General features: G+C 42.3%; 57 protein-coding genes and 1 pseudogene (1 of these 58 only partly in view). 37 read left to right on the forward strand and 21 right to left on the reverse strand.

From position 1 onward, the window contains the following. From BCT34_RS06610 to BCT34_RS06700, 19 genes are all read left to right on the forward strand, one after another. Positions 1 to 1,565, forward strand: partial view of a hypothetical protein gene (locus BCT34_RS06610; RefSeq protein WP_102305798.1) — the 3' portion only. Its footprint begins 295 nt before the window's first position; 1,565 of the gene's 1,860 nt are visible here — the last part of the coding sequence; the start codon falls outside the window, past its left edge; the stop codon is at positions 1,563 to 1,565. 45 nt (positions 1,566 to 1,610) lie between these two features. Then, complete coding sequence (locus tag BCT34_RS06615; RefSeq protein WP_102305799.1) at positions 1,611 to 2,801, forward strand: toprim domain-containing protein; 1,191 nt, start codon at positions 1,611 to 1,613, stop codon at positions 2,799 to 2,801. Positions 2,802 to 2,863: 62 nt separating this feature from the next. After that, the gene (locus BCT34_RS06620; RefSeq protein ID WP_133150990.1) at positions 2,864 to 3,160 is read left to right on the forward strand and encodes a hypothetical protein; all 297 of its coding nucleotides are present in this window, start codon (positions 2,864 to 2,866) and stop codon (positions 3,158 to 3,160) included. Between the two features lie 283 nt (positions 3,161 to 3,443). Beyond that, positions 3,444 to 3,914, forward strand: a complete 471-nt coding sequence (locus tag BCT34_RS06625) for a DUF4314 domain-containing protein (RefSeq protein ID WP_198594886.1) — start codon at positions 3,444 to 3,446, stop codon at positions 3,912 to 3,914. Then, the gene (locus BCT34_RS06630; protein ID WP_102305801.1) at positions 3,904 to 4,137 is read left to right on the forward strand and encodes a 2Fe-2S iron-sulfur cluster-binding protein; all 234 of its coding nucleotides are present in this window, start codon (positions 3,904 to 3,906) and stop codon (positions 4,135 to 4,137) included. The genes BCT34_RS06625 and BCT34_RS06630 overlap by 11 nt, the downstream gene beginning before the upstream one ends. Positions 4,138 to 4,217: 80 nt before the next feature. After that, positions 4,218 to 4,910 carry a hypothetical protein gene (locus tag BCT34_RS06635; RefSeq protein WP_102305802.1) on the forward strand — a complete coding sequence of 231 codons (693 nt, stop codon included), beginning with the start codon at positions 4,218 to 4,220 and terminating at the stop codon, positions 4,908 to 4,910. A 93-nt stretch (positions 4,911 to 5,003) separates the two neighbouring features. After that, complete coding sequence (locus tag BCT34_RS06640; RefSeq protein ID WP_102305803.1) at positions 5,004 to 5,528, forward strand: hypothetical protein; 525 nt, start codon at positions 5,004 to 5,006, stop codon at positions 5,526 to 5,528. Further along, positions 5,528 to 6,016 (forward strand): hypothetical protein, encoded by a 489-nt coding sequence (locus BCT34_RS06645; RefSeq protein WP_102305804.1) that lies wholly within the window; start codon positions 5,528 to 5,530, stop codon positions 6,014 to 6,016. Before BCT34_RS06640 ends, BCT34_RS06645 begins: the two co-directional genes overlap by 1 nt. Positions 6,017 to 6,071: 55 nt before the next feature. Then, the gene (locus BCT34_RS06650; RefSeq protein WP_102305805.1) at positions 6,072 to 6,518 is read left to right on the forward strand and encodes a hypothetical protein; all 447 of its coding nucleotides are present in this window, start codon (positions 6,072 to 6,074) and stop codon (positions 6,516 to 6,518) included. Between the two features lie 101 nt (positions 6,519 to 6,619). Then, positions 6,620 to 7,168, forward strand: a complete 549-nt coding sequence (locus BCT34_RS06655; protein WP_102305806.1) for a hypothetical protein — start codon at positions 6,620 to 6,622, stop codon at positions 7,166 to 7,168. An 85-nt stretch (positions 7,169 to 7,253) separates the two neighbouring features. Continuing rightward, entirely contained in the window at positions 7,254 to 7,667 is a 414-nt protein-coding gene (locus BCT34_RS06660) for a hypothetical protein (RefSeq protein WP_102305807.1), read from the forward strand. Positions 7,668 to 7,862: 195 nt separating this feature from the next. Continuing rightward, positions 7,863 to 8,546 (forward strand): hypothetical protein, encoded by a 684-nt coding sequence (locus tag BCT34_RS06665; RefSeq protein WP_102305808.1) that lies wholly within the window; start codon positions 7,863 to 7,865, stop codon positions 8,544 to 8,546. Between the two features lie 210 nt (positions 8,547 to 8,756). Further along, positions 8,757 to 9,353: a hypothetical protein gene (locus BCT34_RS06670; protein WP_102305809.1), complete on the forward strand. Its 597-nt coding sequence runs from the start codon at positions 8,757 to 8,759 to the stop codon at positions 9,351 to 9,353. A gap of 336 nt (positions 9,354 to 9,689) precedes the next feature. Beyond that, complete coding sequence (locus BCT34_RS06675; RefSeq protein WP_102305810.1) at positions 9,690 to 10,007, forward strand: hypothetical protein; 318 nt, start codon at positions 9,690 to 9,692, stop codon at positions 10,005 to 10,007. Positions 10,008 to 10,051: 44 nt separating this feature from the next. Then, on the forward strand, positions 10,052 to 10,291 hold the full coding sequence (locus tag BCT34_RS06680; protein WP_102305811.1) for a hypothetical protein: 240 nt from the start codon (positions 10,052 to 10,054) through the stop codon (positions 10,289 to 10,291). A gap of 147 nt (positions 10,292 to 10,438) precedes the next feature. Beyond that, positions 10,439 to 10,621: a hypothetical protein gene (locus tag BCT34_RS06685; protein WP_102305812.1), complete on the forward strand. Its 183-nt coding sequence runs from the start codon at positions 10,439 to 10,441 to the stop codon at positions 10,619 to 10,621. Between the two features lie 2 nt (positions 10,622 to 10,623). Beyond that, positions 10,624 to 10,806 carry a hypothetical protein gene (locus tag BCT34_RS06690; RefSeq protein WP_102305813.1) on the forward strand — a complete coding sequence of 61 codons (183 nt, stop codon included), beginning with the start codon at positions 10,624 to 10,626 and terminating at the stop codon, positions 10,804 to 10,806. 56 nt (positions 10,807 to 10,862) lie between these two features. Then, positions 10,863 to 11,300, forward strand: coding sequence for a hypothetical protein (locus BCT34_RS06695; protein ID WP_102305814.1), 438 nt, complete (start codon positions 10,863 to 10,865; stop codon positions 11,298 to 11,300). Then, the gene (locus tag BCT34_RS06700) at positions 11,290 to 11,946 is read left to right on the forward strand and encodes a hypothetical protein (protein ID WP_102305815.1); all 657 of its coding nucleotides are present in this window, start codon (positions 11,290 to 11,292) and stop codon (positions 11,944 to 11,946) included. Before BCT34_RS06695 ends, BCT34_RS06700 begins: the two co-directional genes overlap by 11 nt. Positions 11,947 to 11,997: 51 nt before the next feature. On the opposite strand, the gene BCT34_RS06705 is transcribed toward BCT34_RS06700, so the two are convergent. Continuing rightward, a complete protein-coding gene (locus BCT34_RS06705; RefSeq protein ID WP_102305816.1) occupies positions 11,998 to 13,959 on the reverse strand; it encodes an Ig-like domain-containing protein in 1,962 nt (653 codons plus the stop codon). A gap of 15 nt (positions 13,960 to 13,974) precedes the next feature. Next, a complete protein-coding gene (locus BCT34_RS24205; protein ID WP_133150991.1) occupies positions 13,975 to 14,226 on the reverse strand; it encodes a hypothetical protein in 252 nt (83 codons plus the stop codon). 290 nt (positions 14,227 to 14,516) lie between these two features. Between BCT34_RS24205 and BCT34_RS06710 the strand changes: the two genes are divergently transcribed. Further along, positions 14,517 to 14,810 (forward strand): hypothetical protein, encoded by a 294-nt coding sequence (locus BCT34_RS06710; RefSeq protein ID WP_102305817.1) that lies wholly within the window; start codon positions 14,517 to 14,519, stop codon positions 14,808 to 14,810. Between the two features lie 26 nt (positions 14,811 to 14,836). Here the strand turns inward: BCT34_RS06710 and BCT34_RS06715 are convergent, their stop codons facing one another. Then, positions 14,837 to 15,619, reverse strand: a complete 783-nt coding sequence (locus BCT34_RS06715) for a hypothetical protein (RefSeq protein ID WP_102305818.1) — start codon at positions 15,617 to 15,619, stop codon at positions 14,837 to 14,839. 71 nt (positions 15,620 to 15,690) lie between these two features. On the opposite strand from BCT34_RS06715, the gene BCT34_RS24310 reads away from it, so the two are divergent. Together BCT34_RS24310 and BCT34_RS06720 are read left to right on the forward strand one after the other, a co-directional pair. Beyond that, positions 15,691 to 15,867 carry a hypothetical protein gene (locus BCT34_RS24310; RefSeq protein ID WP_157936600.1) on the forward strand — a complete coding sequence of 59 codons (177 nt, stop codon included), beginning with the start codon at positions 15,691 to 15,693 and terminating at the stop codon, positions 15,865 to 15,867. A gap of 14 nt (positions 15,868 to 15,881) precedes the next feature. Continuing rightward, positions 15,882 to 16,076, forward strand: coding sequence for a hypothetical protein (locus BCT34_RS06720; RefSeq protein WP_081231401.1), 195 nt, complete (start codon positions 15,882 to 15,884; stop codon positions 16,074 to 16,076). A 186-nt stretch (positions 16,077 to 16,262) separates the two neighbouring features. Here the strand turns inward: BCT34_RS06720 and BCT34_RS06725 are convergent, their stop codons facing one another. Continuing rightward, positions 16,263 to 16,499: a hypothetical protein gene (locus BCT34_RS06725; RefSeq protein WP_102305819.1), complete on the reverse strand. Its 237-nt coding sequence runs from the start codon at positions 16,497 to 16,499 to the stop codon at positions 16,263 to 16,265. 144 nt (positions 16,500 to 16,643) lie between these two features. Here BCT34_RS06725 and BCT34_RS06730 point away from each other — a divergent pair, with 144 nt between their 5' ends. Next, entirely contained in the window at positions 16,644 to 17,582 is a 939-nt protein-coding gene (locus tag BCT34_RS06730; protein WP_102305820.1) for a hypothetical protein, read from the forward strand. 49 nt (positions 17,583 to 17,631) lie between these two features. Here the strand turns inward: BCT34_RS06730 and BCT34_RS24210 are convergent, their stop codons facing one another. Beyond that, positions 17,632 to 17,880, reverse strand: a complete 249-nt coding sequence (locus BCT34_RS24210; RefSeq protein ID WP_133150992.1) for a hypothetical protein — start codon at positions 17,878 to 17,880, stop codon at positions 17,632 to 17,634. 305 nt (positions 17,881 to 18,185) lie between these two features. On the opposite strand from BCT34_RS24210, the gene BCT34_RS06740 reads away from it, so the two are divergent. The 10 genes and pseudogenes from BCT34_RS06740 (at position 18,186) to BCT34_RS06790 (ending at position 23,770) form a co-directional block, all read left to right on the forward strand. Beyond that, positions 18,186 to 18,404, forward strand: coding sequence for a hypothetical protein (locus BCT34_RS06740; RefSeq protein ID WP_102305822.1), 219 nt, complete (start codon positions 18,186 to 18,188; stop codon positions 18,402 to 18,404). A gap of 50 nt (positions 18,405 to 18,454) precedes the next feature. Continuing rightward, positions 18,455 to 18,700, forward strand: a complete 246-nt coding sequence (locus BCT34_RS06745; RefSeq protein ID WP_133150993.1) for a hypothetical protein — start codon at positions 18,455 to 18,457, stop codon at positions 18,698 to 18,700. A gap of 115 nt (positions 18,701 to 18,815) precedes the next feature. Next, the gene (locus BCT34_RS06750; RefSeq protein WP_157936601.1) at positions 18,816 to 19,487 is read left to right on the forward strand and encodes an excalibur calcium-binding domain-containing protein; all 672 of its coding nucleotides are present in this window, start codon (positions 18,816 to 18,818) and stop codon (positions 19,485 to 19,487) included. A gap of 459 nt (positions 19,488 to 19,946) precedes the next feature. Continuing rightward, a pseudogene (locus tag BCT34_RS06760) lies at positions 19,947 to 20,352 on the forward strand (S24 family peptidase). Between the two features lie 2 nt (positions 20,353 to 20,354). After that, positions 20,355 to 21,614, forward strand: coding sequence for a Y-family DNA polymerase (locus BCT34_RS06765; protein WP_102305826.1), 1,260 nt, complete (start codon positions 20,355 to 20,357; stop codon positions 21,612 to 21,614). 325 nt (positions 21,615 to 21,939) lie between these two features. After that, positions 21,940 to 22,359, forward strand: coding sequence for a hypothetical protein (locus BCT34_RS06775; RefSeq protein ID WP_102305828.1), 420 nt, complete (start codon positions 21,940 to 21,942; stop codon positions 22,357 to 22,359). After that, a complete protein-coding gene (locus BCT34_RS06780) occupies positions 22,337 to 22,552 on the forward strand; it encodes a hypothetical protein (protein WP_102305829.1) in 216 nt (71 codons plus the stop codon). Before BCT34_RS06775 ends, BCT34_RS06780 begins: the two co-directional genes overlap by 23 nt. Positions 22,553 to 22,659: 107 nt before the next feature. Continuing rightward, positions 22,660 to 22,827 carry a hypothetical protein gene (locus tag BCT34_RS24315; protein ID WP_157936602.1) on the forward strand — a complete coding sequence of 56 codons (168 nt, stop codon included), beginning with the start codon at positions 22,660 to 22,662 and terminating at the stop codon, positions 22,825 to 22,827. Positions 22,828 to 22,895: 68 nt separating this feature from the next. Beyond that, positions 22,896 to 23,123 (forward strand): hypothetical protein, encoded by a 228-nt coding sequence (locus BCT34_RS06785; protein WP_102305830.1) that lies wholly within the window; start codon positions 22,896 to 22,898, stop codon positions 23,121 to 23,123. A gap of 98 nt (positions 23,124 to 23,221) precedes the next feature. Then, on the forward strand, positions 23,222 to 23,770 hold the full coding sequence (locus BCT34_RS06790; protein WP_102305831.1) for a hypothetical protein: 549 nt from the start codon (positions 23,222 to 23,224) through the stop codon (positions 23,768 to 23,770). Between the two features lie 47 nt (positions 23,771 to 23,817). Here BCT34_RS06790 and BCT34_RS06795 read toward each other — a convergent pair whose 3' ends face one another. After that, complete coding sequence (locus BCT34_RS06795; RefSeq protein ID WP_102305832.1) at positions 23,818 to 24,942, reverse strand: tyrosine-type recombinase/integrase; 1,125 nt, start codon at positions 24,940 to 24,942, stop codon at positions 23,818 to 23,820. Positions 24,943 to 25,270: 328 nt separating this feature from the next. Between BCT34_RS06795 and BCT34_RS06800 the strand changes: the two genes are divergently transcribed. The 4 genes from BCT34_RS06800 to BCT34_RS06815 all read left to right on the forward strand — a co-directional run bounded on the left by BCT34_RS06800 (position 25,271) and on the right by BCT34_RS06815 (position 28,306). Then, positions 25,271 to 26,404 carry a hypothetical protein gene (locus BCT34_RS06800; RefSeq protein WP_102305833.1) on the forward strand — a complete coding sequence of 378 codons (1,134 nt, stop codon included), beginning with the start codon at positions 25,271 to 25,273 and terminating at the stop codon, positions 26,402 to 26,404. Positions 26,405 to 26,480: 76 nt separating this feature from the next. After that, complete coding sequence (locus tag BCT34_RS06805) at positions 26,481 to 26,777, forward strand: hypothetical protein (protein WP_102305834.1); 297 nt, start codon at positions 26,481 to 26,483, stop codon at positions 26,775 to 26,777. A 495-nt stretch (positions 26,778 to 27,272) separates the two neighbouring features. Then, positions 27,273 to 27,878, forward strand: coding sequence for a hypothetical protein (locus BCT34_RS06810; protein WP_102305835.1), 606 nt, complete (start codon positions 27,273 to 27,275; stop codon positions 27,876 to 27,878). A 68-nt stretch (positions 27,879 to 27,946) separates the two neighbouring features. Next, a complete protein-coding gene (locus BCT34_RS06815) occupies positions 27,947 to 28,306 on the forward strand; it encodes a hypothetical protein (RefSeq protein ID WP_102305836.1) in 360 nt (119 codons plus the stop codon). 302 nt (positions 28,307 to 28,608) lie between these two features. Here BCT34_RS06815 and BCT34_RS06825 read toward each other — a convergent pair whose 3' ends face one another. The 15 genes from BCT34_RS06825 to BCT34_RS06895 all read right to left on the reverse strand — a co-directional run bounded on the left by BCT34_RS06825 (position 28,609) and on the right by BCT34_RS06895 (position 45,848). After that, complete coding sequence (locus tag BCT34_RS06825) at positions 28,609 to 28,845, reverse strand: hypothetical protein (protein ID WP_133150994.1); 237 nt, start codon at positions 28,843 to 28,845, stop codon at positions 28,609 to 28,611. Between the two features lie 98 nt (positions 28,846 to 28,943). Beyond that, the gene (locus tag BCT34_RS06830; protein ID WP_102305839.1) at positions 28,944 to 29,342 is read right to left on the reverse strand and encodes a hypothetical protein; all 399 of its coding nucleotides are present in this window, start codon (positions 29,340 to 29,342) and stop codon (positions 28,944 to 28,946) included. Beyond that, complete coding sequence (locus tag BCT34_RS06835; protein ID WP_102305840.1) at positions 29,339 to 30,256, reverse strand: hypothetical protein; 918 nt, start codon at positions 30,254 to 30,256, stop codon at positions 29,339 to 29,341. The genes BCT34_RS06830 and BCT34_RS06835 overlap by 4 nt, the downstream gene beginning before the upstream one ends. Before the next feature lie 225 nt (positions 30,257 to 30,481). Then, the gene (locus BCT34_RS06840; protein WP_102305841.1) at positions 30,482 to 30,664 is read right to left on the reverse strand and encodes a hypothetical protein; all 183 of its coding nucleotides are present in this window, start codon (positions 30,662 to 30,664) and stop codon (positions 30,482 to 30,484) included. Continuing rightward, entirely contained in the window at positions 30,664 to 30,879 is a 216-nt protein-coding gene (locus BCT34_RS06845; RefSeq protein ID WP_102305842.1) for a hypothetical protein, read from the reverse strand. Before BCT34_RS06845 ends, BCT34_RS06840 begins: the two co-directional genes overlap by 1 nt. Positions 30,880 to 30,968: 89 nt before the next feature. Further along, the gene (locus BCT34_RS06850; RefSeq protein ID WP_102305843.1) at positions 30,969 to 32,315 is read right to left on the reverse strand and encodes a hypothetical protein; all 1,347 of its coding nucleotides are present in this window, start codon (positions 32,313 to 32,315) and stop codon (positions 30,969 to 30,971) included. Between the two features lie 3 nt (positions 32,316 to 32,318). Beyond that, the gene (locus tag BCT34_RS06855) at positions 32,319 to 33,728 is read right to left on the reverse strand and encodes a hypothetical protein (RefSeq protein ID WP_102305844.1); all 1,410 of its coding nucleotides are present in this window, start codon (positions 33,726 to 33,728) and stop codon (positions 32,319 to 32,321) included. Between the two features lie 92 nt (positions 33,729 to 33,820). Beyond that, the gene (locus tag BCT34_RS06860; RefSeq protein WP_102305845.1) at positions 33,821 to 39,793 is read right to left on the reverse strand and encodes a conjugal transfer protein TraG N-terminal domain-containing protein; all 5,973 of its coding nucleotides are present in this window, start codon (positions 39,791 to 39,793) and stop codon (positions 33,821 to 33,823) included. A gap of 3 nt (positions 39,794 to 39,796) precedes the next feature. After that, positions 39,797 to 41,203, reverse strand: coding sequence for a conjugal transfer protein TraH (locus BCT34_RS06865; RefSeq protein ID WP_102305846.1), 1,407 nt, complete (start codon positions 41,201 to 41,203; stop codon positions 39,797 to 39,799). Then, a complete protein-coding gene (locus BCT34_RS06870; protein WP_102305847.1) occupies positions 41,190 to 41,714 on the reverse strand; it encodes a hypothetical protein in 525 nt (174 codons plus the stop codon). Before BCT34_RS06870 ends, BCT34_RS06865 begins: the two co-directional genes overlap by 14 nt. 156 nt (positions 41,715 to 41,870) lie before the next feature. Further along, on the reverse strand, positions 41,871 to 42,818 hold the full coding sequence (locus BCT34_RS06875; RefSeq protein WP_102305848.1) for a conjugal transfer protein TraF: 948 nt from the start codon (positions 42,816 to 42,818) through the stop codon (positions 41,871 to 41,873). A 3-nt stretch (positions 42,819 to 42,821) separates the two neighbouring features. Next, a complete protein-coding gene (locus BCT34_RS06880; protein WP_102305849.1) occupies positions 42,822 to 43,367 on the reverse strand; it encodes a hypothetical protein in 546 nt (181 codons plus the stop codon). Positions 43,368 to 43,402: 35 nt separating this feature from the next. After that, positions 43,403 to 44,077, reverse strand: a complete 675-nt coding sequence (locus BCT34_RS06885) for a hypothetical protein (RefSeq protein ID WP_102305850.1) — start codon at positions 44,075 to 44,077, stop codon at positions 43,403 to 43,405. 226 nt (positions 44,078 to 44,303) lie between these two features. After that, on the reverse strand, positions 44,304 to 44,798 hold the full coding sequence (locus BCT34_RS06890; protein ID WP_102305851.1) for a hypothetical protein: 495 nt from the start codon (positions 44,796 to 44,798) through the stop codon (positions 44,304 to 44,306). 3 nt (positions 44,799 to 44,801) lie between these two features. Next, entirely contained in the window at positions 44,802 to 45,848 is a 1,047-nt protein-coding gene (locus tag BCT34_RS06895; protein ID WP_102305852.1) for a ParM/StbA family protein, read from the reverse strand. Positions 45,849 to 46,826 lie beyond the last annotated feature (978 nt).

Below are 46,826 nucleotides of genomic sequence, written 5' to 3' on the forward strand. Positions count from 1 at the left end.
AAACGGCTTGTATGAATGAATTTTCGGGAGCCTACTGGGTTTTTCAGAAAATGACATACGACTTACTAGAAGAGGGATACTTTCAAGAGCCAATAATAAGTGATGGCCCCGCTGGGTTGTTATTTGCTTGGTTATTGTACTCAGGGCGTGGTATCGCAATTGAAGGGCAATCTCACCTAAAGAACATTGGTGATGATGCACGAGAGCTGCTTTTGCAGTTAGGAACTCCGAACTCTCCGATTTTTGATGAAATTGAAAAACGGATGATTCATTGGGGTAACTTGCCTTCTACAGTAGCCGCGATAGATGAAACCATAGAAGTTATGGCTTTATTAAAGCGCCTTTCTCAAGAGCAACCACAACCACCACAGCAACAGCAATCGCCAATTCAGGACTCAGGTTCAGATACAGACGATGACTCAGATGGTCAGGACTCAGGTTCAGATACAGACGATGATTCAGATGGTCAGGGCTCAGGTTCAGATACAGACGATGATTCAGATGGTCAGGGCTCAGGTTCAGATTCAGATGATGACTCAGATGGTCAGGGCTCAGGTTCAGATTCAGACGATGACTCAGATGGTCAGGACTCAGGTTCAGATACAGATGAAGCTTCAGATGGTCAGGGCTCAGGTTCAGCTCAAGGCTCTTCCAAACGTAATCCATTAACGGATGAAGAGTTTCAGAGTTTGGGTGAAGCATTAGTCGATCTACATGACCTTATAAACAAGGCGATTAATAAGCATGCTTCAGAGAATCCAGCATCTTATGAAGACATCAGCCAGTACAACGTCACGCCAGAGCTTAATGCGCGTATGTTATCTGTGCCAATCCAAAGCAGTGTTAACTCAGGCGCTCGTGCGATCAAACGTATTATCGAATCGCAGATGTGGGCTAAAGAGGCTGTACCCATCATGTACGATGAATCTGGTAGCGATTTTGATTGTGATTTACTTGCGGGTGTACCTGCCGGGAACAGTCGAATCTTTTATACAGAAGATATCGTTGAGACTCATAAATCGTCATTCGTTATTGCGATTGATATTTCTGGTTCAATGGGTGTACCTGTCAAAGATAGCGTTGGTGATCGCACTGGCTACTGTCGATTGGAAGTTGCTCAGAAAGCCGCTTTATCGGTTGCGACTGCACTTGAAGAGTTGGATGTACCAGTATCAGTGTTGTATTTCAATACGAGCACTTATGTCGGAAAGTCATTCAATGAGTCTATGATGCAATGCTATCCGCGAATAGGTGTTGGCCCTGGTGATGGGACAGAAACAAATAGGGCTGTCTTAGCTGCACGTAAAGAGTTTAAAAAGCTCGATATGGCAAGCAGAAAGCAATTACTTGTTGTTACTGATGGTTGTCCAGCTGATATACATGCGGTTGAAACTGAGGTGCAGCAATGTACTGCCGAAGGGATTGATGTTGCGTCAATCAATATATGCGAATCAAGGTACGGAGGCATTCCAAATTATCAAGTGATACAGGATGCTGATGACCTTCCCGCTGTGTTGGATGACATGATTCAACAGAACTTGTTGTCATCGATTGAAATTAGTTAAACGTAACTGTGACGCTCTTCGGAGCGTCCCTTTTAGGAGGTCAAAATGAGCAATTATAGAAGATCAAAAATCCAAGATGTACATGCGTTAGTGATGCGTCATGGTGGCTGGTCCTCAGTGTTCAAATGTTACGGTGAACTGACTGAGGCGATGCGAAAATCTTCAAATGGCGTTTCTAAAGCTGTATCAGATCCATTCACTGGCAAAGGCAAAACTGTCTTTCGCTTGTACAAAGATTGGAACGAGTCTGGTGGCGGTTATTACAATGGTAAGGGTCGTATTGGTGATGGTATTGATATGGTCGCTTGGCTTGAAAATTGTAATAAATCGAAGGCGATGGACATTATCTTAGATATTTTGGGGGAGTCTACAGACAACATTTCTCAGCGAGAAGTGAAGGCCGTAGCCGCCCAAAAAGAAGAGAAAGCTGTTCTGAGTCCTGAAGCTATAAGCAAACGCCAATGGATTTTGCAAAAGGTTGAGCATGAGGCATTGTCTGTCACTGAATCCGAAATAGGTATTAACTACTTGGTATCTCGCGGATTAGGTGACATTCAAATACCTTGCAACGTTGGGTTTCACTCAAAGCTTAAAATGTGGGACTCACAAAGCAACGAAGTGTATTTACCGGGCATTGTTTTATACATTCAAAATTTGAAAGGAGAGGCTATTGCTTTTCATCGAATTTTTTTGAATGACGATGGCTCAGATAAATCACCGTTACTTGATAACCCTAAAATGCAAATGTCACCTATCGAGGATCCTCGCGGTGCATCAATACAGTTTGGTATGCCTTTAATCTGTAAAGACGAAATGGGTAATACACGAATTGTGTTAGGTGTTGGAGAAGGTCCTGAAACCTGTTTGGCTTGCCAGCATGCTGAGAGCATTCCGGTTTGGTCAGGTATCTCTTCTACTTTAATGGAGCTGATCGATATTCCTTTCGAAGTAACCGACTTGGTTATTTTTAAAGATAAAGATCGCCTTACAAAAGGAAAAGACATGCCGGAAGGAGACAGAGCTGCCTTGTCATTGAAGGAACGTGTAGAGAAAAATATGAATCACTGCAAAGTGACCATTGCAACTCCACCGAGTCCTATCAAGGAGATGGCAAAATCACAAGACTGGCTTGATGAGTGGTGTGATTCTGGTTATCAGAATTTCATCGGTTACTTAGCCAAAAACAAGCTGACACCTATTGGGTATCTCGATAGAGAATTTAACGATGTCGCTTAAATAAGCACTAGCCTTCCTTCGGGGAGGCTTTTTGCATTTACACCATTTACCGGCTGGTCTAAATGCAAAAAAGCTCAAGAAGTCATGGGGCGCTGTATAACGACGTAAACAAAGGAGAGTCTGAAATGGTCATTGGGTCTTGGTACACAGTCGATGGTAAACACATCAAGGGGCTTTCAGAGCTGCAGTTCCCTAATATGGACAAAGCGCGAAGTCAAATCGAGGCAACGTATGAATGTATCCTCCTCGAAGAGTCGGAGAGGTTAGGGTGGATCTTACTGCAAGTAAAAGCGCTCGTGCCGATAAAAGATGGAACGAAACAACGGAAATCAACCTTGAGGCTACTGTTAAGCCATTAGTGGATGAAAATACAAGTGGTACGTAAACAGGCAAAACTCAGTCAGTAATTGGCAAAATGAAGCCAGAAATGATGTTAACTGTAATTGATTAACCCGAGAAATTTTTCACTTTATTAAAGTGATAATTCCTCATCCAGTTAGGATGCTGTTGCAATATCCTCTTGTCTTATGACATGTCCCCATTGACTTTGAACCCCAAGTCACAAAAACCTACCCATAGGGAACAATACGATCCCTATTACCATAGGTTGCGTTTGTTCCTTTATTCCTTGGAGGAATGACCATGCGCAACTCTATTATTGATGCAGCTTTAGCAAACTATGCGTCTTCTATGACTCGTTATATCTGCAACGACAACCCGTTGGACCTACAAATAGCGCAATGCGCTGTCCGTTGGATCAACGCCTCTCTTGAGCTTACTGGCCGTGAACATTTCCGAACTACATCAAATGGACTACTCAATGTCCCATTTCTTTTAGATCAGAAACACCACGATAACTTTGCTTTAGACAGTTGGTTTCTGGCCGAGACTTTATTTGTTCCAAGTACCGACTTGATCAAGCAATCGCTTAAACCTGGTGACATCATCAAGATGATTCACATGAACGATATTGACCCAATTGATGCAGGCGAACTTGGTCAAATCAAGCGTATCGACGATATAGGAACATTGCATATGCAATGGGACAACGGTCGTACTCTTGGTATTTGCATGTCTGCTGGAGATTTATTCGAGGTTTATTATGCGAGTTAACAACACACCTATTCCAAGTGATTCTTGTACGGCGCTTGTCGCACTAGAAAGAGCTGGATACGAAGTAAAATCTGAATGCCGAAATGGTTTTTGTGGCGCTTGTCGTCTGAAAGCTTCTGGCACTCCCACTTACTTGAATGACCCTATTGGATATATGCAAGACGGTGAAGTACTTGTTTGTTGCGTTGATTCGCAATCAGACATTGACATCGAACTGCCTTAATTACCCAAAACCTCAACAAACTCAACGTCAATCAAAGACATTGAATTTGTATACCCCCAATTCCTATGGAGGAAACCCTTATGTCATATGAAATCATTTATGAGAAATTTGCTACGTTCTGTCCTGCAGATGCAGTAAATCAACAAAAGAAAGACTTTCTAAACAAACATCTCAATATCAATTGTTCCACTATGAGCGATTACGATATCGATTGTGAACTTTTCAACCGGTTCAAGATCATCGCAAACGATGACTTTCACATGCTTCAACTTTTAATTGGTTCGTCCAATTGTGTTGATACAGAGTCAGGAAAGCGCACTCGCGATTGGATGTATTGTGGTGTCGACACTGAGTATTCACTATTCCAAAAATTTGGATGTGAATGGTGTCGAAGTGTTGAAAGTGGCGATTTAAAGCCTAATGGCCGCTGGGCAACCCCTGAAGGTTGGCTTAAATCATTACGATTGGCGTTCAAGCAAGCAGTGAGTTATGAGGCTATGCCTTATTGTCATTCCATGTCTTTTTGGATCGTCAAACCGACAACCTGGGAAGATCAATACAAACTTAAGCAGTTTGAATCGATTGTATCCAGCTTTGGTGCCGACATCATGGAAAGAAGTTGGTTTGGAACTCCCAAGTTATATTGCTCATTTAGCCCCGAGTCGATGTTTGAAATGTATCTTTTTCAAGAGCTTTCAATTCGTTTCTTTGGCGCTCGTGCATTTAACACGTCGAGTCCGAGTTTGCACCTAGTCAAACAAAGAGCTATCTAGCTCAACCTCTTAAACCTTACCCATTAGCAGGGACTTTCTTCCCTGTGGGAAGTCGTCCCTTCAAAACCTTAATTGTTCTTGGAGGAACTGAATATGATCACTTCAGATATGCTTTTAACTGCAGCAAAACCCTTCGGATTACCAATCGTTGCGATTGATGATGTTGAAGCCGATGCCCGTAGCCTAAATCGTACTCGCCGTGAAACCCCGACGACTCAATTTCTTTGGGTAGTTAAGCCTTGTGGCAGTGTCTTATTTCCAATTGGAAAAGGCGTGAACCCACACTTCGTAACTTTTTGTTTTGAAGCAAATCATCAAGCGTTCTTGATAGAAAATGACGATATCTTGCCAATTGAAACCGAAGAAGCAGAGCAACTTTCATGCAAACTTCCTTTCGATGTGCAGGGTATTCGATATCAAGAAACACTGGTACGTAAAGTCACTCAATTACTGAGCAATGCTTGCGTGCATTCTTCTGCTCTTGCGGAATGTGGCTTAGATGAAAACTCAAGCTGGAAGTCATGGCAACGTTGGTTCGAAGATCTAAATCATCCAGTCATGGCTGCGTTTATGTCTCTTTGTATCAAGCGTTCGATTGAACTGACGGAGGCAAACTAATGAATCGTAAAACTTTAGAAATTCAACGTCCATACCGTCAAATTGATGATGGTCGTAGCTTTATGATTGCTCAACGTGTATTGCGATTGCCTGATGAAGACTCTGGCCTTTCTCATTCCATTGTTCGATTCGAAAACAGTCGTGTTGGTTTTGGATGCTTAAAGCTGAAAAGACGAACGGCAATCCGAATCACCAATAAAAAGAATGGTCAATGGATCATCAGATATTGCATGGGCAATGGCGGCAAGATTAAAGGACTGAACAAAGAGTTTATTGCTATCGACTACGATGGCGTGAACGAACTTGGGGTGACCTTTAATAAAGACGTTCATTTGTCTGTCGATAGAGCCGACTGGTGGGACATTACAAGATGGTTTTGGTCGTTCCCAGATCTCAATGTAAAGCTTTCCTTTCGTTTAGGTTTGATTGGATTTCTTTTAGGGATAATCAGTTTAGCTGACTTAATTGCAAAGCTATTTATAGCTTAAACCCCTGTGGGTCCGATACCCATTAGGGCGGTCCCCTCATTTCAAGAGGCATACCATGAATGAACTAACACCTACATCGCAAGATGTCGAAGCCCCTCGCTCTGTTTTGGAGTTTTTACACTCATTAACAGAGTCGAAGTATTTTTATTGTGAGGCCGCTGGCTCGTATCTTTGTGAAGTACCTGACACACAATTGCTCGATGATAAAGCCAAGTGGCTCGAATTCATTGAAGACAATAAACGTGAACCAGTCGAAAACTTCAGCGCAGAGTTGGTTGAAAGGATGATTTCTGATCGTGCGGATACATTGCATAGTTCAGCGTTAGACATTCTGAAATCATTTCTAGGCACTGTACCTAAAACTGAGGTCGAAGCTCTTCAAGATGGCGCAGTTGCTGATATTTGGTACGACGCTTCTGACCACGGAGACACTAGCGCCGCAGCAATCATTGAACAGACGCAAGATGCCATGGGCATTATTGCTGACTTCTTAACGAAGTAACCAACCTTAAAGGAATTTTCCTTTTACTCCCTGTGGGGCATACGTCCCGTAGGGGAGTTGTGTGTCTCATCGGATAACCAGCTTATCTAGAGGAACACATTATGGGCTTTTTTTCTTTCAAAACCGCTGACACAAAACAGTCGATTTTTAACACGTTTACTGAGAAGTGTCGTCCAGTGTATCTGCTCCAACCCAACAACGAAGAGCCAATATATGAACCGGCTTATGAAGGTTATGGTGTTTTCGGCGGTGTTGATGCTTATGCATGGTTAGCGAAACATAATTTGCCAACAACAGTCACGAACTCATACGACGACGATGAGCTCCGAACTCTGGGGATACGATTGGCCTTCGGCTTGGACTCTTTTGAATACGATAACCATCTATTCATTAAAGAGAATGAGTTGGCCGTGATAACACAGGTAAACCCTGCACTGCTTGAACGCGAGTTTACCCAATTCCATGCCTTTTCCGATTTCATTATCGTGAACGGCGAGGAAATTAGACCAAACGATCTCCCATCGCATTTGAGAACTGGCCTGCAATTAGCACCAGTTAATTACCCATTAAAATTCAGTTTCAGAAAAGGTAAGCAATACAGTGATTGCCCTGCTTCTGAGAACTGTCCATATCAAGGTTACTTTATTTAACCCCATACCTTGATACAACCCACCACTACCCGTGAGGGATCTTCCCTCATAGGGATAGATCCCTCAAAATTTGGAGGAATCTATCGTGGAATCAGCCTATTTAGATGACACCGACCATATCTTAATCAAAGCGTTATCCCAAGAAGATATGCCGATAAACGAAATTGCCAAAAAGTTTGAAGTACCAATTGCCAACATAGCGATGTCATTAGACACCTGCCATTTTGCAATTACTGACAACATTTTGCGTAAGAACTCTCAGCTTGGAAAAATGAGAATGACTGCAATTGGTATCGAGAAACGATGCTCTTTGTGCAATCAATTTTTTCCTTTAACTAAAGAATTTTGGCACGTCAAGCGCACCACTAAACACGGTCAACGTGAGATGGGAACTTGCAAAAATTGTGAAGCTGAAAAAAAACGCCGCCAAGAACTGGATGGTCGTTTGAAAGACTTAGGAGGTAAAATGAGCTTTTCTACACGTTACCTTAATACATAACTACCTAGCTTGTAGTCCAGATGAAAAGTCACCCATTGGGGTGACTTTTCATAACTCAAAATGATACGACTGAATTATCCCCTCCTAACACCGCGCCCTCGAAGTTCAATTTCATTGAAATACTTTCTAAATACCAAGACGTATGTTGCATAACCGATCTAACACAATTAACAACTTCAACGGGTTAGGTAACAAATGAATAAGCAAAAGACTATAACGCAAGCAATCAACCTCATCGGAAGCTGGAACCTGGCTGGTGGCAACTCTCAAGCCTTTTCTGACTTCGTATTCTACTGGGCATTTGCGCATACCAATCAACATAAGCAAGAAACAGAGTTTGGTGCTCAAGCTTCTGAAAAAGATGGTGTGGTAGAGCTTGCGCAGCTACTGACCGATGCAATGTTAAATGGATACAGTGACCCAATTGGTGACATCTTGATTCAGCTTGGGGTCAACGAAGAGCCTAAACAAACCAACAAACTCGAAGGTAACGAAATTTTGGGTCAAATGATGGGGCTCAATGAGAATGAAATTTACGAGCCCTTTTGTGGAACCGGTAGCCTAACTATGGAACAGATGCAGGTTTATTGTGAAAAGAACATGCAGCAAAACAATCCTCTCAGCGCTTACACATATCACCTTGAAGAAATTAAACCGCTTAATTGTGCAGCCGCAGTAATTCAAATCTTTCATAAGCTCGAATATCTATCGATGAAGTTCAATGCCGCTGTTATTCCTGCACATTTAAAAATAATCAATATCGATCCATTAACCCGCAAGGAGGGGACTCAACATTATGTTGCCAGCAAAATGTCAGAAGCTGAAACAATTAATTATGAATTGATGTCGCGCCGTTCGTGTGATGACTCGATTCACTAACGGTGAGGTCATATAAGCGCATCAAAAACATGATGACGAATTAAAGTCTATTGTCACATAAATACATGTAAATCATATGCAACTCGATACATTTTGAAGGGTGTGGAAAGTGACATCAATCTTTAGGGTAGATTAAAAATTACACACTTTAGGTGAAGTCTCAACTTGTATGAAAGTGATATTCAGCATACTCAGAAAAAGGAATTTACGATGAACAGCGCTACTATAAATTGTGAAGGTTTTGATACCGAAAAGTCTTTTGAATTTATCTCAAAAACAGGTCGAGTATCAAATGTAAACGGCAATTCATTTTACATTTCAGATACAAAAGATGGAACGGAATCGTTGATAACGTTAGTGTCGAAACTCCCTCTTCGTGAAGGTCACGTTGTAAGTGTCCTGTATGCACGAGATCCCGATTTGGGCGCGTCAGGCGTCGTTGGCGTGCATATCCATGATTTGAAAGAAACCTTATTTGTTGAATTTAACCCATTTTTCACCCAATTCAATAAAAATGAAGCCCGACAATTTTTTGGTTTACCTCCAGCTTGGACAGTGAACCTAATGATTTTCGCTCTGTCTTTTGGCGGTTGTTTTTTATTAGGTTACGCCCTTTTGGAAGGGGGGGCAGGTGGTGTCTTCGTCGGTTCGCTATTAGCGTTGTTTTTTGGGTTAGGTTTTACGAAATTAGGCTTAATTCTTCGGGCGGCTTCAGAAACCAAAACAAGCCATTCAAGATTTCACTCGATATGCTCCAATTCAGTAAAGGCCGTCGATGTTAATGTCGGAGTTCCTACTCGTTTGTAAACCGTGAATTCCACGAGAGGTCTGTATTGATTCACACGGTCACGATGTACGTGTGCGCTAACTGCAATGGTTAGAAAGCACGCGTACTCAAAACAAGCAAAATGAGCTGGCTAATTGCAAACTGAGACTCATAACTTTGCCATAGTACAAGGGCAAACTGAGTAACACACTGTCCAATGGGCAGCGAGGAAATTCCTCTAACTCACCTGGTTATTACGCCATCTGAAATGTAATCAGTCTTTTGACTGCCCCTAATAACTCTCTCTGAGTTAACAACGTTCCCATACAAATCTTGTTTACACCCCAAATAGTCCCATGAATAACTGGAGTCCAGATATGAATGTACTTAACTTTCTTGGTTTCGATTGCCACATTGTTAAACGTCATTACGCCAATGGTGCGATTGCGCTTGAGCTGATTGCAGCAGAAACCGATAACAACATTAATAATGACACCTTTGCCGGTGAACCAATTTGTGTTGCGACAACCTGTGTTAGTAATGCCAACCTACTGACAAATGAAACATGCATCAAAAACTACAGTGAAAACACTGGAATTGAAGATGTTCTTGTCGAGGCTGGAATTATTAAATTAACCGGAAAATCATGCAGAACTGGCTACGTCAGTGTGCCAATTGTCGAAGTTTTGATTTAGTGATTTTCTCTCATTGTTGACCATTGAATAAATGGAGATACCACATGACTACTTTCGAACAACTGTCAGCTTTAGTAGACATCGAGATCAGTCTTATTAAATCTGTCAGACGCATTAAATTGCTCAATAGACCACCATCAAATTTACTCACTGATACCTATCAATCATTCAATGATTTGAAAGCTAAAAGTGCCCAAATAGATAGTTACGCAGGCGACTGCATCATTGCTCGTATAGAACATCTTTTTCAAGATGACGTTATACAACCCCTTCTCAAGAAGTAACCCATCGCTCGGAGTTTGTAACCCAACAAACGCCAACGGATAGATCCCATCTAAACCCCAATAAACCTAACCCAACACGGGACTTATTAGCTTACCCGTGTGGTGGCCTAGTACGTCTCAAATTCCAGTTCTTGGAGGAGCTAACTCATGCCACGAAACATCCCAATAAGTAAGTTTGCTGACTTTATCTTGTATTACAAGATAAACGGCAAGGTGAAGAAGAAAATGTTTGAAGATACAGAAGCAGGAAATGTGTATCGCTACGCTAGGTCATTCCCGCAAGGAATCGCTTGGAAAATTAGACAACTACCCTCACAGCAACAGGTGTGATTATGAATATTGAAATGACAGAAAAAGCCATGGCAGAACCGGTCGCAATGCATCTAGAAGGTGCTGATGTAGCCGTCGTTGTGGAATATTTTTTAGGTCGCCTAGTTAACGAGATCCCCGAAGAGAATCTTGAGGTGGTCCTTAAATCATGCAGTTCAGAAATCGATATTCATTTTAAAAAATGACATCTGCACTTACTAAACCCCATGTGCTTACGCACGAAATATACCGAGGAATTACTATGTCTTTCACAACAAAACCAGCAAATTTGAATTGTAACCTAATGAGCAAATTTGCACTCACTTGCATCATTGGCTTGTCATCTTCCACTGTAATTGCAGATTGTCAATTTGGTGCAGAGACGATCCCTGTTGGTGAACAACTTACGATTCGTGATGAATTCTTAGTCGAGGAAAGTTACCAGCATTACCTCAACCAAGGTTACACGACTCAACAGAGCAAAGAGTTCGCAATGTCCAGTGACTGGACCGTTGTTGCACTTGAATGCACTCGTCAATTCGTACCTAACCCTAATTTCACTCCTGAAACAGCTGAACATGCCGGTTCCCAATTTATTTACGTTGGCGACGTGCTGGTGGCTGGTCAGTTTCAACGTACTTTTTTACCTGTCGTGATGGGTTTGGAAGTAAAGAAAGAGGAGCGTTCTCATGTTCAATAAAGTGATAGATGCTGAGTGGGTTATGATTAATAACTCTCTTACCCCATGTAAGTTTAGTACTGCCTTTCATGAGTACTTGTGCTTACGACGTCACGATAATCATTTTGATTACGATACGAGCAAACACGGGTTACTTACACCGACCAGAAACTACTCAATTGAGTTCTTAATGGCTGCGTCTCATTCATTTGTCGAATTTGGGGATACGTTAATCGTTCCACTGCGTGCTTCGAATGAAAACATACAAGAAACGATGTCAATTAAGTTTGTCCCATTCCTGACTGATGAATTGGCCAAGCCCCTATGGTCTAAGTATGCGAAACATCAAGCCATAAGGACTATCGGAAGATTTGCTGAATCAATGCAGTCTAACAAAAGCTATGTTTGGTCATGGATGAAACTTCAAGCTTCGGAATCTGTAGCGAATGAAACAACCCCAACTCAAACAAACAGCTTAGAAGATGATCTAAAGGCGCTCTTATTTGAGTTCCGAGAAGATGAACAAAACAAAAAACTTCGTCGAAATACCAGTTTGGCTATCGACAAAGGTTATTTTGAAGGGTGCGAATGTACTTTGGCTTACGTGCAGTCCAACCTCATCAGGTTGTTACGTAGTCATGGTATTCGAGTACCAGAACAATTTTAACTAAAACAAAAATTGCTCCCATTGGGAGCAATTTTTTTCATCTTCCATCTGTTACTGGTTCAAACTCAACCATGTCACCGCAGATGTCCCCCAGCGTGTACTCTTTTGTGTTTTATATTCTTTTACTCCACTTCCAATTCGATAGAGCAAGATCGCTTGGTCTTCAATATTTGATAGCTTATTACTCAAATCTCCATCACCAAACTGTGTGATAACTTGATTGATGAAGTCGTTCAGTGCATCTGATTTCTGATTGATGTTGATGGCCACTATGTCACCTTCACTGAGTGTCGCAAGGTGTTCGTCCAAATCGGAATCGCGCCAAGTGGAAGGGTCAGCAAAACCATAACTATGATACTCAGCATTGGCACTCTTTCTGAGAAAGACTTGCAAGTTGCCAGTTGGTGCTTTCAACCGGTCCATTTCCAATGTTCGATCACATCGATTTGAATCAGCGTCTGAGCAAGTTCTCTGAACGACGTATCGCCAATCATGAGGTGAGTCGATCCAAGGGAATTCAATGCTAAAGTTCGCTATTTCTGCATCCGGAGTAAAATAGAAAATGGGTAAAGCTGTCCCTGTTTTATCAAGGTTGACCGTGATAGATACCGTATCACCTGGTGCGGCAATCTTATCACCAACCATCATGTCATGGGTGTTACTGGCATCAGCGGTGATTAAAGCCTCATGTGGGCCTTCCACTAAATTTCCTTCACCACTTTCAAGTGCTGGAATAGTGACTAGTGTGTGAGGCGTATTGTCCAAATTAAGCAGCTGCACATCAGAGGTGATAATTTCGAAGTTTTGGTTCAAGTAGTCATTGTTTGTCGAGGGTATGACCTGAATATCAAATGTGCCTGCATTGTACGTCGAGAGGCCATCGCTCGTTTCGAAGGTGATGTCGTGATGCATCCCAAGATCATCATCCGTCGGATTCATTTCGATGACACCCAAGTCATTTAATCGCATGAAGTTAGGCTTATTGATTATATTGACCACGGGCTTTCCGTCGGTCTTGGTTGACTTGATTTGGGTGAAGACATTTTTTTCTTGTCCAGATATAAGGTGTGGTGGCAACGTGAAAGATGTTCCACTCGAACGTACATTCACATCGACAATCCCGTCTGTAAACAAGTTCGACTCGTCAGTCACTCTATATTTGAATGTCTGAATGCCATCATTATTTGGTGATGGGGTATAGGTAAAGGTGCATGGGGGCGTCATCGTCACTAAACCATAATACGGTTGCTGGCTTACCATGCAGGTGTGAGAGTCGGTTGGGTTTTTGTCTGTCCAAGTCCCGGCCACCGTAAAAGGAGTCCCTTGTGATATATCGCCAGTCTTGTGTTCAGCGATAGGTGGATACAGTTGCTGAATGGAGTTATAACGCACCTTCCCTTGTGACCAGTTGAAGAAGCCGAAATATCCCGGTGCAACGGTTAGATCATTGACGTCAAAGATTGTAGCGCCATCTAACTTGGTCACGATCCGATTCGGAAATAGCTGCATTTCAAATTGGTAGGGCTGGCCATGCATCCATTCTACATTTCGCTTCTTACCCAAGATGGTGTTTTGGCCTTGTTCAACATCATGAACCGTCCAGCCATATGATTTCATCTCATCTAAGGTGCCATTGAAATAAATTAAACTGAATCCATTGTCTGCGCCGGTTGGCAGTTTTTTCCATGAGAAGAGGTAAAAACCACCAGCAGTAGGATCGCCATAAATGAACCCGATGTAGTCATCGTCTCCAGCTCCCGCATCTACTTGAATGACCCCTTTGAAGGTTCGATATTCGTATTTGGTTGCACTCATAAACGCAGTGGGGTGTCCGTTGATGCTTTGGTAGACACTTTGGCCATCTGAACTCACCGTCCAGTCTCCTGACGCAGCTTCGCCGTACTGCTTCCATGTATGCAAATTCACTTTATCTGACTCAGCGTTAGCGACACCGACGGACATTAATAAGTTTATGGCCACGCAAGAAAGAAGGTACTTTGTATTGAATTTCATGGCTTGTTCCTCCAATTAATGAATCGGTGAGCCCGAGCTTTCGCTGATATTGTCCTTGAGCTCGGTACGCAAGCGATCCAATGAAGCCTCACAAATATCCATTAAATCGACGTCAGCATTAAACCTAGCAACCGACAAGATGCTACTGATGAGCAGTTGGCGTAAATGCAAGGGCGTCTCATCTGTTACACCTAACACTTTTAACGCGGCCACTAACCGGACAGTGCTACTTATTTCTGGGGAGGGCGAAGTCGTATTGGTAGTCATGATTTACTCCAGTTTTCTTTTGCTGCGCACGATGTCGGAGATCGGCTATGTAAACCGAGAATAACTCAGCATCGAGCAAAGAAATTCAAATAAGCAGGCCGATCTATGCGATTAAATTGACATAACTAAGGGGGGGGGGAGGTCCCCAAACGGCTCAATGGAGCCATTATTAGCCGGTAGGGTTTGTCAATTAACTTTCGATATTCGTGTCGCTAATTTGTAAAAGGAGACATTGGGGCGTGTATAACTGAATTGAACACAAACAGTCAGTAGACATAAGGTATTTAGAAATGATGAACAAGAATATGAAGAATTTTAACTTTCGAATTACATGCATTGGCTTGATACTAATGCTGAGTTGTGGGATGGCACTGTTTTTTCAAGCAGCAACGAGTGGTTACCCGCTTTTTGAGTTTGTAAAAGAAGTCGTCTTGGGAAACAGTCTTCCAATTGAAGTCAAAAACCTCGCGATGTTTCAGCTACTTCCAACTTTAGCGGGTCTACTGTTGACTATTGGCGGAACGAAAAAGATGATCGATGAGAAGAAATCTACCGAATCATCTGACGTAGAAGAGCAAGCGTAATCGGTTTAGTGACCTCATAAGGGGTATTATGAGGTCTTACTGATCCAAAACTCACCGTCGCATGGGCCAACGAATGGAATGGCTTGACCACTGTTTAGGTACGAGTCTTCGCGTGACTCTCTGGGAGAGACAACTGAGTGATAAGTAATTGGATTCAAACTAATAAAGAACCCAAGCTTCATCGGCTTTGATTTTCGATCCGAATATACTCGGCTGCGGTATTGGTGACCGGTTTGTCTCCGGTACACAATATCTTCACGACCAAAATGGTTAACCAGTTCTTTTGTGCTTACTTTCAGTGACAGTGTTACTGGAGCCAACGACACGATAGCTGTGCTAAAGCCGAGTCTAATCAGTTCCTCTCGCATTTCGTTGTATTTCTGAATGTCATCAGCTGGGGTAGCGGTATATTTACCTCGAACTAAACTCACTTCTTCAGTACTGGTGATTAGATTAGAAGAGTGTGCAACGTTTTTGTAAACACCGATACGAGTCGCGTCCGATAAAAATATCGGTTCACGAGAGCACCTTTTTTCAGAAAGCGTTAGAGATTGGTGTAAGTCGTAAATTTCTTCCGCTTGTTTTTGAAGTTTATTGAATAGGTTCAGATCGCCATTGACGTGACCTATCCATCGAATATGTTGAGGTTTGGTCAGACGAAGATGGCCCGATTCAGTAAATTCTTCACTGTATTTTGGGTAGCAATGCGAACCAAATGACTCCACTTCACTTGAAGAAGAGATCACATCGTCGAAGAACTGTTCTTCTAATTTGAAGAATCGCACCCAATCAGCGTTGCGGTTTGTCATTCTGGAAGACTCTCAAATAACGTATTATGTTATTGTATACAATTATTGGTTAAAAACAAAATGAGCCTTGTATGACGAATAAATTGCCAGTAAAAGTGGTTGAGAACATAGGTGTTGATTGCTTTTCTCGATGCCCTTATTGCAATACAAAGGTCATTGAAAATGCGGTTGTTGTGAAGCATCTCGAAACCAAGCAATTGTCAGTAGCGCATCAAGAATGCGTCGAGGAAAAGGCGCTAGACACTTAAAGGAGCTCAACTTTATGCAAGAACTATGGTTATTGGTGATCTTCTATATCACATTTGGGTTTTGGGTTGGATGCGGCACCGCTCCCGCAATTCTCGTATGGATTAAGAACCCACACGAAAGCACTTCGTGGAAGCTCTGGGCCGTCACCTTCAGTTTAGCAGAAGGGCCAATTGGGTTGCTTTCCATCAAAAATTGGAACATGGAGTAAAGGTTATGCGTATGTCTATTGGAAGAGGTTATAAGAGACTGACAGTCGCCTTTACTCTCTTGGTCGTCATGTTGTATATCGAACCTGTTTCTTCATTGTTAAGCGTCGATACCAAATCTCTAGCCGATATTTCACTCATTCTATGCTCGATATGTGTGCTCTCTATGTGGATACAGACAAAGTTAGTTAACGACCGTATCTAACATCATCCGGCGACACCTTTTCCGCGATGTCTAACAGTATAGCGACTACCGCTCTTTGAACATCTTGCTTCTGCTCTTCAAGAGTCGAGCCAAATAAACTGATCTTCCTATCGACACCCGTCGCGATGGCATAGCCAGCTGATGGGTAGAGCACGATATTAAACGCATCACTAATTTTTAGTTCGTAAGTGCCGTCATCCAAATTTGACCATGAAATCATCTCTCTCTCCTGTGAGTTAAGTGCATTGAAGTACCAACAATAGCATCACCCAAAGTGAGTACACGGTAGTTTTGAGGAATATGAAAAAAAATTTTGGAATCTCAGAAAAATTGAGTAGGTTTAAATCAAAAGGAATACATTCTTATGTTAAAGCAAACTTGCTCACTCTTAACTTATTACGTGATGAACGTCGTCACGGTAGTTATTCAAAACCTGAAATTCATCATTCCGGCTCTGTGTATCTTAATCTCCTGTTATTTTGGTGATTATGTGTTCATAGTCGCAATGGGCGTCTTTCTCTTACAGGCTAAAGCCATTAAAAACATCGCCTATGAAAAGATTGTGCTCGATGATCCGACGCACACAAACCTCTCTATGTTTCATTCCGAATATTGGCACCGTTGCTGTAAGACGGCCAAACTTATGACGAAGTTCTCTGTTTTTTATCTACTCTTGTTTGCACTTGATGCATTCAATTGGAACGACACCTTTATCAATAAAAGGTATACCGAGAATCTGGCCTTAGATAATCTATGGCCTTGCTTATTATCGGGCTGGAACTATGTTCTTGTCCTATTGGTAGCGTTCATGACTTGGGTGATGATTACACCGATAAAATTAGTATTCGGTAGCACCGAGATATTGATGCTGGAGTGGTATCCGATCACTAATCGTTGGAAACAGGCATCAGATATAACCCTCCATTTGGCAGACCCTTACAAACCAATAAAAGGTAAAAAAGATCAACTGATCAGAGAGATGACGATGTTCACTGACGCGTTGAATGGTAGTGGATTTCAATCACTCAGCGTCAACACTCACGTAATTAGTGGGAAGTTGTGGGAACTACTAATAAAGGTAAAGTTAAGTGATGCGGTCGTCGATGTGAATAAGAAGCCCAAAAACTGGCTCGTCATTACCGTGTATAAATTCGCTGTATACATTAATCAGTGTGGGCTTAAGCGAAAATCCTATAAACAGTATCGTAATCTGATGGCTGAACAAAGGTTCGAGAATAACCACATCGTGAAAATTCACTACAATGACAAGCCGAGAAAACGTGAGTCGATCCTGATTAAATAGCGCGTGTTAAACAAAAGATAGTAATGATATGGCTCTCAATGTGGGAGCCTTATTCATACATCAGTTTGTCGTATTCTTTCAGGATAGTCGTTCCGTATTTGGTTAACGATAGCCAGCGTGGACGCCTTCCGGAAATCGGTTCTATTCCCATTTCTATTAAGTCATGTCTGGTCATATTCGTGATTTGGAAAATTGGTAGCGTTGCTTTCTTGTTGGCATGTTTAACGGTATCACTAAGGAATTGGTATGACTGACCACTGCTGCTTTCGATTCCGTAAAGTGCGGCTATCACAGTCATTAAGTTACCGTTTCTCGTAGCATCAATGAGTATAAGAGTTGAAAATGAAACATTATATTTATTAGTCAATATGCGAGATACGTATTGCAACCCGCCGTCCTTCAATTGCTTCGACATGAATGTCATCTCCAATATACTGCCCATAAAACAGTGAGTTGAAATTTTTTAGGCTTTCCATTCAATCATGAACAATCCAGCATAACAATGGCCGCAGCCAAATATAGTGATGGCTCAAGCGAGCTAGTCCTTAACAAACCCGATCGATGTTGTATATCCAGGTTAAATCCAATTTCAGGAGTTGAGATATGCAGACAAAAGAAAGTGAAATCACGTTTAACACTGGTCGAGGGTATTCATCGAGTGGCCAGCAAATACATGCAAAAGTTATCGAAGATACTGGCGAAACACTCCGTGTCCGTTTTTCAGATCAGACTCGTGGTATAGACGGAGAAATAGAGGTATCTGAGCTCACAGCGACCAATATCATGCGCGAATATGATGCTGGTCAATATAAAGGGGTGTGACGGTTATGAATTCAGGCATCTTAAGTACTACAGGCGAGACACAGGATAAAATGAGCACTCAAGAGGTGGCGGCGTTTATGTTGGAGTCCGGTGGACATTACACTGCGGCAGGGTTGTCAAAAGAATTGGGCATCTCACTGGCTAATGCGTCTGGAAACTTATATAACATAAAGACCTGCAAGAAATATGAAACCGAACTCGTAGGCACGCCTGTTACCGTGAAAGTCGTCGATATACGCGGTCATAAGAAAGGCCAACGACTGTGGTCACAGTTATTGTCTAGCTGTTGGTCATAGTTTTAGTGACAATGTAACGTTAGTTATCATCTTGGAGAAAGTTATGATAAGGATTGTTCGTAATCTAATTTATGTAACTGCTTTGCTCGTTTCGTTTTCATCTTTAGGAAATGAAATGTGGCGTGGGTTGGTTGTTGCAGAAGAGCATCGTTGCTCACCCTATGACAAGGATGCTCAGTATCCTTACCCAGCCTCTGTAGAGCACGCGATAGTGGAAAGTATGGAAGGCCATATTTACGGTCCATATACTGGAATCTACTACCAGTCGACGTCTGAGACAGACATTGAGCATATTGTTGCTGCGAGTGAGGGGCATGATAGTGGACTCTGTTCTGCGAGCACAGAAACCAGAAAAGCATTTGCAACCGATCTATTGAACTTAACTCTTGCATCCCCAGCCGTGAACCGTTGTAGCGCTACAGGGAAATGCGGTTTGGATGCAGGCGAGTGGTTACCACCAAGAAACCAATGTTGGTTTGCGCAACGTGTCATTCAAATAAAAACTAAGTACGGTCTTAGTGTAAACCCTGTCGAAGTAAACACGTTGGAGAGTGTTATCCAGAATTGTCAGTCGTTTGAGATGGTGTTTTACCCACCTGAAGGAAGTACGCCTAGCGAATACATCAGCCAAACGACGGGAGATGCGTTGTCAATGTATGACGATAACAACAATGGACGAATCACTTGCGCAGAAGCTCGAAATCATGGGATTGCACCAGTAACGGCGCATCACCCAGCATTCGCCTTCATGTCTGACCGAGACGGCGATGGTATTGTGTGCGAGTGAATGGTTTACTGCTGTCGAGACTTGAGTTTTGACAGCGTTCTCTTTGATAGCTTCCTTCCGAGAAACATAAACAAGCCGAAACAGATCAGACCAACCCCGACACCATAGTCATTGAAAATATGAACTAGAGCCAACCAAGCGAAACATAATATAACGACTAAAACTGCAAACCTAACTAATGGCATGGTAACACCTTTAAAATTTATCAATTATTGCAATAACTTAACATTATTTGTCCAAAACCCAAATATTGAGATCATAGATATATTGGTCTAAACAAGAATCAATACGATAGCATATTATGTTATCGTATACAGGGCTCTTCACCTCAAAGCAGCGCCGTCTCAACCTACATCACACCCCAAGTTCAGTAGATTCGGAATCTTTGAAAGACATTCACTTGCCTTTTATCTAAATTCAAGGCTAGAATCACACTGTATAAATGAACAGTATCGATTTATGAATATTTTAACTTATCCGGTGAGTGCAGGTGTGGTTGGGTTTGAGTCCCCAGCTGCTGAATATAAACAACTGGAGTTGAGTCTCGATGAGTTGCTGGTGGAACACCCATCATCGACTTTTTTAGCTCTGGCACAAGGAGACAGCATGCAAGGGGTAGGAATATTTTCAGGTGATGTACTGATTGTTGACCGAGCTCTTACTGCAAAGGAACACGACACTATCATCGCAAATTTAAACGGTGAAATTGGTTTGCAAAATTTTAGATATCAAAGGTCGTCGCTTACTCAGTGCAAACGATTCTATGAAACCGGTCAAAATTGATGACCACGATTGCTTCTCAATAGAAGGAGTGGTGTCGAGTTCCATTAGATTACATCGCGTATCAACAATGTTTTCGGGTTAACTATGTATTCATTGATAGACGGAAATTCTTTCTACAATTCTTGCCATCAGGTATTCAGACCCGATTTACGCGGTAAGCCAGTGATCACCGTTAGTAACAACGACGGTTGTGCCGTAGCGGTAAATAATCAAGCGAAAGCCTTGAACATTCCTAAATTCGAACCTTACTTTAAAATCAAGGCATTATGTGAGCAGCATGGCGTTACAGTCTTCTCATCGAATTACGAATTGTACTCTAGTTTGAGCTTCCGCATGATGCAAGTGATTGCTCGTTTTGGACCTGAACAACTGATCTATTCTATCGACGAAAGCTTCCTAAATCTGGAGAAGTGCGTAAACATCCCTTGTTTACGAGAGCATGGCGCAGCAATTAGAAAGGCAATATGGAAAGAGTGTCGGATCCCGGTCTGTGTGGGAACCGGCCCGACGCTCACCCTTTCAAAATTAGCGAATCATGCAGCGAAAAAACTACCTGGTTATCAAGGGGTATGTGTTTTGGATTCAGTGAAAGAAACCCAACAAGTTCTCAAGGCTATCGACGTGGGCTCGGTATGGGGAATTGGCCGGAAACGCACAAAGGCACTTCAGTTCATGGGTATTACTACTGCAGCGCAATTAGCGAATTTGTCACCATCGAAGGCGAGAAAAGAATTCGATGTCGGTGTAGAGCGCACAATACGAGAACTGAATGGTGAAAAGTGCATTCCATTCGATGTAGCAAGAGCCGACAAACAACAGGTATTTTCCACGCGCAGTTTGGGTAAGCGCATAACGGAATTCGATGAACTTAGACAAGCAATCAGCCTGCATGTGGGCATTGCTTCACGCAAGATCCGCGATCAACAGTCACTTTGTAAAGTGTTGGTTTGCTTTGCAGGAAATTCACCATTTGACGAAAAGCCGGTTAGTTACAAAGCGACTCATAGATTTGAGTATGCGACAGCTGACGTTGATACCTTAACCAGCGCGGCGTGTGCTCTTGCACACTCACTCTACAAAGAAGGCGTTCAATATTACAAAGTAGGTGTTGGGCTAATTGATCTCGTTGATGGTAAGCATGAGCAAGCCGATCTATTTAACCCTCAACCCAATAATGCGAAGTTAATGGCTTCGTTTGATCAGATTAACGCGAAATACGGCAATGACACTATTTTTATGGCTGCGCAAGGAACACCAACCAACACATCTTGGGGCATGCGTCGCGAAATGCTGTCCCCGCAATACACAACTAAGTGGAAAGACCTGCCAAAAATCGCCTGTTAACGACATATACCCTCCAAGCAATTTGCAATCTATTCGCTATTTCAAGCTCTCTATTTGTACTTATTTAAAATTAGTTATTTGATACTGAACTCAATATTCGAATAACAGAGTAGAGAGCAAGAATGGCAGACATGCTGAAAGACCCGTTTATAAGCCAACGACTCCCCTCAACTTCAAAACCTGCATTTGATGACTGGATTAAACGCCTCCCCGTTGGCAATCAGCTGCCACGGGGGAAGTACTTCAAATGTAAGCTTGTAGTACCTAAGCACCAGTCAGAAGAAACAGAACTACAGTTCAAGCCTTCGCGTTGAAAGGAACAGATATGACTTCAATAAAGATCGTTTCTACAGCACAACGACTTTACCAATGTCGTGAGCAGCAAATATTTCTGTCAGGAGAGCAGGGGTTCATTGAAACATATGAAAAATGGTCACCTGTAATACGGTTAACAATGGCCAGATTCAATTGTAATGAGTTGCATGCTCTAGTCAAAATCTTAGAAATCACTGAGAAGCGACACGATTCAGGCATGTTTACTCATTTGTTGTCGGCAGTAGCATGTGAGATGTGCGAACCAACACTTACCGTTAACTCGAATTATACGACCGAATTCAAAGCGGGAGTTATTGCGAGCAGAAAAGGGGAGAAGTTTGACCCTGAATGCCATATCGAGTGGCAAGAAGGCTACATCCGAGAACAGTTAAGGAGGGTGGCTAATAATGCTCAAACTCGATCTCACTGACTATATGGGGCCTGTTGATAAAGCTTTACTCAGGTTAAGCATCCTAAGTATCGGGTCGCATGTCATGTTAGTGACTAGCTTCAATGGCGAACTCTTCGGTTTCGTTGAAACACTGATTACCTGTTGCTTCGTTTTGGTAGTGGCAACCATTGCCTACAAACAGAAAAGAAAGCTGCGAGCAGAGCAACTTTGAGTTCTTCCTTCTTCCATAGCGTCGTCTAAATATTGAAACCCGATACGAAGTTAAATTGGGAGACTTAGGATGTATAACAAACTCACAGTTAATCTCAGGGAGAGAATATGAAGACAGTGACAGAATTACACACGATGAATGTGGCTCTATATTGCCCTCACTGCGGAGAAGAACAAGATGGTTTTTGTGTCAACCCAGCGGGTGGTGAATTTGAATGCGACGATTGCCATAAGCCATACAAAGTCCACTCTGAAGCCGATATCGAACATAGATAATCAGCGGTGATGACCGCAGTCCAATACTCCATATCAATAACATTTAAATCTTGTAAGGAAACGAGTATATGAAAAGAAATGTACACAGAGAGATTGAAATTAATTGGTTGAAAACAGTTTGTATCGTGTCACTGATAGCTTGGACTGTATTCCTCAGTTTCAACGACTCTTTACTGATTGTCGAGCAGGCTTGGCTCATCGTTATACCTTATTTAACTTCAGCCTTTGTTTGGTTAACGTCACCAGCCAAACTGATTGCCATCGAGTATTCATACACTTATGAGCATCAGTCTTAGAAATCAGTTAGGAACCTGTTACTCACCACTATAGAACACCTCGGTGTAATTTATCCCCACCGATGGATATCGATTGTGAGATCAATGGAGAAAACAAGATGCTTAAAAAAAGAACGATAAATGATGCGATGTCTATAGTATGTATTTTCTTATTTCTGGAGATACATTACCTGCATTTGATAATTGAGCAACCAGAGCTGTATAACAACCTAAAAAGCTTAGTAGCTATGGTTCTGGTCATTCCGCTCATTAGTATTGCTTGTCGTATCGATCTCCTAGCCAACAAAAAGGTACTAGCCAATCCAGCTGTGATTCATCTAACAACACGACAATGCGAGTTAATATGGCAAGGAAATAAGTTAAGTAAAATTTCACCGATACCAGTAAAGCAACTGCTCTTAGATAATCCTGATAGTTTCGCGGAGCTGGTGGGTTCGATGTTACGGGAAGCAAAGCAACCTGGGCTTACATTGATGCCTTTGTTAATCGTTCACTCAATGCTTGAACTGACGAAGTTAGAGGAAGAGGAACTTGAACGTTTGCTTATGGGCATTGGTGCTGCAAAAGTCGTGGTAGTTGATGAGCCTGAACAAATAGAAACAGCCAGAAAAGCTACAATATTGCCCGACCTATTTGGTGATGCGTAACGTAATGAAACCCCGCAGCTGTCAACATCGGGGTTTCAACAGGCTGATTATGTTCTTCCTCTTGACGCTCGTTTCTGTGCCATTGCACCGTCTTTTGCCAATATCCCACGACCGTATCTCATCACCATAGCCGGTGTTGACCAACGTCCAGCTTGCTGCACTTGCAAGATGGTGTACCCATCAGTCAATAAATCCTGACAAGCGCCAACTCTTGCACTGTGGCCAGTAAAAGTAGCGATACCAACCTTACCCAAATTAAGGGCTTCCCATGCTTTATTGAAAATCTGCTCAACAGTCCATGACGTCATTTTCTTATGGTTTTTCCCGCTTTCAGGGTGAGTGGGGTCGATTAATTTTGGCCTGTAAGGAGTGTTGTGTCGGCTGATCCCAACGAACAAAAAGGCTTGTTCATCGGTGTCATCAAGCCCTGCCAATTCAACATATTCATGAATAATATCAACAGCTTCTGGACTAAATACCACTGTATCAGGTTCACCACTATGATTAGATTTAGTGATAGGGATAGTGAGCAATGCCGTTCCGTCACCTGGGTACTCTAAGTGGCCAAAACGGATATTTGCGATTTCCGATGCCCGAAGTAGAGTTTCATAAGCAACAGTCAACAATGCCAGATCACGTCGATACCGTAGGACAGGGGAATGTCGCCATAATTCGGTTATTCTATCTAAGTGTTTTTCTCGAAAGGCTGAAGCTTGTACTATTCGTTCACCTGCTTCAACTTTCCTGCGAAAGATACCGGCCATCTTGTCACGAACGATTTCATCAAGAAAAGGATCCGGACAACCTGAGATCCGATGAATTTTAGAAATGGCCCAAGCATATGAGCGGTTTGAGTTACGATGTAAGTCGTGGACTTTATCTTCAAAGAACAGTTCGATTGTTTCTGCGGCTGCTGGCAATGGGTGATGCTCATGCTCGTGACACCATTTCTCAAATCGTGACCAGTTACTGTAGAGCTGAGAAAGTGAGTTCTTAGCATAACGCTCTTCACGTTTATTGAACTCTCTCAAAAGATGGTTAATAGCCTCTTGAATTTTTTGGTACTGTTCGCTCGATGTACCGTGCTTTCGTGCGAGCATGATCGCTTGGTGAACATGTTCTGGTCTTAAACGGGAAAAGTCCGTATGAAGTGAGATTTCAGTGCCGACCATTTCATTTCCAACTTATGCTTTCGTAGTTCATTACAGTTTAACCAATTCTCTCTATTTTTTCTAGATCACATATAATTGTAATTATCTGAGATCTAGAAATGTGCAATTTATGGCTTTAAATCTACGCGTGATTATCCTGACATTCAATTTATCTGAGTTAATTACAGTGTCACTTTTATTGGAGGGTAGGGGGGCTAAAATGCTAACAACAACGCATCCAGTAAATGAACGGTGCATTTTTACCGTGCTTTGCTTCACATGACGACAAACGAACACCGAACAGGTGTTCGTTCGTTCTAGACGTTCGACCAATGTTCGATTAAAATGAATGAAATCGAAATCTGAACTTGAGTACCATCTAATGAGCGACATCAGCACACAGAAAGACCTTACCGCAGATCAACTACAGCGACGCCAACGTGTTTTTGAAATTTGTGATTCGCTCTTCGTTAAAGGCGAGAAAACCAGTGTTCGCAATGTCTTATCAATGATGCCGGACGTTAAATCTACCTCCACGATTAACGTGGATGTCCGTGAATGGAACACTCAAGCTAAGAACAAACGAATGGACCTCTTCAGAGAACGAGGCTTTAGCGATGAATTTGTTGAATTGTTCTCAACTGAAATCACTCGATTAAGTGCCGCTAAAGATGCAGAGCACAATGCCGAAGTTCTCATGTATAAAGATGAAGCAGATCTGGCCAATGAACTCCTTTTGAAGACGGAGGGTGAGCTGGAGTTAGCCGGTGTTAAGCTTGAAGAATCAAACACTACAATTTCATTGAAAGACAAAGAGATAACCAAGCTAACAACCGAACTTGCGCAAAGCGAAAAGAACTGTGAAGGTATTGAACAACGGCTGACGGATGAGATTGGTGACTTGCAGGACAAGTTGAATAATCAAAAAATCGATCTTGATAAGGCGCAAAGCCAAGTGGCCAAGACTGAGGTCAAACTCGAAAACCAAGAAACTCTAATAGGCAACTTAGAAACTCAGCTCAATGAATGTCGAAACAAGATATCCGAACTAAGTGACACTGTGACTCAGAAATCCGGAGAAATCATCAGGTTCGAAACTCAGGCTCAGGGCGATATTCAACTGATCAAAGAATTACGTGAGAGTCGAAACAAATTCAGCACTGACCTAGCAGAAGTTGAAGCGGAATACATAACAACAAAATCTGAAAACGCACGCCTAGCCAGCGAGTTAGAGCAAGCAACGATAAGGTTTGGTACTGCATCAGAACGACTAACCTCTCTATCAGATCAGTTTACTGAGCTACGTATGTCTAACAATCAAAACATTAGTACCATCGAAAGACAAGGTGCCTTCAGTAGCCGCCTAGAGGATGATGTTAAACGTCTTACACAGCAAAACGAAAGTCAAAAAGAAGAACTAGCGAATAACCAGACCATCATCAAAGAACTTGAGGCCAAAAACCTTCAATTGGGTAACAATTAAGTCCTATTCATTCGACACTCATTTTTCTATTAGATGGTGTACAACCATATGTGTACTCATCTAACTGGAGAGATTTATGAGAGCGACAACAAGCTTGTGTGATGTGTTCCAGGACACTAAATTTTCGGCAATCAAAGACAAACTCCAAGACATTGCAGAAATCAATCAGAAGTTTCATGAGCAATTTCCCCACTATGGCCATCAACTGCGTGTTGCGAACGTCAACGGGGGCAGCATAGCTATTGAAGCCCCAAACAGTATGGTACTGACGCGTTTAAAGTTCGATAAGCAACAAATTCTTGCTTGGGCTGAGAAGATTGATTCAACAATCACTAACTTGAAACTGTCCGTTAACCCTACTCTTTATAAGTAGTGAGGATCAAAGATTCATGACGAAGGATCAGTCAAGCGGCAAAAATCGATTGTCTATTTGACAACAATGAAGCTCGTCCCACCTAAGATGAGTTTGTGGCAATATAATGCGCCATGACAACGTATTGACGAATCCACATGAAAATGTGGCAGAGTGAAAGTCGCCTAACAGCGACTTTTTCATTTCTACAGTAAGTTGCTCTACTCTATTGAGTCGTTCAAAAGACTCTATACATCCGATGCTTGAACCCTGCAGACTTTAAACCATTCACTCAAATCAATTTTGTGTATTTATCCACCAGCAACTAACAAATTTTGTGGATATCTCACTACCCTATAGAGCTCAGAGGCTTCAAACCGATATTTGTACAATCTATGTATGAATTTAAACCCCTTATTTGCACACTTATCATTCACATCAGAGTTTAATTGATTGAGACATGAAATGAACCTAATCGAGATTTTCTGAAAACTAGTGCATTAAAGGGGAAACAAAATGGATTTAAATGATTTTTTAGCTGAACTAGGTAGCTATAGCCACAACGCTCAGATAGTTGTAGAGGATTCTTTAGTTGAGCAAGCTAAAGAGCACATTGCGCTTCATGTCACAAAGTCCAGTGGTAGCTTTCAGCGAATTGATTTTTCACAAGATAGAAAGTTTGTTGAAGAAGAGGCTAAAGGCGCACTCGAACAACTGAAATGGAACAGTCGATATTTACCTCTGTTCGGGTTTATACCACGAGAGCTTAGTGGCTTCATTGACTTCAAAGAACATTTATCAAAGTTCAACGGCGTTGAGCATTCTTGGGGTAATTGGCAACGAGACTTACAACGAAATGAATTTGAGTTCAAAAGGACGAATAAAGAATTAGCATTCCTTAAATTGCTCGGGTTTGTTGGTTCTTTCAGTATGTTCAATCCACAATTGAATATAGTGCCAATAACGAACTTTGTGCAAAGTGAAAATGACGATTGGGTCGATACATGCCTTTTTGCTCTAATGCGACTGAACAGATATTGCTATGGCAGCATTGTTAATATCAATCCATCACTTAGTGCAACAAGCGATTTGCGTTCAGTTTGCACTTTGATAAAAATTTGATGAGCTTGAGCGTTCAGGTCTTGATCACAGCAAGTTTAAGCTATTAAGCGTATAGCGGGGAAAAGTTCATGAAATCACTATTTAAACCAACGCTAATGATATTTGTTGGCTGTATGTATGCCTTGTTTTTTGTTGCGCATCAAAAAAAATTCACCAAATTATTTGGTGAGAGCTTTAGTGATTTTACCAATGATATGCACAATAAAATGCCTTACTTTGGAATGATCTTGACTGTATTTTTAGGTGCAATTTGTGTATTTGGTGGAGTGCTATTGTCTTTATGGATGCTTTTGTTTGTTTCTTCGTGGGGAGTCTTAGCGCCAGATACATATACAGAAAGCGACTTAGATCCGCAAAGAAGAACTCTACCTGCTTTGCTTTTAGTTCTATCAGGTTATTGGGTCGCTAGTTTATATATTTCAAGCTAACGTAGAGGGAAAATGATGATAAAGCGTATCGAATTTAATGTTCTAGGATGTGGTATGAACACGAGAACGACAGCTAACGAACTTCTTATTGATGTCGCTCATGAGCGATTAAATAACTGGTTAGTTGAACACTCAGTTTCAATTGTCAGTATTGAATCTATTTATGAGACTAAAATTGACACTGGCGACAGTAGATTTATTTGCCTACGACTTTGGTATACTGACTAAACTGTAACCCACCACTAAGGCAAGAAAAGGAAAAAGTAACTGATGACCGAGCTGGTGGGTGCTTTCAAAAACGTTTAGTTAACTGGCTCATTGTCTTGAGGTTCAGACTTCACCGCACCTTCAACCATAAGTACCGACACCGCATAAATGGACTGTTCAACCGTGCCGTCTTCTTTAACACGTTCATATCCACCAATGACCTTATCACCATGCACTTCTACTAATCGACTCACCGATTGTGGCTTTTGGTCACCAACCCGTTCCTGCACTGACTCCGATGCCACCCCTGACACAGAGACAGTGAGAGACATCGAGAGCACCAAAAAAAAATTGAATTTCGAATTCATACATTTACTTCCTAATCGCCGCACTTACTTGCTATATACAACAAATCTCTTGGAGTTTAGTTTTAATAATGGCAGTTAGTGACTTCGCCTGTATGGAATATTTGAGTCGAAGCGGTATCACGGCTTGCAGTCCACACCGTGTAACCAAATTTGCTAGGCCGAGCTTCCAACGTCCAGCCATCTTGTATCTCATAGGTAAACCGTGCCGTTTCTATGAAAGTAAACAGAGAGTGTCGGTAGAAAGTGATCACTTTCCCCTCTTTTATCTCTACAAACTCCGTCCAAGACATCAAGACAGCGACGAAGCACAAGCATATCACTTCAAATATTGGAGCCTGGTAACTGTGAGATGAACTGAATAACGATGTGTAAATCATAAACAGAGTCAAAACAATCACCCAACCTCTGACAAAGTTTAAAAGTGGCACGGTCGCTTGATATTTATTAGAAGAAATAGTCATTGAATTAACTCCGAAATACGTTGATAAGAACCTGGAACCTTGCGACTAAACCAATCGTAACGATGCATCTTTTGATTAGGACTAAATACATAATCTTGACTCTTGGTTTTGGTCCATACGGCAACCACTAATTTCGCTTTAAATTCATCACTCAAAAACTCAATAGCTCTAGGAGTCATAAAGTTTGGGTTAATGAAATAAGCGGATAAGCCTTTTGACCAACACATGTCTATAAACAGTGGATCATCAGAAACAAACACTCGTTTTGTTTTGTTCGTACCTTTTGTATAGGAACGAATGAAAGGTGATTTGGCGGAGCTATATCCATTAAGTTTTATGAACACCAAGCGGCCTTGGTTAACGAACAAGAGTATTGGTTCGCCTTGAAACTCGTTAATCGATTCGATAACTGCGCTGGGAACCCAGCCATTGACTTCGTGTAAATATTCTATGAACGCTTCAGCTTCTGGAATATATGATAGATGCTCAGGCACATTACGTTCATCTATCGACAGCCCCCACTTTTCTACCTCTTTTGGCAACACTCTCAACCTAGCTATATCCATAACCATATCGGTGAATTTTACATCTTCAGGTTTTAGTTCGCGGTATATGTCTGCAGGTACATCCACACCGGCTAAACGTCCTAATTCTATAACGGCTCGATTCGTCGTTACGGCATGGTCATTTGAATAGGCGTCGATAATCGAAGTCGGCCCACAAGATTCACAGTTGAAGCTGCCAGTGCCTAAAAAGTGAGTCCCCTTGTTTCCGCAGCTAGGGCATAACAACTCAACCATTTCACCAGCACCTAATCTGGGGACCAGGTGACCAAAGGCTTGATCGATTGTTTCTTGGGTCATCTTTGGGAATAGATGCTCTTTCAAATATCCATTAACTAGATCGGAATCCATACGCATCTCCGTTTCATTCATTTACACCGAAGGTAGTAAAGAAAGAATGGAGCATTAACGCGATAAAATGGTTAAATAATGAAAGATATTTGGATGTTTATTAGGTGTGAAGGAGTAAAGAGGTATCGAGGTAATGAAGATTGAGACTGGATAATTAAGTCTCCATTTTAACCTTTAGAGTGAAACTGTTGAATGTAGGTCGCTTCAAACAGCATAATATTTTCCCTACTTGTTCGGTTTGGTTATACGGTTATAAATCAATGCACCATTAAATATCGCGACACCTATCGCTACAACCGTCATCAACATCAGAGGCAATTGAGTTGTTCGAGTAGCTTCGTAATCTGTTAGTAGAACCCAGACCAAGAACGCGAACGCAATAACTACCGAACAACGCGCAGCAGTCATTAATCATCGTCACCTTCAAAGGCTTTGTCTCGATCCATCTCATTTGAAAGCCAAGCCAGATACGGAAGACCTCCAACAAATTTGTCTTCTTCTCTCTCTGCGACTGAATGACGGTTCGCGACGCCACGTTTCTTTACTCCAGAGTTTCTGCGTCGGTTGTTCTGCATTCTATTGCAGAAATCATCATGATTTTGTTGCTCTGATCTACGTGACATATTGGTATCTCCTTTTTTATCCTAATTTAGTTATACAACAAAAAAACGATTTATGAATCCGTTGTAAACCTAAAAAGGGGGGACAATATTCAGAAATGTTGTATCGCTCGGTCTGTACAGTTCCCTGTCGCCGCATTACAACCGATGACGACATTCTGATGATAAAGTGTTGGGTCGTTGTCGAAGATGGGTAGTTCTGCACCCTCTGTTGCCCTCTGAGGCATATTTATACGACTTGCTTCAAATGTGTCTATCTTGCTCTCCATAAACCCTTGCCATTGTATAGGAGACATCTGAGCATACAGTTCAGGTTCAATACCAATAGTTAAGCGACTAGCGGCTGATTTACTGGCCGACATAGCAAAGTGTTCTATTTGCTTATCCGCCAATTCCACTGAATATTCATATTCGAATTTGTCCCAAATACAGTAAGAGTAATTATCCTCTTTTGATGTTTTTGATTCACGATCACCTTTAAAGCTACCAACTCTCACCAATTGGGTTTGTGAATAAAGGGGAATCGTCAGCTTGGTATCGCTTTCATATAAAGCCTGTAGTACCGGTGAATGAAATTGAAACACTTTCGGCTCAATACAAAGTTGTCGTACTCGCAGTTGGTGGCCATCATCAAAGTGATTCCCAAGACTCACTTTTGATGAAATGTTTCCCTGATGAACAACACGAAAGTACATGTCCATTCCATAGCCGTTACTATCGATAATCTTAGCTAGACGCGAATAAAGGTCATGATTGCCATATGAGCTCCCACGCGAACGTAATGTGACTTTTACAGTGCTACTAGAAGTGCGCTCGATACCAACTACTTGTGTGAAGATCATGAAATCCGAATAATGGCGTGCTATCTGAGTCACAATCCGCATTGCCTTAATGTCTCGATCTACCAACTCAATCTCATGAAGCCGCTGCCGTAATGAGTTAACCATATCAATATCGTCACTGTGTTGACTCAATCTCTCGATCTGTTTCGACAGCAACGCAATACGATTTCGCACGGGGTGACCTGACTCCCGATGGTATTGCTCCAAGGTTCTTCTCAAAACCTCGTCATTTTGTATCATTTCAAGCTGCGACTGGAACTCTTCCTTATCTATATCCACTCTGACTGTCATTGAAACACATTTGAACTCTTCACCAGTGCAATTCTTAACTGACTGGTTAAGTACATCCACATCAGCGACAAGAGGCAGTAAGACCTTTAATGTCTCAAGATAAGAGCCGTTATAGCTTTCAGTGGTTTTAACGTAACCACGTAAATCCGCTTTCGAGATAGCCACATACGCAGCCTCGTCTTTCAATTGTTGGAAATATGCGCGTGTCAGCTGTTCACTAGGAACAACTCGATCGACACTCGCTTCAAAGGTCTTTGCTGTTGCAAAGCTAGACATCACCATCAACATGATCAATAAACGTTTCATACATCAATGCCCTACTTCTAACGAATGAATGCCAGTACCATAGCCAGCTGTCTGTAACCCAACGTATGGCACTTCATGAGAACGTGTTGGCTGATAGCGTTCGATTCTTAAAGGGTATCTCATTCCGGCTGCGACACTCGATAAAGCAACATGAGGCTGGCCATTTACCATCGACATAAACTGCTTTGGGGTGATGTGGTGAGAAATGCAAACCGAATCAATACAACCTTGTCGTATATTTTGGATTTCTTGAGTGTATCGTTCCTTAACCCATACCCGATTGAAATTAGAATCTACCAACAACCAATCATTCATGTTCGTGTCTACCCCATGAAAATCAGTGTCAACGTTATGCATACGAACAACATTGATTACCGAAACATAGGAGCCAATCATAGATGCCTGAGTATTTGAATTCTTGAACACAAACTCTCCATTACGTAATTCGCAATAGGCAGGGATACCTGAACGCTTTATTACAGATTCTGAGGGTACGTCTCTATTGAAGTAGTAACCGCGACCTATATGGAAAACTTCTCCTGCAATCTCAATCACCACTTCTGGCTCTTGATGAAATAATTGAGCGGTAGCTACCGACTTATGCGCAATATACTCGTCTGCTGATACAAACATCAGACACTGGTACTTCGCCCTAAACTCGACCTGTTCAGTGATGGCCAGTTTCATCGTCACATACCGAGTATCAGAAATTAAGAATGGAGACGATTTTGCTAGTTTTTGAATATGCTGAGAACCTGGAAGTGAAAAGGCATATCCGATGTACTGGGAAGCATTAGATTTACCTATAAAATCAAATACTGGGATCGGACTCAATTCAACTCTTTGAGATGGAGGACTTATGTCTTTGAACATCTGGGATACCTGAATGCGTTTTACTAAATCTTGCTGTTCCTTAGCTCTTAGTCTTAACCATTGAGAGTAGATCCCGTCCTCTGCATCATACTGAATAGGTAAATGACTGTATCGAGACTCAATCAATGAGAATTGGTAGATCTGTGCATCGAGTACATTTTGGGGCTCTGAATGGAGTTTTGAAAATCCAGCCACTCTATTTTGTAGTTTTTGACTGATAGCGTCCAAAATTTGCTCATCAACGATGATTTTGATTTTTGTTTCTAAACAATAACCAACCTCACATACCTTTCGGTTCTGCGAGAGAATCACAAGTTCCTGTATAGATGGGAGATACGAATACAAAAGATGGTCTTGATCCCCTTTAGATATGGTTTTCTTTATCTTGTCCAATGCATTGACTTTGGCAGCCTCCACACCTAAAGCTTCCAATCCAACTGTAGTTTGTTTATCCATGGCCAATGAACTATGGCCTGAAACTTCATAGGCTTCTGATACACAGGAGATAACTAGCAATAGTATGGCAACGTTCAATTTCATTGGTTAAACCTAAAAAAAACCCTATTGGCACTTGTATACACCAATAGGGTTTAGTTATTAGAAATATCGCTGGAACGATATCGTTTTCGGCATTATGTCAATTTCGTATCTTGGTCGTAATTCACATCACCGTCTATTTCGCCTACCGAACCTCCTAAACCAACGACAGTATCTAGCTTGTCTCCATTAATGATTTCGTCTGCGTCCATTTCTAGGTTTGTTTTGTCACCTGTAGTTAACGCTCTCGCGATATCAAGTTTGCCACCATTGTTGTCTAAATCGGCATTTGGGGCTGGTGGATTAGAATCCGTAGTACCATCATTCGGAGCCTCAAAGCTAGTTGATGCCAACTGTGAACCACTCTCTCGTACTTCAGTATCAGTATCATTACCGTTGTAAGGAGCGGTCGAATTGTCGATCTGGTTAGGACTACTCATTGCAACTTCAGTATCTGAGTGATCGTTAACTGGCTGTTCCGATGCTTCAAAGACAGACGGACTAGATTCCGTAGTACCTTCATTCGGAGCATCAAAGCTAGTCGATGCCAATTGAGATCCACTCTCTCTTACTTCAGTATCATTATCAGTACCGTTGTAAGGAGCGGTCGAATTATCGAACTGACTAGTGCTTTCAGATGCTAATTGTGTTTCAAACTGACCTGTCGTGGCTTGGTCACGCCCCTCAATAACTGAAGAGTTCGCACCTGACTGGTCTATGTGTTGAGTCGGCTCATTGATTTGAGTGCCGGTGTTATTAGATGCCAACTGTTCACTCATCACATTTGATAGTTCTTTCGTTCCGTTAGCTATCAGGATTGCATCCTCTGAATTGATGTCTCCGCTTTGAACTGCGTTGAATATTTCAACTCCCTCATCAGCTGTCAGTTGGCCATTCGCGATTGCCTCCATAACTATTTCCTTATCACCATCGGCCATTCCACTAAATTGAGATGATTCGAGTAATGCCTGATCCATCGCTCCACTACCTGTAACAGTTGGCGAGTTAGGGTCATTAAGTGCTGCTAGTTGAGTTTGATTTCCTACCTTATATTCATTGTTTGGAACGTCATCAGCCTGAGTATTAGGAATATTGGCAAATTGGCCCAGATTAGCAGGACCGTCCTGTTCTGAATTAGCAGGACTTGGGTTCGATGCCACGCTGTCGGTCGTTTTCTGTGGTGAAGCACTCGCTACTTGAGTCGCAGGCGTCACAGTACTTGATTGAGGCGCTTGCTGCTGCTCTGAACCAACAGGACGTGGGTTCAATGCCACGCTGTCGGTCGTTTTCTGCGGTGAAACACTCGCTACTTGAGTCGCAGGCTGTGGCTGTGAACTATCAGGGTTCGTTGACACGGTATCCGCTGCTTGCTGTGGTGTAGCGCTTGCCACTTGAGTCGCAGGCGTCACAGTACTTGATTGTGGCGCTTGCTGCTGCTCTGAACTTACAGGACGTGGGTTCGATGCCACGCTGTCGGTCGTTTTCTGCGGTGAAGCACTCGCTACTAGAGTCTCAGACTGTGGCTGTGAACTCTCAGGGTTCGTTGCCACGGTATCCGCTGCTTGCTGTGGTGTAGCGCTTGATACTTGAGGCGCAGGTGTGAACGTACTCGGTTGTGCTGTTGGACCTTGGTTTTTTAGCGTATCTTCACTACCGGCTCTGTCTTGTTTCGGTTCGGTATTAGATTCAGGAGTTCCTTGGTTACCGTTATTTTGACTCAAAGATTGGTCGTTCTCATTGTTTGTAGGTGATAACGTACTTGGCAATGCACTCACGACCATTGACGCTAACTTGGCCATTCCCGTTAATTCATTCCCTTGGGAATTTTGTTGCGTTTGAACTGTGGTCGAAGGGGCAACCGGTGCAGGCTCGTTGTTACCACCTGCAGATTCACCAACAACACCGTTATTTTGGTTAGAAGCCAAAAGCTGTTCTTTGTCTTCTACTTCGGAAATCGCTTGATTAGCCGTGACTTCACCTGAGCCGACTGAATTGAACAATTGTGAACCTTCTTTAACCGTCATTGTGTTCTTTTCAATGGCATCAAACACTTTAGCTTTCTGATCATCAGTCATACCACTACCGTCAGAGGCTTCCATTAAAGCGATACTTTGCGCTGCTGTTTCTGCAAATTTGTTCATTGAACTTGGGACTTGCAAAGGTTCGTTTGACGGTTTAGAACCTGGCACCGCTGTATTCGCTACGGCGTCATTAACACCCGTTAATGGCGTCGTTCCGTTAGATTGGCCCTCTTTAATTGCAGCTTCGTTTTGCTCTTTACCTGTCGCTTCAAGTTGTGACAACTTCACATCATTCGGTGTATCTTTCGCTGCGTGGTAAGCTTTCTGGTGTTCAGCCCCATCTTCTGTTCCAATCTGGAAGTTATGCTTAGATAACAACTTGCCATTGACGACATCGTAGTTCTTATTCACCTCTGACTGTTCAGATAAGTTGGATACTTGTTCGTCGGACAGCTTAGTTCCTAGTGTTGAAGCAACATGAGCAACGTTGTTGTAATCAACATCTCTGAACCCATCTTTAGAACCCCCCATAAACAGTTTGTAGTCCTCTAAAGCTTCCATTGTGTATTTTCCAGACGCAAGCCCACCTACTTCTTTAGCAAATGACTCGTCTTCTGACATTTGTGTTCTTAGTTGTTCTATATTTCCAACCGCATTATTGTGATGCTTGATTTCGGTGTCACTTAGTAACCCGTCTTTATTAAGCGTGTTCTCATCACTGGTTAGCGCGATCACTGCGGCACCATACACGCCTTCGGAGTTCGTTGTGAGCCCAAAATCACGAGCACTTGGGTTTGTCGCAATTTGTGGTCTTGTTAATAAATCAGCACCTTTATTTAAAGGTGATTCTAAGTGCTTCATATTTTCTTTGGCTGGCTCAGAAAGCTGTTGCTCTGTCGCAGAGTGAACCTGAGAAACCAGACTCGCTGCAACGCCGTTTACTAATCCACCAGCATCTTTAGCAGCACTCTTAACTTCTTGAGAAATTGGAGTCGGATTAACTGTATCAGTGGCCGTTTTGATTGCCTCGACCTCTGCAGTTTTCTCTGGAGCAACTTTTCCGGCATTATCACGGGCAAGCTCAACATTTTCAGCGTGGTCAGCTTTGATGTCTTTGGTGGTCAACAATGTACCAACATCACCCAATCGCGTATCTCTCGTCTTATCAAACTCGTTGTGGTGTTTGGCAACTTCTTGTGGCACACCCGCTACTGCTGCATTGCTGGTGGTATCTTTCACAGACGATAGGTTGTCACTCATAGTGGCGAAGTTGTGCGACATATTATTTAGCGCTTTATCTCCAATTAAAGTATCGGCTTCAGCGAATTTATTGGATATATCCATTAAGCCCGATTTCATTGAATTTATGTCTTTCGAGCCTGCTACGTCTTGATATTGGTCTGTCATTTCTTTTGAGAAAAGAACCGCCGCAGCTCGGCCTACATCGCCGTTGTAATAGCGAGTTGCGTCCTGTTGAATCTCTCGATTTCGGTCACGAGCATTCATGTCAACGACTTTACGCTCTTCCGGACTCATGTTCGAAAGTTCGGCTTTAGTGTTATAGCCATTAGCCACCCACTCTTTGAATTCATCGTGGTTGGCAGCATTAGTGAAATTGGTGCTGTAGTTTTGATTCAAGCTTTTCGCAACACCCAGTGCATGACTTGTGCTTTCTTGGAATTGTTTCGCTGATGCGTAACTTTTCAGGTCTGCTATTGCATTTTGACCCGTTTCACCCCAGCCAGTTGTCCTTGAAAGACCGTGAACCTTTTGTATCGCCTCTTGGTTCGTATATTGAGCACCGGTTCCACCTTGTTCACTGGTAACGTACCCTAAGCTCGCTTGCAATGCCTCTGCCTCTCGCTCCGTCAGATTAAATCCGCCTTCCGCGTTAACTTGAACTTTGCCATCAAGACCAACAGAAAAATCAGATTTGCTCGTTTTCCCTACACGGTTAGTCTTATTAGTGCTTTTATCATTACTTTTTGAATCGGTCACCTGTACTCGATCTGCTTTAGAAGAAGATGTATCTTGAACGTTATTCGTTCTGGTCACTGTACCTCGACCATTTCGTCCATTCGCCACTTTTTCAGCAGGGGTTGTAGACATTGTTTTCGAACCTTGCCCATTTGTGTATTGCGTACTATCAGAAACTTGGTTCGAAGTCTTTGCTGATTCTGATGATTGCTGCGTAGTACCATCTCCACTTCCCCAGCTAAAATTACCACTACCCGAGCCGCCCCCACCCATCATTAACTTGCCCATGAGTTGGGTGATTTCCTGTGTATCTAAGTTTGTATTCTTCTGTAAGCCTGTCTGAATTTTTGATGCAAATTGGGCATTTTCAGAATACTGGCCAGACTCGCTTCCTTGTACACTTTTGCCTTTTTGAATCTGTGTCATGACCTGAGAGAGTTTTCCCCATGATTGTTGATGCGTGGCTTGCGTTGACTGTACTCGTGACTCCGCCATACTGGAGGTCTGAGACAAATTACTGGTCATATTCGACATACCGCCTAGTACTGGCATGTTTTGATCTTGGATCTGATTCGTTGAATGCACAACCCCGTTGTCACCCATGGTCCAACTGTGATTACCCATTCTCAGAGAGCCATTCTTCGCCCCAATCGCGATGTCGGGTGCGACAGAACTAGGATTAACATGAGCAGTCCCTCCGATCTTGCCAGCCATACTCACGGTTGCGTATTCGCCGCCTTTTAAAAGCATATAAGCCAACATTGGAACCATTGTCGTCATGTAGGAAGCTGTCGCTATGTAACTCCGTGCTTCGGAGTAGAAATTAGACAACCCCCCTATGGTGTAAACGGTTTTTTCAGCAATTGAAGTTTCCAAGGCATTTTGAATCGACCAGTCGAGGTAAAAGTTAATCAAAATCATCACGAATGGATACAGACCGACTAGAACCAAGAAGCGCATGTACGACACCGCGATCTTAAAACCACCATCACCAAAGATGATGAAAAACGACATGAGAGGTGCGGCAAACCACACAAATGCTTCGAAAAACGATATGGTGGCGGGAGCCATTTCAAGCCACAAGTTTCTGTCGCCAGCCATAGTGAATAAGCGTTGTTGTTTGGCTTGATATTCCATCGCATCAACAAGTTGACCGCGTGCGGAGTGACTAGCATCTAAGCCTATTGCATTCTTCTTAACATGATAATCAAGGAAGTTATTCATTTGGAATGTATAGCTGTCCATTGAGGCTGAACCTAGCTGTTGAAGAGCCGAACTCACTTGACTTGCTGAAATACCCTTTGATTCGTTTAACTCATCGAGTCCATCAGCTAGTTTCGATTGGTCATTATCGATATAAGCACTTAGGGCAACATATGAGTCCTTACAAGACATGAATGATGCCTGTCCTTCTAAATACATGTCGATGAACCAAATTGTCGAACTCACCTCCATTGCAGCCCACGCATCGATATTCGTCAAAACATTACTAACTTTTGCTTCTTGGTATGCACCGCCGACCTCCATGTCTTTAAACAAACAGCCATGCATGTAGCTATCGATACTGCGTATAAAATCACTATCGGCATGCCCGATTGTTCGAATATTGGGGCTATTTACTGAGCCTTCTATGGCTACAAGGGTTCTCAAAGCATCTAAGTGAGTACCTGAATTTTGAGGCATCACAAAGATGTCGCTCAAAATATCAATGAAGGCGATTGGGACTTGTGTCGATACTGCGCCTCCGATAGCTAAACCAACTGGAATGTCAGTAAAATACGCAGACTCCCCTGTACCTGCATGTTCCACCACGATATCCACTCTCGGGTAAAAACACAGCATCCAGATAAGATATCCCTTAGCCACCGTGCCTAAAAACTCACCGCCAATTTGACCTTTTTCAAAAAATTGTTTTAATGCTGCGACGAAAAATGAGAGCACTAAGCCTAAACCGAATAGATAATTCGCTTGTCCAAAATCACCGGTTGACGGGTCAAATGCCATCGACAAACCAAGAAAAACCTGTCTTGCCCATTCAAAATTACCAATGGTATATATGAGAAATTCCATGACTTAGTTCTCCATACTCTTGTCTACTAACATATTCAATCGGGTGCGAGAGTCTTGTTGTTCATAATATCGCTCAACAATATCCATCTGATTGTTCAATCTCTCTCTAGCTTCTTTGATGTAAGCTTGTGCGTTTGCGTCACTATCTGCTTTGGCCGCAATAGCAACCGCATCTAAATAAGAACGGGCAGAGGCATAAAATTGCATCGCAAAGTTATAAGCATATTCATTGGCAATTGCTTCGTAATAGCCTTTAACCTCGTCGCTTTTCTTGTATTTGGTCGCAAGTAGTTCGATATAGCCATACACATCCATACCGCCACCTTGTATGATCGATTTCTGTGTTGGCCCAAAGTCATTAGAGCCGCGAGCCCCTGTGCGATAAATTTCAAGCACACCCGATGTACCATCTGTCGTACCATCTAGCGCTTCTAAGAACTGAATATTTAACGGTTGCCAATCGATAGTTTCTTGTGAAATATCCAAACACTTCGAACTCGCGACCGTATCTGGGTTCCCATCATCACACTTCAACCGTGTCACTTGGTCACTGGTGTCAAAACCACCAAAGGATATATCTAGAAGGGTAAGTGTTGGCGGTACTGGAGTTGTCGCAATTGAAGAGGTTTCAACGCCTTGTGCGTCTGGGTTGGTGTTATCAGCTACATCGCGAATTTCCGTACCGACCAGCGACATAACAGTTTCTGAAAATCTAGGAAAGAAATCAGCGGCACCGACATTCATTTTTGAAGTTCTCATACCATTGATCAACAGGTTACCCGTCAACAGTTCCTGACCGTTCTGCACTTTTTGCGAAAGTTCAAGCAATGAAGTTCCCGGAACCATGTTTTGAAACCAATCGGCAGAATCGGTCGCGACGCCAGTAGAATTCGCAGCTTGGCCAATCGCTAAAGTATCTTTGATGGATTGTTCATATGGACCAACCGCATTAGCCATTAATGCCTGACCCGCTTCACATGAATTTTTGAAAAACTGATTCCATTCATCCATCGCTTTCTTCAAGGATTTAATATTGGCAGCACATGTCGGACACAACGCATCAAGAGCAAGGTTGAATGCATACGACGCACTACCAGCGGCAATTTGTCTCATTGAGTTTTGCAGCATCCCAGTTAAATCCTTGATCATCGAAAACGAACCAAGGTTAAGGTCAATCCCGTTGCATCCCGCTTTCATTGACGGGCCTTGAAAATTAACTATGTTTGGATCGTGACTCTTAACACGGTATGAAAACGACCCGAGGGCAATGGCTTTCTTATTACTCGTTTCATAATCCACAACACCATGTCCAGTGGAGTATCCATTGAAGACGTCTTGCATTGGGTTTGCCAACACATTGAGCGAGCACGTCATCGAAACGGCAATGATAAAAGACCTAATACGTTTCATGATGGATTGCCTCCTGCGGTTTGGCCTCTGCACTCACCACACTTTGTTTAGTGATTGATTCTGTCGTAGGTATTAATGGCAAAACATTAAGTACGAGTTCTTTCGCTATTTCATAACTGTCTTCGAGTACTACTCGCTCGTAAAATTGATATTCACCAGGTTCAACTGAGTTCGGGTCTGTCATATGTAACTTGGCAAGTTCATAGCTGGCTGACTCCGCAGAACTGTAGGCCGTTAACGCTTCTGGGATTTCGAGTACCAGTGCTTCATAACGTAAAACAGGGAGTAAACTGGAATAGAAATTCAACAAGTTGACCTTTAATGCATAGATATCGTTTTTATTTGAGCTGATAGCGCCAAATAAACGCTGATAATCCGGCATTTCTACGATCTGAGCTTTAAAAGAGTGAGGGGGAATGTTTGTCTGCGATGACGTAATCACGGGCTCTTGTGATTCCTTAGCCATCACTAATGTACTGAATGTCAGTAAAACCACTGATATACGCTTCATGACCATATCCTGATAGAGAATTATGGTTAGTGTTACTTAACGCCAGAGCAAAAAATTCAAATAGCGAGCCTTTTTTCGGTAATTAACATGCTATTGATATAAAAAAAGCCTGCTCATTGGATAATGAACAGGCTCTAAAATTGAGGATATAAAGGATTAGTACCCTTGTTTGACTCGCAAATTCGATTCTAGAATTTCAACCAAATAGTCTGCGTCGTTGAGAGCTCTTTCCTCATCAATGTCTTCAAATCGCGTGATTTGCTGCAACGACTCTACGGCAGAAGCGTCGTTAAATTGCTGCTCTGTGATCACATTAGCGGTTTTCGCCTGAATAAGAACTAAGCGAATAATTTCACTCTCCGTGACAATACCTTGAGATATTGGAGCAACAAACTCACCACGGTTTCCAACTAAAAATAGCGCTGGCACCCTTTGAACACCTAACTCCTTATATTTTTGGTTTGTATCCGGTTGGAACTCCGGAAACATTCCGTTTTCCATAGGTGCTAAGTCGATACTGATCGCATTGACATTAAAGCCGTACTTGCTCATCAAGCGTTGGACAATCGGTGCTTGACGTTTACAGTATTCACAAGTGCTCTCAAAAAAGAACCATAGCCCTGCTTCTTGGGCAATGTCTTGGACAACTTGCTGTTCAGCACGGTTCTTAGCTTCATTCTTAGCATTAAGAGCAAAACTTGACGTTGGCCTTGCTTGAGTTTCATCAAGAAGAGGGTTGTTAATCACGTCATGCATCCAAGCCTCCCTAAAAGCCGTAGATTTATCCATGATGACGCGCTGAAGATAGCGAGCACGTTGTATGTTTTCAGGAGAAGGGTCATCAATCGCTTTCCCAACGAAGCCCATAAAGTGAGCCCGTAGCCATTTTGCCGACATCGGTTCAGGACCGGACTTAGCGGAACTTGCAGGGGGAGCCGAAATAGGTGGTGGCTCGGGTTTTATAGGTTCTTCAGGTTCTGGTTCTCCATAGAAGTGCCAACCTTGGGGCTCACTGGTGTCATTAACCCAATTTGCGTCTGCATGTGCAGTTACTGAAAAAATCGCTGAACTTACAACACACAGACTAAGATAGATGAATTTCATATCCTAAACCTCTGCAGTTTTAGCCTTACGACGGTTTCTGATTCTCTCTGCACGACAGTGAGCACAACCACTACCTGGTCTTTCAGTGTGGCCAATGAACTTAGTACCACAATCACACGGAAAGATGTGTATCGTCCCATCGCCAATTCTATGTAGGATTTGTACGAAACGATTAAAGTTTACGTGATTGCGAATATCTTCACTGGACTCATCAAATACTCTCGCATACGCATCTAACATTTTGTCTATGTTATTGCGAAGCGGCTGTTTGACGGCTGGGTCATCAGAGAGAATTGAATAATAAGCCCATAACTTATTACATATGGGGAAAGCTTCAGGTACTTGATGAATGAAACTCGCGTCTTTACCCATTCTAGATTTTTTGAAATCGTGGTCCATTCGAAGCAGCTCATGTTGAGCTGACTTTGGCACCTGACCCAATAGATCTTTTATCGTGGCTGCGTTGGCACCAAATCGGACTAAATCAAGCGCTCTGGTTTCCAAATTCAGCGCCATTTCAGACGCTGCAGATACTTTTATCTCAGACATATGGCTATCCTTTTCAAATTGTGAACTTGTCGAATTTAGATCAGAGATGTTAGTGAACGCATTCTTATACGTTCGACACCAACATGGTGATTCTGAAATTCCTTAGTTTCTAAAGCGTTCAACATCTCGGCTTCGGTTCCCTCATGAAATACGAAAGGATTGATACCTGCAGAAGTGAATCGCACAATTTGAAACAACTCAAAACCCGAAAATTTGGTTATTTCTTGCTGAGTTGCCATTAACTCAATCATGGCAGAATGGGGGTCGGTTTGAGCAAGGTTGTGCATAGCGAGAATTAAAGATTGGCACTGGAAACTCATCTCATTGATCGAAGGTGTTGTTTCAGAAGTAACATTGAGATAAGAATTTAAGCTGTTACGGTAGTTTTCAAACTGACCAGTTTCGATTGCAGTATTGAGTACCGACAAACCTGTTTGCTTTGTGCAGCCAGAACGTAACGGGGCAAGTGTAAAGATATGATGCTGTGACTCAGCAAACTTCTCCAGTGTCTGTGGACTAATGCTTACAAATCGCTCTACGTCGATATTAGTAAGGAAATTTATTTGAGTGGAGCATTCTCTGTTAGTTACAACAGATTGGTGTGCAGCAGACAATATACGAGCTGAGATTGCACGCACAGCTGCCAAGTGGCCTAGACGTTTCATAAGTAAATCTTCCATGCTTTTACGCAGTTTGATAGATCCCAACATTGATCTTCAAACACCTTACTAAGCTCACCACGAGCGTTGTTCGGTTGCGTTTACAGTATTGACGTTGTGTTCATTTATACAAAAAACGAATTCCATAATACGCAATTTGTTTTAGTGAACATTTGGATTATTGCATAAATGTATAAAATCACAACAATGTTTACAAAAAAACACACACATTCTCAACTTTAAGTCTTGACTTATTGTGAATGTACCATGTTAAACCTTAACTTATTAACCCGCTCGAAGTCAGATTATCCACAAGTTCCGAAGATACTAAATCCGCAGGTTCTGGCTGTGGTGATTTAGCGTTAGGTATCTCAGGAGTATTTTGGGAAGAACCGCGTTCGTGGTTAGTGTTCACGTTACCCAAAAATCGATTAACTATTTCGTCGCCAAATTGGTGATATAACAGACCCAATTGGAAAAGAATTGGTAGTAACCAACTTCTGTTTTCACAATGATTCAATTCGTCTAACAAAATGGGGAATTCACGTTTAGATATACGAAATCTCTCGTTAACCTTGTCGCCGTTAAACGGCATAGTCAGCTCAACTTGCGAAGATATTTTTTCCCAGTTAGATTCGTGTATTCGCTTAATGACTGCGCCTTTGTTTAGTATTCGGCGCAACATGATGCGCTTAAACTTTGGACTAACGGGAATTTCAAGAGTCCCACTTTCTATCCAAGTCGACAGGTTAACATCGATACTATTATTCATAAGCTACGCAACCTTGTTTGAATTAACACCTGCGATTTGTCTAGCTAACTCAGCGAAACCGAGGCATACGGCAACTTCATGTTTCTCGATTAACTTCACAGTATGTCTAGGAAATGCACGTTCGAGTGCTCTCGCGAAATCCGGAGCTGGACCACCAGCCACAATAAATTCTTGTATATCGGATGCTTCACCAAGCATGTTAGTAAGCAAATCGACAGCTTCATTGCACAAACTGTCAATTAGTGGCAAGCAATCAAAGACATCATCAGCGACAGGGAAGTCATACGTTTCAGCAAATATTTCAAGTTTTTTCGTGTCGAATGCTTTGTCTACCAATTCAGGGCCGATGGACGTACCTAAAGCCTCAGACAGATAGGTACTTAGACTTCTGAGGATTTTCCCCTGCCCCAGTTCGAACGCCTTTGTACGCTCTTCGTCAATGGTAAGCCCAATGGATGTCAAGAAGTCTGTCGTTCCGTAACCTGGGTCAACAGTGACTCTCGCTCGATTACCAAGTGCCTCCATAATCCCGCAGTTCATTTTCTTTGCTTCGGACTTTGCATGATAGGTAAGTGCGCCCAACGGTTGCGGTAATACGTGAGCCTGTTTTACTCGAATCACGCGCCCATCCACATGATGTTCTCCAATCATAAAATCGAGCAGTTCATCCTTACGATCAAGTTGGTTCAAAGGAAGGCCAGCCACCAGCAAGTCAATGCAATCCGTTTTCAATAGGCTTAAGCCACCGACGAACAAAGCCTTGTAAGCCGGACTTGAGATATAGCGCTTATTTAGGAGCCTTTCGTTGGCGTCAGCTGCTTTGGACAACACTCCCGGACCAACTTCATAACTACTACCGTCAATGTTCACTAGCACTGTATTTCTCTGAGTTGTACCAAACGATTCCAATCGCTTCAGCTCAGAAGGATTCACCTTTACAGCTCTTGATGGGAAGCAATGGTAATAACAGTGTTCGCCTGTTATTTCAGATGCAACACAAGTGGTGCCAAAGCCCACATCGATTGCTGCAACTTCCAATTGTTTGTTCATAATCACTCACTCCAATCATTCGTTTTGTTGTCAAAACTAGTGATACACAAAAAATGAGTGGGATTTAGCAATTAGTGAGAGTGTTTTCCATGTTTATCGTTAACTATTGAAAAAAAACCATCATTAACCGTACAAAATTGAATAACGGTGGCAAATAATCGGTAAAGTTGGAATTGGTTGATTTTTGGGGTCACAAATTGCAAATCGTGTTGGTGAAATCATAAGAATTGTAAATTATTGCTAAACGTTGCGTTTATCTGTGCTCTATTGCGAGAAGTTATTTGATTATTGATGTTAGTTAGTCAAAAAATGTAATACGTTGCCTGAACTCTGCTCTGCCATGGTTACGATCAATCCTTTTAAGGTCGGTTCGCTTTTAACTGGCATGGCCACCGAATGCAGACTTATGAACCTTCGACACCACTAACCCCAAACTAGGTTTTGTGACGACATTAGATCACAAATTCGTCTTCATCAGCGCTACATATATTATTGGTAGTATCAAATTTTGAGTTTTATCAGAGGATTTTAACATTAGCAAAGAATAATATACGTACCCTGTGACACCCCCCTCAATATATGTACGGAACGTATTTTTGTCTTTTTGCCCACTTTTGCTCTTAGTTTCCTACATATACGATTGGTGGTATCGAAAAAGTCCAAAACCATTGTTTCCGCCACCAAAAATCACGAAAAACAGCGTCGTTCCCCATATATTAGGAGGGGTATACTACCCCTGATATAATAGTGTTATATAGAGGGGGGTAAAAAAAAGCGTCCACCAAGGGTGGGGGCCTGACGCATGTCAGTTTTCCAAAAAAGATCCTGCCCGAGAGTGAATCATTGACCGTGACACCCTAAGAATGGGAATCGACCCTGCCCGAGAGTAAATCATTGACCGTGACATCCTAAGAATTGGAATCGACCCTGCCCGAGAGTAAATCATTGACCATGACATCCTAAGAATTGAATTCGACC

This window comes from Vibrio sp. 10N.261.45.E2, assembly GCF_002875705.1.
GTDB lineage: Bacteria > Pseudomonadota > Gammaproteobacteria > Enterobacterales > Vibrionaceae > Vibrio.

Excerpts from the sequence above, each read along its gene's own strand:
- BCT34_RS24205 (WP_133150991.1), bottom strand. The coding sequence starts at position 14,226 with ATGACTACCAATACGACTTCGCCCTCCCCAGAAATAAGTAGCACTGTC.
- BCT34_RS06780 (WP_102305829.1), top strand. The coding sequence starts at position 22,337 with ATGCTCAAACTCGATCTCACTGACTATATGGGGCCTGTTGATAAAGCT.
- BCT34_RS06800 (WP_102305833.1), top strand. The coding sequence starts at position 25,271 with ATGAAATCGAAATCTGAACTTGAGTACCATCTAATGAGCGACATCAGC.
- BCT34_RS06690 (WP_102305813.1), top strand. The coding sequence starts at position 10,624 with ATGAATATTGAAATGACAGAAAAAGCCATGGCAGAACCGGTCGCAATG.
- BCT34_RS06745 (WP_133150993.1), top strand. The coding sequence starts at position 18,455 with ATGAGCACTCAAGAGGTGGCGGCGTTTATGTTGGAGTCCGGTGGACAT.
- BCT34_RS06845 (WP_102305842.1), bottom strand. The coding sequence starts at position 30,879 with ATGTCACGTAGATCAGAGCAACAAAATCATGATGATTTCTGCAATAGA.
- BCT34_RS06645 (WP_102305804.1), top strand. The coding sequence starts at position 5,528 with ATGAATCGTAAAACTTTAGAAATTCAACGTCCATACCGTCAAATTGAT.
- BCT34_RS06665 (WP_102305808.1), top strand. The coding sequence starts at position 7,863 with ATGAATAAGCAAAAGACTATAACGCAAGCAATCAACCTCATCGGAAGC.
- BCT34_RS06795 (WP_102305832.1), bottom strand. The coding sequence starts at position 24,942 with ATGGTCGGCACTGAAATCTCACTTCATACGGACTTTTCCCGTTTAAGA.
- BCT34_RS06695 (WP_102305814.1), top strand. The coding sequence starts at position 10,863 with ATGTCTTTCACAACAAAACCAGCAAATTTGAATTGTAACCTAATGAGC.
- BCT34_RS06805 (WP_102305834.1), top strand. The coding sequence starts at position 26,481 with ATGAGAGCGACAACAAGCTTGTGTGATGTGTTCCAGGACACTAAATTT.
- BCT34_RS06675 (WP_102305810.1), top strand. The coding sequence starts at position 9,690 with ATGAATGTACTTAACTTTCTTGGTTTCGATTGCCACATTGTTAAACGT.
- BCT34_RS06730 (WP_102305820.1), top strand. The coding sequence starts at position 16,644 with ATGTTAAAGCAAACTTGCTCACTCTTAACTTATTACGTGATGAACGTC.
- BCT34_RS06680 (WP_102305811.1), top strand. The coding sequence starts at position 10,052 with ATGACTACTTTCGAACAACTGTCAGCTTTAGTAGACATCGAGATCAGT.
- BCT34_RS06620 (WP_133150990.1), top strand. The coding sequence starts at position 2,864 with ATGCAAAAAAGCTCAAGAAGTCATGGGGCGCTGTATAACGACGTAAAC.
- BCT34_RS06790 (WP_102305831.1), top strand. The coding sequence starts at position 23,222 with ATGCTTAAAAAAAGAACGATAAATGATGCGATGTCTATAGTATGTATT.
- BCT34_RS06825 (WP_133150994.1), bottom strand. The coding sequence starts at position 28,845 with ATGTCTCTCACTGTCTCTGTGTCAGGGGTGGCATCGGAGTCAGTGCAG.
- BCT34_RS06870 (WP_102305847.1), bottom strand. The coding sequence starts at position 41,714 with ATGAAGCGTATATCAGTGGTTTTACTGACATTCAGTACATTAGTGATG.
- BCT34_RS06860 (WP_102305845.1), bottom strand. The coding sequence starts at position 39,793 with ATGGAATTTCTCATATATACCATTGGTAATTTTGAATGGGCAAGACAG.
- BCT34_RS06750 (WP_157936601.1), top strand. The coding sequence starts at position 18,816 with ATGTGGCGTGGGTTGGTTGTTGCAGAAGAGCATCGTTGCTCACCCTAT.
- BCT34_RS06855 (WP_102305844.1), bottom strand. The coding sequence starts at position 33,728 with ATGAAATTGAACGTTGCCATACTATTGCTAGTTATCTCCTGTGTATCA.
- BCT34_RS06885 (WP_102305850.1), bottom strand. The coding sequence starts at position 44,077 with ATGTTGGGATCTATCAAACTGCGTAAAAGCATGGAAGATTTACTTATG.
- BCT34_RS06835 (WP_102305840.1), bottom strand. The coding sequence starts at position 30,256 with ATGGATTCCGATCTAGTTAATGGATATTTGAAAGAGCATCTATTCCCA.
- BCT34_RS06625 (WP_198594886.1), top strand. The coding sequence starts at position 3,444 with ATGCGCAACTCTATTATTGATGCAGCTTTAGCAAACTATGCGTCTTCT.
- BCT34_RS06875 (WP_102305848.1), bottom strand. The coding sequence starts at position 42,818 with ATGAAATTCATCTATCTTAGTCTGTGTGTTGTAAGTTCAGCGATTTTT.
- BCT34_RS06715 (WP_102305818.1), bottom strand. The coding sequence starts at position 15,619 with ATGACAAACCGCAACGCTGATTGGGTGCGATTCTTCAAATTAGAAGAA.
- BCT34_RS06630 (WP_102305801.1), top strand. The coding sequence starts at position 3,904 with ATGCGAGTTAACAACACACCTATTCCAAGTGATTCTTGTACGGCGCTT.
- BCT34_RS24310 (WP_157936600.1), top strand. The coding sequence starts at position 15,691 with ATGACGAATAAATTGCCAGTAAAAGTGGTTGAGAACATAGGTGTTGAT.
- BCT34_RS06895 (WP_102305852.1), bottom strand. The coding sequence starts at position 45,848 with ATGAACAAACAATTGGAAGTTGCAGCAATCGATGTGGGCTTTGGCACC.
- BCT34_RS06765 (WP_102305826.1), top strand. The coding sequence starts at position 20,355 with ATGTATTCATTGATAGACGGAAATTCTTTCTACAATTCTTGCCATCAG.
- BCT34_RS06650 (WP_102305805.1), top strand. The coding sequence starts at position 6,072 with ATGAATGAACTAACACCTACATCGCAAGATGTCGAAGCCCCTCGCTCT.
- BCT34_RS06810 (WP_102305835.1), top strand. The coding sequence starts at position 27,273 with ATGGATTTAAATGATTTTTTAGCTGAACTAGGTAGCTATAGCCACAAC.
- BCT34_RS06725 (WP_102305819.1), bottom strand. The coding sequence starts at position 16,499 with ATGATTTCATGGTCAAATTTGGATGACGGCACTTACGAACTAAAAATT.
- BCT34_RS24210 (WP_133150992.1), bottom strand. The coding sequence starts at position 17,880 with ATGACTGTGATAGCCGCACTTTACGGAATCGAAAGCAGCAGTGGTCAG.
- BCT34_RS06740 (WP_102305822.1), top strand. The coding sequence starts at position 18,186 with ATGCAGACAAAAGAAAGTGAAATCACGTTTAACACTGGTCGAGGGTAT.
- BCT34_RS06880 (WP_102305849.1), bottom strand. The coding sequence starts at position 43,367 with ATGTCTGAGATAAAAGTATCTGCAGCGTCTGAAATGGCGCTGAATTTG.
- BCT34_RS06640 (WP_102305803.1), top strand. The coding sequence starts at position 5,004 with ATGATCACTTCAGATATGCTTTTAACTGCAGCAAAACCCTTCGGATTA.
- BCT34_RS24315 (WP_157936602.1), top strand. The coding sequence starts at position 22,660 with ATGAAGACAGTGACAGAATTACACACGATGAATGTGGCTCTATATTGC.
- BCT34_RS06850 (WP_102305843.1), bottom strand. The coding sequence starts at position 32,315 with ATGAAACGTTTATTGATCATGTTGATGGTGATGTCTAGCTTTGCAACA.
- BCT34_RS06710 (WP_102305817.1), top strand. The coding sequence starts at position 14,517 with ATGATGAACAAGAATATGAAGAATTTTAACTTTCGAATTACATGCATT.
- BCT34_RS06785 (WP_102305830.1), top strand. The coding sequence starts at position 22,896 with ATGAAAAGAAATGTACACAGAGAGATTGAAATTAATTGGTTGAAAACA.
- BCT34_RS06720 (WP_081231401.1), top strand. The coding sequence starts at position 15,882 with ATGCAAGAACTATGGTTATTGGTGATCTTCTATATCACATTTGGGTTT.
- BCT34_RS06705 (WP_102305816.1), bottom strand. The coding sequence starts at position 13,959 with ATGAAATTCAATACAAAGTACCTTCTTTCTTGCGTGGCCATAAACTTA.
- BCT34_RS06775 (WP_102305828.1), top strand. The coding sequence starts at position 21,940 with ATGACTTCAATAAAGATCGTTTCTACAGCACAACGACTTTACCAATGT.
- BCT34_RS06890 (WP_102305851.1), bottom strand. The coding sequence starts at position 44,798 with ATGAATAATAGTATCGATGTTAACCTGTCGACTTGGATAGAAAGTGGG.
- BCT34_RS06635 (WP_102305802.1), top strand. The coding sequence starts at position 4,218 with ATGTCATATGAAATCATTTATGAGAAATTTGCTACGTTCTGTCCTGCA.
- BCT34_RS06670 (WP_102305809.1), top strand. The coding sequence starts at position 8,757 with ATGAACAGCGCTACTATAAATTGTGAAGGTTTTGATACCGAAAAGTCT.
- BCT34_RS06655 (WP_102305806.1), top strand. The coding sequence starts at position 6,620 with ATGGGCTTTTTTTCTTTCAAAACCGCTGACACAAAACAGTCGATTTTT.
- BCT34_RS06615 (WP_102305799.1), top strand. The coding sequence starts at position 1,611 with ATGAGCAATTATAGAAGATCAAAAATCCAAGATGTACATGCGTTAGTG.
- BCT34_RS06830 (WP_102305839.1), bottom strand. The coding sequence starts at position 29,342 with ATGACTATTTCTTCTAATAAATATCAAGCGACCGTGCCACTTTTAAAC.
- BCT34_RS06685 (WP_102305812.1), top strand. The coding sequence starts at position 10,439 with ATGCCACGAAACATCCCAATAAGTAAGTTTGCTGACTTTATCTTGTAT.
- BCT34_RS06700 (WP_102305815.1), top strand. The coding sequence starts at position 11,290 with ATGTTCAATAAAGTGATAGATGCTGAGTGGGTTATGATTAATAACTCT.
- BCT34_RS06840 (WP_102305841.1), bottom strand. The coding sequence starts at position 30,664 with ATGACTGCTGCGCGTTGTTCGGTAGTTATTGCGTTCGCGTTCTTGGTC.
- BCT34_RS06865 (WP_102305846.1), bottom strand. The coding sequence starts at position 41,203 with ATGAAACGTATTAGGTCTTTTATCATTGCCGTTTCGATGACGTGCTCG.
- BCT34_RS06815 (WP_102305836.1), top strand. The coding sequence starts at position 27,947 with ATGAAATCACTATTTAAACCAACGCTAATGATATTTGTTGGCTGTATG.